Origin of the sequence: Dyadobacter diqingensis (assembly GCF_024220585.1) — a bacterium.
GTDB classification, from domain to species: domain Bacteria; phylum Bacteroidota; class Bacteroidia; order Cytophagales; family Spirosomataceae; genus Dyadobacter; species Dyadobacter diqingensis.
Window position 1 is genome coordinate 634,387 of the sequence record NZ_JAMXKF010000001.1, and the last position, 57,671, is coordinate 692,057.

General features: G+C 42.9%; 45 protein-coding genes (2 of these 45 only partly in view). 22 read left to right on the forward strand and 23 right to left on the reverse strand.

What is annotated here, in order from left to right:
- The 5 genes from M1L62_RS02555 to M1L62_RS02575 form a co-directional block, all read left to right on the forward strand.
- Nucleotides 1–451, forward strand: the 3' end of a protein-coding gene (locus M1L62_RS02555) for a T9SS type A sorting domain-containing protein (protein WP_254411433.1). 3,794 nt of this gene lie to the left of the window's left edge; 451 of the gene's 4,245 nt are visible here — the last part of the coding sequence; the start codon falls outside the window, past its left edge; its stop codon occupies nucleotides 449–451.
- Nucleotides 452–495: 44 nt separating this feature from the next.
- Entirely contained in the window at nucleotides 496–4,737 is a 4,242-nt protein-coding gene (locus tag M1L62_RS02560) for a T9SS type A sorting domain-containing protein (protein ID WP_254411434.1), read from the forward strand.
- Nucleotides 4,738–4,960: 223 nt separating this feature from the next.
- Entirely contained in the window at nucleotides 4,961–5,467 is a 507-nt protein-coding gene (locus M1L62_RS02565) for a GbsR/MarR family transcriptional regulator (RefSeq protein WP_254411435.1), read from the forward strand.
- Between the two features lie 55 nt (nucleotides 5,468–5,522).
- Nucleotides 5,523–6,350 (forward strand): thiol-disulfide oxidoreductase DCC family protein, encoded by an 828-nt coding sequence (locus tag M1L62_RS02570; RefSeq protein WP_254411436.1) that lies wholly within the window; start codon nucleotides 5,523–5,525, stop codon nucleotides 6,348–6,350.
- The gene (locus tag M1L62_RS02575; RefSeq protein WP_254411437.1) at nucleotides 6,347–7,273 is read left to right on the forward strand and encodes a TIGR01777 family oxidoreductase; all 927 of its coding nucleotides are present in this window, start codon (nucleotides 6,347–6,349) and stop codon (nucleotides 7,271–7,273) included. Before M1L62_RS02570 ends, M1L62_RS02575 begins: the two co-directional genes overlap by 4 nt.
- Before the next feature lie 135 nt (nucleotides 7,274–7,408).
- Here the strand turns inward: M1L62_RS02575 and M1L62_RS02580 are convergent, their stop codons facing one another.
- Nucleotides 7,409–7,807 (reverse strand): DoxX family protein, encoded by a 399-nt coding sequence (locus tag M1L62_RS02580; protein WP_254411438.1) that lies wholly within the window; start codon nucleotides 7,805–7,807, stop codon nucleotides 7,409–7,411.
- 560 nt (nucleotides 7,808–8,367) lie between these two features.
- Here M1L62_RS02580 and M1L62_RS02585 point away from each other — a divergent pair.
- Entirely contained in the window at nucleotides 8,368–9,288 is a 921-nt protein-coding gene (locus tag M1L62_RS02585; protein ID WP_254411439.1) for an alpha/beta fold hydrolase, read from the forward strand.
- A 1,530-nt stretch (nucleotides 9,289–10,818) separates the two neighbouring features.
- Here M1L62_RS02585 and M1L62_RS02595 read toward each other — a convergent pair.
- The 3 genes from M1L62_RS02595 to M1L62_RS02605 form a co-directional block, all read right to left on the reverse strand.
- Nucleotides 10,819–12,147 carry an SWIM zinc finger family protein gene (locus tag M1L62_RS02595; protein ID WP_254411440.1) on the reverse strand — a complete coding sequence of 443 codons (1,329 nt, stop codon included), beginning with the start codon at nucleotides 12,145–12,147 and terminating at the stop codon, nucleotides 10,819–10,821.
- A gap of 11 nt (nucleotides 12,148–12,158) precedes the next feature.
- Nucleotides 12,159–15,263: a DUF6493 family protein gene (locus M1L62_RS02600; RefSeq protein WP_254411441.1), complete on the reverse strand. Its 3,105-nt coding sequence runs from the start codon at nucleotides 15,261–15,263 to the stop codon at nucleotides 12,159–12,161.
- 90 nt (nucleotides 15,264–15,353) lie between these two features.
- Nucleotides 15,354–16,367: a helix-turn-helix transcriptional regulator gene (locus tag M1L62_RS02605; protein WP_254411442.1), complete on the reverse strand. Its 1,014-nt coding sequence runs from the start codon at nucleotides 16,365–16,367 to the stop codon at nucleotides 15,354–15,356.
- A gap of 99 nt (nucleotides 16,368–16,466) precedes the next feature.
- Between M1L62_RS02605 and M1L62_RS02610 the strand changes: the two genes are divergently transcribed.
- The 3 genes from M1L62_RS02610 (at nucleotide 16,467) to M1L62_RS02620 (ending at nucleotide 21,714) form a co-directional block, all read left to right on the forward strand.
- Nucleotides 16,467–17,921: an RtcB family protein gene (locus M1L62_RS02610; RefSeq protein ID WP_254411443.1), complete on the forward strand. Its 1,455-nt coding sequence runs from the start codon at nucleotides 16,467–16,469 to the stop codon at nucleotides 17,919–17,921.
- A 78-nt stretch (nucleotides 17,922–17,999) separates the two neighbouring features.
- Nucleotides 18,000–19,577 (forward strand): TROVE domain-containing protein, encoded by a 1,578-nt coding sequence (locus M1L62_RS02615; protein ID WP_254411444.1) that lies wholly within the window; start codon nucleotides 18,000–18,002, stop codon nucleotides 19,575–19,577.
- 538 nt (nucleotides 19,578–20,115) lie between these two features.
- Nucleotides 20,116–21,714 carry a MutS-related protein gene (locus M1L62_RS02620; protein ID WP_254411445.1) on the forward strand — a complete coding sequence of 533 codons (1,599 nt, stop codon included), beginning with the start codon at nucleotides 20,116–20,118 and terminating at the stop codon, nucleotides 21,712–21,714.
- A gap of 11 nt (nucleotides 21,715–21,725) precedes the next feature.
- Here M1L62_RS02620 and M1L62_RS02625 read toward each other — a convergent pair whose 3' ends face one another.
- From M1L62_RS02625 to M1L62_RS02635, 3 genes are all read right to left on the reverse strand, one after another.
- Nucleotides 21,726–22,493 (reverse strand): SGNH/GDSL hydrolase family protein, encoded by a 768-nt coding sequence (locus M1L62_RS02625; protein ID WP_254411446.1) that lies wholly within the window; start codon nucleotides 22,491–22,493, stop codon nucleotides 21,726–21,728.
- A gap of 397 nt (nucleotides 22,494–22,890) precedes the next feature.
- Nucleotides 22,891–23,631 carry a LytR/AlgR family response regulator transcription factor gene (locus M1L62_RS02630; RefSeq protein WP_254411447.1) on the reverse strand — a complete coding sequence of 247 codons (741 nt, stop codon included), beginning with the start codon at nucleotides 23,629–23,631 and terminating at the stop codon, nucleotides 22,891–22,893.
- Nucleotides 23,628–24,749, reverse strand: a complete 1,122-nt coding sequence (locus M1L62_RS02635) for a sensor histidine kinase (protein ID WP_254411448.1) — start codon at nucleotides 24,747–24,749, stop codon at nucleotides 23,628–23,630. The genes M1L62_RS02630 and M1L62_RS02635 overlap by 4 nt, the downstream gene beginning before the upstream one ends.
- A 368-nt stretch (nucleotides 24,750–25,117) precedes the next feature.
- Here M1L62_RS02635 and M1L62_RS02640 point away from each other — a divergent pair, with 368 nt between their 5' ends.
- Entirely contained in the window at nucleotides 25,118–27,580 is a 2,463-nt protein-coding gene (locus tag M1L62_RS02640; RefSeq protein WP_254411449.1) for a TonB-dependent receptor, read from the forward strand.
- A gap of 4 nt (nucleotides 27,581–27,584) precedes the next feature.
- Here M1L62_RS02640 and M1L62_RS02645 read toward each other — a convergent pair whose 3' ends face one another.
- The 4 genes from M1L62_RS02645 to M1L62_RS02660 all read right to left on the reverse strand — a co-directional run bounded on the left by M1L62_RS02645 (nucleotide 27,585) and on the right by M1L62_RS02660 (nucleotide 29,406).
- Nucleotides 27,585–27,773 carry a hypothetical protein gene (locus M1L62_RS02645; protein ID WP_254411450.1) on the reverse strand — a complete coding sequence of 63 codons (189 nt, stop codon included), beginning with the start codon at nucleotides 27,771–27,773 and terminating at the stop codon, nucleotides 27,585–27,587.
- Between the two features lie 97 nt (nucleotides 27,774–27,870).
- Entirely contained in the window at nucleotides 27,871–28,089 is a 219-nt protein-coding gene (locus M1L62_RS02650) for a hypothetical protein (protein WP_254411451.1), read from the reverse strand.
- Between the two features lie 180 nt (nucleotides 28,090–28,269).
- Nucleotides 28,270–28,671 carry a YybH family protein gene (locus tag M1L62_RS02655; protein WP_254411452.1) on the reverse strand — a complete coding sequence of 134 codons (402 nt, stop codon included), beginning with the start codon at nucleotides 28,669–28,671 and terminating at the stop codon, nucleotides 28,270–28,272.
- An 84-nt stretch (nucleotides 28,672–28,755) separates the two neighbouring features.
- Nucleotides 28,756–29,406, reverse strand: a complete 651-nt coding sequence (locus M1L62_RS02660) for a Crp/Fnr family transcriptional regulator (protein ID WP_254411453.1) — start codon at nucleotides 29,404–29,406, stop codon at nucleotides 28,756–28,758.
- A gap of 114 nt (nucleotides 29,407–29,520) precedes the next feature.
- Between M1L62_RS02660 and M1L62_RS02665 the strand changes: the two genes are divergently transcribed.
- Entirely contained in the window at nucleotides 29,521–31,386 is a 1,866-nt protein-coding gene (locus tag M1L62_RS02665) for a gamma-glutamyltransferase family protein (RefSeq protein WP_254411454.1), read from the forward strand.
- Between the two features lie 10 nt (nucleotides 31,387–31,396).
- Here the strand turns inward: M1L62_RS02665 and M1L62_RS02670 are convergent, their stop codons facing one another.
- The 3 genes from M1L62_RS02670 to M1L62_RS02680 all read right to left on the reverse strand — a co-directional run bounded on the left by M1L62_RS02670 (nucleotide 31,397) and on the right by M1L62_RS02680 (nucleotide 33,838).
- The gene (locus M1L62_RS02670) at nucleotides 31,397–32,215 is read right to left on the reverse strand and encodes an AraC family transcriptional regulator (protein ID WP_254411455.1); all 819 of its coding nucleotides are present in this window, start codon (nucleotides 32,213–32,215) and stop codon (nucleotides 31,397–31,399) included.
- Nucleotides 32,216–32,278: 63 nt separating this feature from the next.
- Complete coding sequence (locus M1L62_RS02675; RefSeq protein WP_254411456.1) at nucleotides 32,279–33,169, reverse strand: oxidoreductase; 891 nt, start codon at nucleotides 33,167–33,169, stop codon at nucleotides 32,279–32,281.
- A gap of 441 nt (nucleotides 33,170–33,610) precedes the next feature.
- On the reverse strand, nucleotides 33,611–33,838 hold the full coding sequence (locus M1L62_RS02680) for a hypothetical protein (RefSeq protein WP_254411457.1): 228 nt from the start codon (nucleotides 33,836–33,838) through the stop codon (nucleotides 33,611–33,613).
- Nucleotides 33,839–34,053: 215 nt separating this feature from the next.
- Between M1L62_RS02680 and M1L62_RS02685 the strand changes: the two genes are divergently transcribed.
- The 3 genes from M1L62_RS02685 to M1L62_RS02695 all read left to right on the forward strand — a co-directional run bounded on the left by M1L62_RS02685 (nucleotide 34,054) and on the right by M1L62_RS02695 (nucleotide 36,141).
- The gene (locus M1L62_RS02685) at nucleotides 34,054–34,230 is read left to right on the forward strand and encodes a hypothetical protein (RefSeq protein WP_254411458.1); all 177 of its coding nucleotides are present in this window, start codon (nucleotides 34,054–34,056) and stop codon (nucleotides 34,228–34,230) included.
- A gap of 5 nt (nucleotides 34,231–34,235) precedes the next feature.
- Entirely contained in the window at nucleotides 34,236–35,066 is an 831-nt protein-coding gene (locus tag M1L62_RS02690) for an SPFH domain-containing protein (protein WP_254411459.1), read from the forward strand.
- 178 nt (nucleotides 35,067–35,244) lie between these two features.
- Nucleotides 35,245–36,141, forward strand: a complete 897-nt coding sequence (locus tag M1L62_RS02695; protein WP_254411460.1) for an RpnC/YadD family protein — start codon at nucleotides 35,245–35,247, stop codon at nucleotides 36,139–36,141.
- Between the two features lie 88 nt (nucleotides 36,142–36,229).
- Here M1L62_RS02695 and M1L62_RS02700 read toward each other — a convergent pair whose 3' ends face one another.
- The 3 genes from M1L62_RS02700 to M1L62_RS02710 form a co-directional block, all read right to left on the reverse strand.
- Complete coding sequence (locus M1L62_RS02700; RefSeq protein WP_254411461.1) at nucleotides 36,230–37,738, reverse strand: RagB/SusD family nutrient uptake outer membrane protein; 1,509 nt, start codon at nucleotides 37,736–37,738, stop codon at nucleotides 36,230–36,232.
- Nucleotides 37,739–37,756: 18 nt separating this feature from the next.
- Nucleotides 37,757–40,900 (reverse strand): SusC/RagA family TonB-linked outer membrane protein, encoded by a 3,144-nt coding sequence (locus tag M1L62_RS02705; RefSeq protein ID WP_254411462.1) that lies wholly within the window; start codon nucleotides 40,898–40,900, stop codon nucleotides 37,757–37,759.
- Nucleotides 40,901–41,119: 219 nt separating this feature from the next.
- Nucleotides 41,120–41,920: a GntR family transcriptional regulator gene (locus tag M1L62_RS02710; protein WP_254411463.1), complete on the reverse strand. Its 801-nt coding sequence runs from the start codon at nucleotides 41,918–41,920 to the stop codon at nucleotides 41,120–41,122.
- Nucleotides 41,921–42,393: 473 nt separating this feature from the next.
- Here M1L62_RS02710 and M1L62_RS02715 point away from each other — a divergent pair, with 473 nt between their 5' ends.
- From M1L62_RS02715 to M1L62_RS02735, 5 genes are read left to right on the forward strand one after another with little or no spacing between them, the layout of a single operon-like run.
- Nucleotides 42,394–45,501, forward strand: coding sequence for a glycoside hydrolase family 92 protein (locus M1L62_RS02715; protein ID WP_254411464.1), 3,108 nt, complete (start codon nucleotides 42,394–42,396; stop codon nucleotides 45,499–45,501).
- Nucleotides 45,502–45,558: 57 nt separating this feature from the next.
- Nucleotides 45,559–46,866, forward strand: a complete 1,308-nt coding sequence (locus M1L62_RS02720) for a glucosidase family protein (protein WP_254411465.1) — start codon at nucleotides 45,559–45,561, stop codon at nucleotides 46,864–46,866.
- 1 nt (nucleotide 46,867) lies between these two features.
- Nucleotides 46,868–47,806, forward strand: coding sequence for an ROK family protein (locus tag M1L62_RS02725; protein ID WP_254411466.1), 939 nt, complete (start codon nucleotides 46,868–46,870; stop codon nucleotides 47,804–47,806).
- Between the two features lie 20 nt (nucleotides 47,807–47,826).
- Nucleotides 47,827–49,608 (forward strand): class I mannose-6-phosphate isomerase, encoded by a 1,782-nt coding sequence (locus M1L62_RS02730; RefSeq protein ID WP_254411467.1) that lies wholly within the window; start codon nucleotides 47,827–47,829, stop codon nucleotides 49,606–49,608.
- Nucleotides 49,609–49,610: 2 nt separating this feature from the next.
- On the forward strand, nucleotides 49,611–50,960 hold the full coding sequence (locus tag M1L62_RS02735; protein ID WP_254411468.1) for a sugar porter family MFS transporter: 1,350 nt from the start codon (nucleotides 49,611–49,613) through the stop codon (nucleotides 50,958–50,960).
- 57 nt (nucleotides 50,961–51,017) lie between these two features.
- Here M1L62_RS02735 and M1L62_RS02740 read toward each other — a convergent pair whose 3' ends face one another.
- From M1L62_RS02740 to M1L62_RS02765, 6 genes are all read right to left on the reverse strand, one after another.
- Nucleotides 51,018–51,470, reverse strand: coding sequence for an SRPBCC family protein (locus tag M1L62_RS02740; protein WP_254411469.1), 453 nt, complete (start codon nucleotides 51,468–51,470; stop codon nucleotides 51,018–51,020).
- A 188-nt stretch (nucleotides 51,471–51,658) separates the two neighbouring features.
- Nucleotides 51,659–51,913 carry a hypothetical protein gene (locus tag M1L62_RS02745; RefSeq protein ID WP_254411470.1) on the reverse strand — a complete coding sequence of 85 codons (255 nt, stop codon included), beginning with the start codon at nucleotides 51,911–51,913 and terminating at the stop codon, nucleotides 51,659–51,661.
- Between the two features lie 79 nt (nucleotides 51,914–51,992).
- A complete protein-coding gene (locus M1L62_RS02750) occupies nucleotides 51,993–52,562 on the reverse strand; it encodes a 2'-5' RNA ligase family protein (protein WP_254411471.1) in 570 nt (189 codons plus the stop codon).
- Between the two features lie 138 nt (nucleotides 52,563–52,700).
- On the reverse strand, nucleotides 52,701–53,078 hold the full coding sequence (locus M1L62_RS02755; protein WP_254411472.1) for a DoxX family protein: 378 nt from the start codon (nucleotides 53,076–53,078) through the stop codon (nucleotides 52,701–52,703).
- 78 nt (nucleotides 53,079–53,156) lie between these two features.
- Complete coding sequence (locus tag M1L62_RS02760; RefSeq protein WP_254411473.1) at nucleotides 53,157–53,561, reverse strand: VOC family protein; 405 nt, start codon at nucleotides 53,559–53,561, stop codon at nucleotides 53,157–53,159.
- A gap of 48 nt (nucleotides 53,562–53,609) precedes the next feature.
- Nucleotides 53,610–54,140 carry an SRPBCC family protein gene (locus tag M1L62_RS02765; protein ID WP_254411474.1) on the reverse strand — a complete coding sequence of 177 codons (531 nt, stop codon included), beginning with the start codon at nucleotides 54,138–54,140 and terminating at the stop codon, nucleotides 53,610–53,612.
- A 511-nt stretch (nucleotides 54,141–54,651) separates the two neighbouring features.
- On the opposite strand from M1L62_RS02765, the gene M1L62_RS02770 reads away from it, so the two are divergent.
- The 3 genes from M1L62_RS02770 to M1L62_RS02780 form a co-directional block, all read left to right on the forward strand.
- Nucleotides 54,652–55,761: a sensor histidine kinase gene (locus tag M1L62_RS02770; protein ID WP_254411475.1), complete on the forward strand. Its 1,110-nt coding sequence runs from the start codon at nucleotides 54,652–54,654 to the stop codon at nucleotides 55,759–55,761.
- Nucleotides 55,758–56,480, forward strand: a complete 723-nt coding sequence (locus tag M1L62_RS02775) for a LytR/AlgR family response regulator transcription factor (RefSeq protein WP_254411476.1) — start codon at nucleotides 55,758–55,760, stop codon at nucleotides 56,478–56,480. Before M1L62_RS02770 ends, M1L62_RS02775 begins: the two co-directional genes overlap by 4 nt.
- A 464-nt stretch (nucleotides 56,481–56,944) precedes the next feature.
- Nucleotides 56,945–57,671, forward strand: the start of a protein-coding gene (locus M1L62_RS02780) for a PKD domain-containing protein (RefSeq protein ID WP_254411477.1). It continues 737 nt past the right edge of the window; the window shows 727 of its 1,464 coding nt (coding positions 1–727); it begins with the start codon at nucleotides 56,945–56,947; the stop codon falls past the right edge of the window.

Here is a 57,671-nt window from a genome sequence, read left to right on the forward strand (position 1 = left end):
TTTGCTGAGCGGTACAGGGCCTTGGGAGTACGATTTCGGAAGTTCTCTGGACATCACCACGCGACATTCCGTTTCCCCTATCGATACCATTTACCTTTCCCAGAAACCCCTGAGTGAATATTACAAAATATTCCGTGTCTCAAACCGTTGCGGCACAGGCACCATTGAAACACCTGATATTGTCAGAGCACAGGTGGTCCTGGGTGAAAATCCGCATGCCATTCAGGTTGTAATCGGGCCAAATCCCGCGGAAGATCAGGTGGTTGTAAAATTCCCGGATAATGCTTTAAAAACGATCATTATGCTAAATTCGGCGGGAATAGAAGTACTAAAAAAATCAACATCGCTGAAAGAGGATTTTTTGAATATCAGGCAATTCCCTGCGGGCATTTATCTGCTGCACATCGAAGGCAAAAACACCCGGTCTACATTTAAAATACTAAAACATTAACCCGCACGACAATCCATACAATTTCTGTCTGCAATATTCAAACTATGAAGCATATTTTTCGGGCGATTCTTTTCCTGGCATACCTGTCCTACTTCGCACATGCGCAAACTCCGTCCGTTACCGTCAGCTATGCCGAGCTGGCCTGCCTGAACAACGTACATAAGATCCCGATTACCCTTTCCGGCGCATTCAATGCCGATAATAAGTTTACGGTGCAATTACGGGAATCGGCTGCATTGCCGGTTCTTAACACGTTCCCTGCCGTATTGAAAGGACAAAATATTGAAGTGATTTACGGAGATTCTTCGCTTTCCGTTTTCCCAAAATTGCAGCTCCGGATTGTTACCTCTTCTCCCAAAACAGAAAGTAACTGGATTGACTTCAAAGTTCACAGCAAAGGAATAATTAAGGTAAGTTCAGCCATTTCAGATACGGTAAACCTGGGCGAAAATTTGTTGTTGAAATTCACAACACAGAGCACAACAGAGACGGATGTAACGCTCAGCGACGGCACTCTTTTTGAAATACCACCCTATTCGCAATCCGAATTCACAACTTTTCTCCCGGTCACTGCCAGCAAAACGGAGCCTTTTTATATCAAAAATGCAACCAATTCCTGCGGTGCAATGCGTACCCTGGGCCAGGTGAGACCAGTCGCCAACCGAACCTCGGTGCGTACAAAATCTGTGAATTTCCGGAACAGCTGCGAAAACAGTGACGTCAAAATCACATTGGCGACCATAGGACCTGCATTGTCTCCCGGATCGCAATACAAAGTTCGTTTCCGGTCAGTCAGCGCATCACCCAATGCTATTCCTACAATTGCTGAATCTGCCGCTGAACTACGGGACGGCGTTATTGTAACCCGCATACCTAATCTCGGCCTTACTGCGAAACAGGATTTTAACCTGATCATTGTATCTGACGAACAGAAAATAGTAGGCGCGCCAGGAAACGTTACACTCTCCATTTATCCAAAACCCGCTGTCAGTTTTTATACGCCGAATGTGGACATCAATATCGGCGAAAAAACGCGTGTGGGAGTGATTTTCAAAGGTGTACCTCCATTTTTTGCTGAACTGGGTGATGGTTCCAGCATTACTGCGAGCTATTCCGGAGAAGTTTATCTGGAAAAAAGTCCAGACAAAACTACCACCTACGAGCTCAAAAGCATGACTTCCGGTTGTGGCGTTACGAACCTTCCGAATAAGGAAAACATGACCGTCAGTGTAAAGACCGGTATCTTCCTTGTGCCCGAATCCTATCCTAATATACTGTGCGCGGGAGCGAAGGCGAAAGTCCGTATCAGGTCTAATGGAAATATCGGTTCGAATACCACTTACATGGTTAATGCCTACTATGGGCCGTCGAAAGAATACAGGTTCCCGGCTATCCGAAACGGAGATTATCTTGAATTTACTATTCCGGAACTTCCCGCAGAAACATCGCCGGAAATGTTGTACGACGGTCTCAACAATTTGTATGTCACCTCAGAAAATCCCCGTCTCAAATCTGCGCCAAATTACACCTACCTGATCCAGAGCAAACCTCAGCTTGTCTCCAAAAGCAGCGAGTATACACTTGATGAGCCAGGGATCGTACAACTAAGTTATACTCTTTATGGAAAATGGCCTTTTACGATCGAGGATGAAAAAGGGAATTTGATTACCGTAAAAAATGACTGGTGGGCACCGGAAGTTTATCTCGATAAGACAAAGGATTTCAAGATAAAATCGATCAGCAATTCTTGTTATAAAAATGACAAGATCCCTGCAACCCGCCTCACGCTCACAAATAATACAGCGCCCGGACTGTACCTGGAACCTGTTGTTTCCCGCGTGTGCGGCACAGACAGTCTCGAAATCAATATCCTCGCACCCGGGAAATTCAGCGAAGACAATGTATTCCAGATCCAGGCTTATGCCGATTGCTGTAATTTCGCAACGTTAAAAACAGTCCGCTCAGGAGGTACTTATAAGGTTAAAATCCCGGCTAGCCAGAACGGATATATTTATCCGGTTTCAATCAAGGTTTCGTCTACAAATCCCTTCCTGAGTAGCAAGACGTACCAATTCACAGTAGATCTCCCTTTGAAAGATTTCAGGGTAAATCCCGCCGGCACCCAGTCAGTACCCGCTTTGCTGACAAATTCATCTGACCCAACGATCACATTTTCGGCCACGGGAGGCGGAGTCACTGCGTTGGTCTATTCGGATGGCAATTCCGAAAGGAAAGTTGCATTTGATGAGCCGCATAGTCTGGGGATCAAAATCGCGCCGGTTTCTGGTCAGACAACGGTTTATACATTAAAATCCATCACCAACAGTTGTGGGACCCAGCCTGCAAATCTTTCAACTTACGTAAAACTCCTTCCCTTTGAAATCAAGTTAAACGACTTTGATTTTACTATGAGCAGATTTTGCAGCGGTAATCCAATCAGTGTGCCTTTCGCAATAGAAAATGGAAAATCCGCAAATGCGACTTTTGCATTGGAACTTTCGCGGGAAGATGAGCTCAGTTACCGGACCATCGCGAGCGGCGAGAGCTCCAAGATCATCACAGCGACCATTCCTGAGGACATTTCTCAGGGTTATTACAAATTCCGGATTGTTTCCTCCGACAGAGTAGCTTCCAACTCTGTCCGGATATTCATCGGTGTAACACCAGGGGCTATCATTTCCAGCAAGCTGCCTCAGCCCATTTCCTGGAATAGCTCTGCGCCGCTCGATCTGGACCTGAATTTCACCGGTACCGAACCATGGACAGCCATTTTTGAAAATAATACCAGTCTGACCACCAATATAAATCCGGCATTACGACGTGTTACCCTAAGCGAAGGAGGTTTTTTTGAACTCAAAACAGTTTACAATGAGTGCGGTTATGGGAAAGTTTCGGGAACTGTCCTGGTTAATGTCACCGCCAGATTAGATATTTCGGCACAAAGTTATGCAGCCTGTAACGGAAAAATTTTTACAGTTGATTATCGGCTCACAGGAGACGCCGACCTTTCGTCTGACTATATTCGTTTCGAACTGATCGATCCACTCACTTCGAAAAGCATACAGCTCGATTCTACACGAACGAAGTCCGGAAAGATCGATCTAAAATTACCTGCTAACCTCACCGGTGATTTTTACAAGATTCGCTGTACCGTCAGAAAAGCAGAACTGAGTTCGCAATTCGATGTTGCGATGACGCGACCGGCTGAAATAATCCTTAGTGGAAGTACTGTTATCAATAGCGGTGAACAGACCCAGCTTGTTTTGCAAAGTGGAAGTACCATTGCGGAAACGGTAAATTACCAGCTATCCGATGGTACAAAAGGTGTTTACTATGCACCCGGCGATACATTTATCTCCGTAAGTCCTAATAAAACAACCACTTATACGATCACCTCAGTTTCAAATAGTTGCGGCGCAGGAAAAGGCACAGGCAGCGCAACGGTGGAAGTGAACCAGCCTGGCGACAAGTCCGTCAGCGTAACAGGATATTATAGTCCTGCCGCTAACTTTTGCATCGGGGATTCTATTCATGTCAATTTTACAAAAACGGGTACATTCAGCGCTGGTAATGTAATGGCAATCCAGCTTTCGGACTCAACGGGTAAAAATTTCAAATCTATCCCTACCACAGGCATTTCGTCTCCGCTACGGGCCCTGCTGCCACCTAGTCTCATACCAGGTAAATATTACCGCATACGCATTACTGCATCCGACCCAGGTACTGCAAGCGGAGCATTTCATTCACCACTTGTCACCTGGCAAAAAGCCGGTGCACAGTTCGCATCAAATGTGGTAGAGTACAGGGAAACCACCGAGCCGGTGATCGCAGTGAATTTCTCGGGCAGCGGGCCATGGCGTTATGAGTTGGGAACCGATAACAGCCAGCAGACAAGATATTCTTTAAAGTCTGTTGATTCTGTTTACATCCAGCAGGCAGCTCCCGGCCAGACGTACCGGCTTTTGAACGTTTACGGCCTATGCGGCCCGGGTACAGTAGGCGCGATCAGTACAGTGACTGTTTCGCTGATTACCAGCGAGCCCGGCACTATATTGCCGGAAATAAAAATCGGGCCCAACCCGACCCAGGATTTTTTACAGATCCGTTTCAATACTGCCTCAATCGTAAATATTATACTGCTTGATATCCGTGGTACACTGCTGATGGAGAAAAAGGTTAGAAGCAGAGACGAAAATTTTGATCTCAGAGCACTGACGCCGGGTACTTATCTACTGCAAATAGAGGGAGATGGAAAAAAATCTGTATTTCGCGTGGTGAAACGATAGTCGTATTTTGGTTCTATGCTAGTTCGACTCCGAATACAAGTGGCTCTGACGATAAGTCGGGGCCATTTTTTTGTTTTTTTTAGCGATATCCGAAAGTTTCAAATTAGCAGATTTCACCCAAACCACTCCGGAAATTAAATCAAATCTATAACACTCCAAAGTCGTCATAAAAATTAAACTTTCAATAAGTTTTGAAAGTTTAATTTTGTAGTTACCTTTGGCTATGGAATTAGCAGAAGCAAAACAAAAGTTTATCGAATCATGGGGAAAGCTTGGTTCTGAGTGGGGTATCAACCGGACGATGGCTCAGGTACATGCGTTATTACTGATCTCTCCTGCCCCTTTAACGACGGAAGAAATCATGGAAACGCTTAGTATTTCAAGAGGAAATGCCAATATGACACTCAGAGATTTAATTGGTTGGGGATTAATTGAAAAACAGCATAAGGCCGGAGAGAGAAAAGAATATTTCTATGCCGATAAAGATGCCTGGAATATTGCAAGACAGGTGGCTAAGGAAAGAAGAAAAAGAGAGCTTGATCCGGTTGTAAAGATATTAGATGAACTATCCAAAGTTGAAGGAGATATGAAGGATCCCGAATTCGCAACTTTCCACAAATCAGTGACTGACATCAATAAGCTGGCTAAAAACGTTGACAAAACCATTGAAACCATGATCAATGCGGAAGAAAACTGGTTTTGGGGCTCTATTCTAAAAATGTTCAAATGAACATTTTTTTTGATTCTAAATTTTCAAAACTTACTGAAATTTCAATATTAAAAAGATGAAAACACTACAAAATCACCTCATCCTTTTTGACGCTGAATGCCCTATGTGTCAATTGTATACGAAGGCCTTTGTTAATACCGGATTATTGGAAGAAAATGGAAGAACATCTTATCAGGAATATCCGCGTGAGGCGTGTCCAAGACTTGACTGGCAAAGAGCTGTCAATGAAATAGCTCTGATCAATCAGAAAACGGGAGAAGTATCTTATGGAATCGAAAGTCTTCTCAGAATTTGTGGTTCTGCTTTACCCGCTTTTCGGCCACTTTTCCGATTTAAACCTTTCATTTGGATCATGGCAAAACTTTACGCGTTTGTATCATACAATCGAAGAGTGATTATTCCCGCACCTGTTACGAGCCAAAGTTTCCAGTTTCAGCCAGGTTTTAAAAAACACTATCGAATGGCATATCTTATCATGAGTTGGCTCATAACCTCTTTCATTCTCTCTTCTTACGGAAAACAAATGTCTGAGATTCTGCCCAAAGCACACATTTATCGGGAATTTATAGTTTGTGGAGGACAGATATTATTTCAGGCTATCATCATGTTCTTTTACAAAAGAGAAAAGATCTGGGATTATCTTGGAAACCTAATGACTATTTCTCTTGGTGGCGCCCTTCTGTTATTACCTGTTTTGCTTTTAGGGCGCTGGATAAATCTGGGTACCGATTTGCATTTTATCTGGTTTCTTTCCGTTGTGACCCTGATGCTTTTTGAACACCTGCGCAGAACCAAGCTTTTACAGTTAGGTTATTTGATGACATTCACCTGGGTATTTTACCGGATCGTTATTCTGATTTTTCTTTTTTTAACAGCATTATGAAATATAGAAAAATAATCCTCGCCGGAGGTAACGGTTACCTCGGCAATGTTTTAGTTGACTACTATAAACCTTTCACGGAAGAGATTATAATTCTGAGCCGGTCTGGTAAGGGTGTAGACGGAAATGTGAAAACAATTCTTTGGGATGCCATTACATCCGGTGAATGGGAAAACAATTTAGAGGGAGCGGACATGCTCATAAATCTTTGCGGCAAAAATGTCAATTGCCGATATACTGCTAAAAACCGAAAAGATATTATTGATTCGAGAGTAATCCCGACACAACTTCTTGGGAAAGCAATTGAAAAATCCAAAATACCGCCAAAGCTTTGGATCAACGTAACCTCAGCAACCATATACCGGCATGCGGAAGATCGTCCGCAGGATGAACAGATGGGAGAAATTGGTTATGGTTTTTCAATTGATGTTTGCAGAAAATGGGAAGAAACATTCTTTCAGGCAAATACCCCATTTACCCGAAAAGTGGCATTACGAATGGGGATTGTCCTTGGCAATAGCGATGGAGTGTTTCCGCGGTTGCTGAATCTTGTAAAATTGGGTCTCGGCGGAAAGCAGGGAGATGGCCAACAATACGTTTCCTGGGTCCATGAACAAGATGCAGCGAAATGCACAGATTGGTTAATGCAGCAGCAAGATATCAATGGCATTGTTAACTGCACTGCACCTGAACCAGTTAAAAATACATATCTGATGAGCTGCATAAGAAAATATTACGGAATTCCCTTTGGATTACCCGCGCCTACCTGGCTTTTGGAAATAGGCGCTGTCATGATAGGCACCGAAACAGAATTGATCCTAAAGAGTCGTTGGGTAGTTCCAACACGCCTTGTTGAAAATCAGTACAAATTTATTTTCCCAAAACTGGAACACGCAGTAAAGGATATTTTAAGTATAAGAATTTGATTATTAAAGTTAGCGTTATTTTGTAGCCTGAACCGAACCTCCGTGAACAATCATAAAAGTTCGGTTCAGGCTATTAGGATTTACGTTAGCACGATTAATGTAAAACCAACCAGAGGCATCAAAAATTAGACCTTCTCAAAGACCTATCCCAAACACCGGATGTATTTTGCGGAACAAGATGTAGGTAGTCAGCACCATAACGAAGGCCACGATGGGCGCTATACATTCTGACAAGCCGACCACGCTGTATCCTGAGGTGAATGCAAAAATAATATCGAAAAAAAGTCCGGCAAAAACCCATTCTTTTAACCACAGAACTTTATTAGGAATCAATAACACCAGAACACCTGCCAGCTTCGCTATACCCAGCACGATGATAAAATGAGGAGGATAACCAAGTGCTATTGTTTTATCCCACACGACAGGATTTTTTGTGATTTCAAAAAAACCGCTGGCCGTAAACCACAATGAAGTAAGTAAAATACCAATCCAGTAAGCAATTTGTTGTGTTTTTTGCGATTGTACCGTTGTCATAACTAATGTTGTTTATAGTGTTTTAACTGGTGCAAAGGTGCGTTACCCGCAAGAAAACCGTTAGTCTGAAAGGGTGGAAGTGGACAAGAAGGGAGGCAAATAAGGCAATCCGGGGCCTGAAACAGTTTATTGCTTCAAAATCATCATATCCACAAAGATATTTAACCTCACAGACAACAAACAAAATAAACCACCCCTTCCCTTTATCCGGCCGTAATCGTCCAATCTGCACCTGGGTTCTTAAAAATTTCCCTGCTGTCATTCTCAGGTTTAAAAATGTCGGTTTCCATACCCATTTCGTCCACTTTAAGTATTTGTCAGTTCTGCCGGGGACAACCCAGAGATAGTTTTGACAAAAATCTAAAACTTAAAACTGATGAAAAACAAACACCACCGAATCCGCGCCCATGACTTTCCTCACAGGGTTACTTTCAAATCATCGATGCCGGACAGAAATCTTTATACAGGAATCTGACCCGGTCAAAATTATTCTTAAACATATCTTTAAAACCGCCTGAAAGAAGTCAATGTCTTCATATGGCCATTCAAAAATCTCAACAATGAAACATATTGCATTATTAGCCATGCTGGCTGCCGCCACTATCTCGTGCAAGGATGATGTAACTCCTGCACAAACCGAGACAACAGTCGAATATCATCAGACAGCAGCCACTCAATTTATCGAAACAGGAGGAAGCAAGTATGCTTACCGCGTTCTGGGCACGCAAAGCGACATCCCGCTGATCCTGTTGTCATCATTAGGAAGTTCAATGGATGACTGGGATCCAGCAATTACGAACGGGCTTGCACAAAAACACAAGGTCATAATCTTTGACAATAAAGGCGTCGGTTCTTCAACCGGGAAAACCCCGAATAATATTGCCGATATGGCCAAAGATGCGGTCAGTTTTATCAAGGCGTTGGGTTACAACAAGGTTAACTTAGCAGGATTTTCAATGGGAAGTTTTGTCATTCAACAAATAGCCCTTACAGAACCGACGCTGATCAACAAGATCATACTCACCGGAACCGGCCCAAAAGGAAGTGAAGGATTGATAAACCTGCCCAATTTGCTCGCCGCTACTGTTAACCTAAGCGCTGAGGATGCATTTTTATATTTTGGATTTACAAAATCCACCGAAAGCAAAAACGCAGGAAAACTATCTTACCAGAGAATTCAAAAACGAAATATAAACCGGGATTTACCCCTAAGCAGTGAGAGTGGCACGGCGCAACTGGGAGCAGTTTTGGCCTGGGCACAACCCTACCCGAACGCACTCAACGAGCTTAAAACCATTACACAACCGACATTGATCGTTCAAGGAGAAAACGATATCCCCGTTCCTCAGGTCAATGCGGTTAATATGTCAAAGAATATTCCAAAAGCCAATCTGGTTATCTACCCTGACGCTGGTCACGCAGCCATATTCCAGAAACCCGATCTGTTTGTGCAGCAAGCGAGTGAGTTTTTAGACAAATAAATTCCAAAGCCCCTCCGTGCAACAAAGTATGGAGGGGCTTTGACTTTGCTACATAATTTCAGAATAATTATTAGCTAAAAATCAGGCCTCATTTGACGATTTTAGGACTTCTACTCCTGAGCAACGCTAGCTGGATTTATGTCAGACACGGCCGGACCTGATGCAACGGATTCCGCAATATCAACTGGCAAATTATCTTGGAATAAAACCGCAGTCATTAAGTCATATCCGACAAAGGTTAGTCGATCATTCGAAGTGAATTTTTGATTTTTGCCCGTTGTATAGATTGTGGTACAAGCACGAAACGTTTCTACGGAACGTAACTCCGTTTCTTCAACCCGTGCTACCCACCAAGCGTCCCACAGGGACGTTATGTTAGCAAAAATCCACTTGAACTCCATCAATCATTCATCCCACGAAATATTTCGTCGACGGTAAATTACATCAAACACCTCCCCACGAACACGCCTCCATCCACACACCCATTACTCGTCGCACACAACATTTTATCAATAAAATTACATAGAGCACATTCCACCCGAAACATCACTCCTTTCCGTCCGCTCACGCTCATTCCTCGTCCCGAAGGGACGTTTCGTCGGTAGCAAACAAAACCTAGTCACGATCAAAGTCGTTCCGTAGGAACGTTTCGTGAAATGCAACAAAAAAACATCTCCCCGCAAACCATTACACACCTCACCACCAGAATCCTTGTTTTAGATGAATAGCGCCAGGTGGGAGCGTTAATACACCAGATTAAAATTCCATCCCTCATTCGCACTATCGATGGAAAACTATTGCAAACAAATTTCTCCGAAATCTATCGGCATCCAGCACACACCCTAAAAATTTCCCTATCCACACACACCCTCTCATCCGTCGTCCCAAAGGGACGTCTCGTCGGTAGCAAAACAGGGCTAGGCGCCATCAAAGTCGTTCCGAAGGAACGTTTCAAAAGACAACCTGATTCACTTTTTTAACTTAGTGAACGAATCTGAGTCTACACCCACCATAACTTTGCCGTTAAACTAAAGATCAAACTTATTCTCTACTGGACTATCCATGACAATTTCCCCTCTTTATGCTCTACGAGCGTTACTTATGGAAAGGCTTGTACACAACATTACACGCAGACGGATTTCGACAAAAATACCGGAACGAAGAGAATGAAAAAGTACAAAACGGATTTCCATTATTCACTGCGCTGAGAATTGGCTAGCATGTAAAATTATTCAAAAACAGATTCTTTATTGAACCTTCCGTCGCTTGCACGTACTGGCCAATCAACACAAACGTTCCCGCTTTGTTTGCCAAGTTCGAAAATAAACGGCCAAATTATTTCCTATTTGAGCCGGGATTTCATTTTGAAATTTTAACTCTTAAATTGATCAAAAGGAGAATCCCTGATTGTGTTTAGGTGGATAAAGTCTGTTTTTTTCCTTTACACCTCTGCTTTTAGTTTTTTATTCTCTTTAAAAAAGTCCAGTTTTTCCATAGCGGGGGTTCTTTAACTAACAAATATGTCTCAAATCAGATAATCATTTTCACTGCCAGAATATGTTTGCAAACACCTCTTTTCCCCTGGTACGACGTATACCATTCACAGGTACATCTGGCATTATCATTGACAATAACAACTTTGTGAAAAACCCCAGCCCCTTTGACTTTTGCTTCTACATAATCAGGTCTTTGTTGAAGTATCTCAATATCTTCATTGTCAATTAATTTTTTTGCATTTTTCAACCTGGGATTGAGACTTACTATTCGCTCTGTTTTAAAAGGCAATCTCCTGTAAAAATGCTGGTTTTCCCGCAAATCAAAGCCTAATAAGCCCATAGAGGACAAACTCGCAGTTAACGTATCCATTGTAGAAAAAGCAACGTCATTTTCTATTGAAAGTAAAGTCGGATCAAATACTTCATTGGCTTTTAGTAAACTATTTAAGCCATAAATATATCCGTCAGGAAGCTGTTCAACCATATTTTCAAGTACTTTCCCTTCTCCTGAAAAACCTCTGGCGGCATTTGGCGAAAATGCCATCATCAAATTCATTTTCCCGAAATTAGCTACTAACGCACACGTCTCCTGATCAGCAGATTGATATATTTCCAGACTATCAACCAATGGCAATAGACCATCCAACAATCTTAATCGATGCGCCCCTCCTATTCGCACAGATCCGCCAAGTGCCCATGGTGAAAACATAAATTTTCCGGCCCTGTATGTTATATAGAAATCCCCCTTGGCGACACCCTTGGGAATTGCCTGAAAAAGCTGAATGGTCTGGAGTTTGTTTAAGTCAAAAACCTTCTGCATATCAGCAAGATAAAGCTGAACGCTGGCTAATCCTTTGATCCATCGCGGTGGCAATGTTATTTTTTTCTCAATAACTTTTTTCTTTTCAGTGGCAATCCTCACATCATTTTGCCCTACCGCCAAAACAACCTTTTCACTTCGTTGAATTGCATTAAGTGCATTAAGCATGGGCTCATTAAAGTCCACATTGGTGGTACCACTTGCAATAAATTCCCCATCGACAGATTCTGGCTTCATGTCCAGCCGCACATAAACGCCATTACATGAAGAAAATCCTTCAAAACGAAGTCTCTCAGCACCGGCAGAAATAATGGGATCTCTCAGATGAGCCGGAATCGGGCCAAAACTCGAACGGACTACTTTTGCAATTGTTGTCCAGCATTTTGCTGTTAAATAAGGATCGACCAGGCTCCCCCAGAAAAAACATGGAATATTATTTACGTCTTCAATTTCGGCCTGATGCTCTAATACAACTTTGTTAACTCCCCGTTCCTTTTGCAGTACGGAGATATTTTTATAACCATATTCTAAATCTTCGGACATCGCTATACGGGTTAAATACTTTGAATTTGCCTTAAAACGGGTCTTATCGCATTATAGTCTTTCCAAGCCAGAAAGCTCTCCAAGACCCGATCGTCAGGTTTTGATCTGGTTTTCATTAGTAAATCAAGATAAAGTTCCAGTAACCTTTTAAAATTCACCGGCAGCTTATCTTTCCCGGCAAAATTCAAAATAACAGCATCCAATAGTATGATTATGGCGGAATTATGTAGAGAGGAAACATCTCTGATTATTGAAAGAACATCTGTAAAACGCTGAACAGGACCGTAATTTTCGGAAATCAGGTATGCCACTTTCTCACCCAACGCTGTAACATCAATTTTTCTGTACTTAATCAGATAAATCAATATTTCGGAAGCATAGGATCTTGTTTTTGAATTTTTACAAAACATGGAACAGGCTAAAACGAGCAGAGAAGTTTCTGTAAAAATAAACTCCGGCTGAGCAGACACGTACAGAAATCCATTCAACTCCTCCGACCCGCTTTCTGTATTTTTACAACTGGATTTCAAGAGCATCGTTGCTAATGCCTGGTCGTTTTGCGGCATCAGGCTATGCCAGTACAAGACATCGCCATGCGATAACAAAAAGCCATAATAATAATTACTTTTCCGCTCATAAACATCCAGGCTATACAGCAAGTTGTGAGGCGTTGACAGTTCTGATTGTGGAAGTGTCACCGACAATTCTCTAAACTCATAGTGCTGTATTTCCTGGGTCAAATAGTTTTTATACTCATTGCGTTTTGTTACAAGCTTAGCGTCCGGTACAAACGGGTGAGAAACATTGGGAAGATTTACCAGAGAGGTACCGTCAAATGCAGTAAATTTCCTGTCCGGATAAAATGTACGCGCGGCGACTGCCCAAATCGCCTGATTTTTTAACTTTTCAGACTTTGAAATAGAAAATATTTTGCTAAAAAAGGTGTCTTGTTTTAGTTCAATATGATCACTCCCCCCTAATGCAAACGTCATCAGACGAGCCTTATCTTTTTCGAGATTTTTGCAAAGTTGCAAAGCTTCCTCGGTATTTTCCCGTGGCATCCGGCTGATAGCTATGGTAAAGTCAAGTGGATCAGCTTCCCATCCAACATTTTGATATTCCAGTAAACGTTGCACCAAAACTACCGGATCAACCCAATGAGGAGTATGGGTTGGAAAAGACAATAACGGCAAAACCGATTTTGCTGTAATTTTTCTTTGTGCTTCAAACAGAATTTCTTTTGTCAAATTAATAACCTTCGAATCACGATAACTTATGGGATCAGGGTTATATATACCATCCTTTCCTTCAATAATGTGCGCCAGCATTCCCGAAATTACGTTTTTATTGTTAGCCCCAAAATAGGTTTTTTGAAGCTGATTACTATAAACCCGCATTTGTTCCATGGCATCTGCCGGGAAAAGACTTTGCTGGGTAATAAAAGCGTTAACCAGCTTCTCCCCTTCAATAACTTCCTGGGAGCTTATGAAAATGCCAAATTGAAAGAGAATTTCGTTCCAGTCTTTAAAAGGCACAACCTTTCTGTTATCTCTCAAAAATTGGTGTTTTTGTAATACAAATGAATAGTTTCCGTCCGGTTCCACAGTATCTGGAGTTTCAACCTTCAGAAATGCTCCTATCAATACTGCAACATTTCCCTGCATTTGCGGAAGATACATTTCAAGCTTTTCCGCGACAGAAGTATCAAGTTCACCACTTACTTTTTCGAAAGTCTTATAAGCTCTTTCCTGTAAAGTCAGATCCGCAATTACAAACACATCCGCGACCAGATAGCTTATTTTCTGCTTAAACTCCGGTTGGGTTTTAATTATTTTATCAAAAATTCCAAGTAACGTCCTGATCCCTCCTTTACAATCCCCACGCATCATGACTGGTTCAACCCAGTCAAAAAAATCTTGCAAATTGAAGTCCTTCTCCTGACAAATATTTTTGATTACATCAATTCCAAAATTTACAACAGCATTCAAGGGCGAGTGAAGGAAGTGAAAAATTATATTTTGGAAAAGTAACAATTCTTCGACAGTTGGTTTTGCGTCGGCAAACCTTTTCCTGAAAAAAGAACGCAGATTAGAATTCCATTCTTTGGTTTGAATCAGCAGACAATTCTCAATATAGAATAGCCTGTCTATTTTGTTTTCGTTTAACAATCTGTTAAAAACGATCTCCCAAAGAACCAGACCATTGTATTTATTCGTTGCCGGATCTTCGAAGGATTGATTTTGTAACGATGTCTCGTAGTTAAAAAGCTCGGGAATATCACGTATACAAGCCGTTTCATCATGAAGCAGGTATTTAATATAGTCCAACACCCCAGAATGAAACCCACGGTTCCATCCTTTGAACATCACCATCGTTCTGGTAAAAAGCTCAGGATCACAAACAATAATCCCTTCCTTTTCGAGTAACCTGAGTGCCTCATAGGGCACAGAGAGCCATTCATTTTTCTTTACTTTGTCCAGCAGAAATGAGTTGATCCAGGATGGTTTTGCCCAAGTTATCAGGTCATAAACAGGTCTTTCCTCCAACCGGCCAAAACAATTAATCGCTTCATCCCAGGAAGCAATTTCCTTTTGATTAAACAAAGCAATAGCGCTGAGCACTATAATGTCTTTTTGTGCTTCGGTCGCTCTCATTCCCCACCTGCTTCCCGAAGTGAGCATATCTTTAATTACATTATCTTCTGTCAGATCAATATACGAAAGCCAGTACACCTTCGCTTTCCTGATATGTTTTTTTAATTCTGCGGTATGTCCTTTGGTTCTGTTTTTCAAAAACGGCAGAAGACCTGCGAGATTAGTTTCTTGGATCAGTTCCGTGTATTCGTTTAAAACCATTTGCAGATCAGATTGTTTTGGACTGATCGGTTTCAACTCCTGAGGTTGTGCCTGCCCATCTTCCAAATAACCTTTCCTGATTTTTTCTGCAATTAATTTTTCGGCTTCAAGCAGGCACTTGTTGTCATCAATAAAAGTTTTCGTCTGGCTTTGTCCTGTTGTTCCATTTCTGCCATAAGTTACGGTAAAAGAAGGGCCTGAAACTTCTATTTCCCAGAATTTATCAGAGGATTCACTTGTGTATTCGAGATGTCTTTTCATGTAGAGGGTTTACAATTTTAACAAAGATTCCAACCGCCAACCCAGATTTGCAATCCGCATTTATCTGGCTCAGCGTTCACAACGCAATTCTCAATCATAATATTTCAAAGCCTCCCGCAACTGCTCTGCGATGCGCTTTCTCACGTTTCTTGGTGACAAAACCTTGATCCTAGCGCCAAAACCAAGAAGCTCCCGCTCCAATTCAAAATTGGGAATGACTTTGATACTAAAAATTACTTCATCCACATCCTCTTTGAGCACTTTTTGAGACGCATGCAATGGTTTTGTAATTACATAAGGGGCTGTTTTATGATCCATTGAAAACACAACGTGAACATCGCGCTGCCCAAGGTTTTTAGTCACACCAATCACATCGGAATAATAGGTCGAAAGGTCAATTTTTTCATTTTCCCGATAAGTCTCTTCCGCATCTTCCTGCAATGTCTGAAAACGGTCAAGCGCCAATGTCAGGATCGGGGCATGGCTCTGATGTGATTCACCCAACACGAACCAGCGGTTTCTGTATTCCTTCAAAAGATAAGGGCTAAAACAAAACGTACTGGCTTGCCGGGCCTTAAACGACTGATAGGTGATACAAAGCACCATTTTGGAAACAATTGCTTTCCGGATTCCCTCAATAAATTCCAGACCTTTCAGATTATCGTTTTTTTCAAAATCGACAACCGGCGTACTCTGCGTTTTTTGTACATAAATTTTGTCTTCCAGCTTGCTGACCATTTCTGTCAGATCGGCGAAATGACTGAATCCTTTAAATTGTTTTAACAAAGCAGACACTTCGCCAAGCACTTTCATATCCTGATGACTCAATGGAATATTGGTAATGCTGTAATTTTTATCGGCGTAGGTATAAAATTTCTTGTCCACAACGATAATCGGCGCTTCATAACCCAATTTATCGCTGCGCATCATTTCAATATCTGCCTGCACCGACCGGCGGCTCACACCTTTATCAATCCCTTCAAATTCGTAGAGTGCATCCGAACAAGCCAGAATAAGGTCGTCAAGTGTCCATTGGCGAAACCTGTTCTGAAGACAGTTATCAATCGTCCGGTAACGGATCAGCGCGTTGCGGTTTACAGGCATGAAGATTATTTTTTTGAAAAAATATAAAAATAATCTCAACTACGCAAAAAGACTGCGCAGTTACACTTTTGCTTTGTAATGTCAAACAAGATAAATGTCATGGAAAAAGAAAAAATAAGCAATGGTATGTTAGGCGCGCTGGGAATCAATGATCTGGACTTACTGATCGATTTTAGCCGTGTTGCCAATGGACTGCTGCAACACGAAGTCATGAACAAAGAAACCATCATGGCTAATCTGGAAGCATTGATTGAAGACCCGATGCCCTATTCCTTAAAGCGTAATGGAAAATTTAAAAATTTAGCGGATAAAATCATTGCCCTCAGAAAAGAAGGAAAATTCATAAAACAGCCCAGAACGGTGCAACAGCTAAAAAAAGAGATGGCAGACTTCCCGGTTTTTGGTCCGGAGCATATTGAAGTTGGCGCATTGGCACAAATGAAAACTGCAATCCAGCTGCCCATTTCGGTTGCCGGTGCATTAATGCCGGATGCGCACCAGGGATATGGCTTGCCGATTGGCGGTGTGCTGGCAACGAGAGCGGATACAATCATTCCGTACGCAGTGGGCGTGGATATCGCATGCCGTATGTGTCTGAGTATTTTCGACTTGCCTGCCGAAATGGTGGATAAAGAAAATCATAAGTTAAAAACATTACTTCTTGATCACACACATTTTGGAATGGGATGTACAACAAAAGTACATCACGATACAACGCTCTTTGACCGGCCGGAATGGAATTTGGTTAAAACCGTCAAGACGTTGAAAGATAAGGCTTATGCTCAGCTTGGCACATCGGGGACGGGGAACCATTTTGTGGAATGGGGCGAGCTGTCCATTGCTGAGAACGCATTGAACGGCATACCGGCGGGTAACTATCTGGCGCTGTTGTCACATTCAGGATCGAGAGGTTTTGGAGGTACTATTGCCAATACTTATTCTACGATTGCGATGCAGAAAACGCTTCTTCCAAAGGAAGCAAAACATCTGGCATGGCTGGATTTAAATACGGATGAAGGACAGGAATACTGGCTGGCGATGAATCTGGCGGGAGATTACGCCTCGGCAAACCATCACGAGATTCATAACAAAATTGCAAAAGCGTTGAACATAAACCCCGTCATGCGGATTGAAAATCACCACAATTTTGCCTGGAAAGAAAAACTGGCAGACGGAACGGACGTAATGGTGCACAGAAAAGGAGCGACGCCGGCCGGAAAAGGTATTCTGGGAATTATTCCGGGGTCTATGAGCACGCCGGGGTTCGTGGTAAAAGGGAAAGGCGAAATCACTTCGATCAATTCCGCTGCACACGGTGCTGGCAGGTTAATGAGCAGAAGTGCGGCATTCAAAACCATTAATAAAGCAGAAGTTGCGCAAAATCTTTTAGACAAACGGATAACATTGATTGGCTCCGGACTGGATGAAGCCCCGATGGTCTACAAGGATATCCATGCGGTGATGGCAGCGCAAACGGATCTGGTTGAGGTGATTGCCCGCTTTCAGCCAAGAATTGTGAGGATGGCCGATCCCAAAGAAAAAGCCGAAGACTGAAAATAATTTCAATCTACGCAGAAAGACTGCGTAGATACCATTGAATTTTGATAAACAAATAAAGAAAAGGAGGTTATCATGAGATTTAATACACAAAAAAGCAGCATTACTCAGGTAAAAAACTATGAAGGAGCTAAGGCTTTCGTATTAAATCCTGCGATGCAATTATACACCGCCGTGGTAACCTGGTCGTTGAACGATTCCTTTTATGAAAAAAATGACGACCGTTTGTTACGGATCCGAACCCTCATCGCTCAGAATGATCCTTTGTTTGTTGCCAGGCTGGCCATTTACGCACGGCATAATATGTATATGCGTTCGGCTCCACTGGTTTTGTTAACTGAACTTGCAAAAATTCATTCCGGGGATCAGCTGATTTCAAAACTTACAGAAAAAGTAGTTTCCCGTGCAGATGAAATCACTGAACTTCTGGCCTGTTATCAGCTTCTGAACGAACGCAAAGGTTTGAAAAAACTTAACAGTTTATCGAAACAATTACAAAAGGGGTTGTCGCTGGCTTTCAACAATTTCGATGCATATCAGTTTGCAAAATACAACCGGGACTCGGAGATTAAACTTCGTGACGCGTTGTTCCTTGTCCACCCGAAGGCAAAAAATGATGCACAGCAGCAGTTGTTTAACAAAATTGCAAGCAATAAGCTGGAAACGCCTTATACCTGGGAAACCGAGCTGTCTGCATTGGGACAGGATAAATTCACCGATGATCAGGAAAAATCGGTAGCCTTTAAACGGAAATGGGAAGAACTGATCGATAGCAACAAACTAGGCTACATGGCTTTGCTACGCAACTTGCGCAACCTTGTTGAGGCCAATATCTCATACGAGCACCTGCAAAAAGTATGTGACACGTTATCAGCTGCTGACAAAGTGGCTCGGGCCAAACAGTTTCCATTTCGTTACCTGGCGGCTTACCGCGAACTGTTGCAAGCAGGCGTTCGTGTAAAGTCACAAGGCGTGACGGGAAGGCTAAAAACATTGTTTCAGGGAGATCCGGGCTTCACTGGTGAGTTACTTGACGCATTGGAAAAGGCCGTTACACAAAGTGCTGCCAACATTGCAGGTTTTGATGAAAACACAAAAGTACTGCTCGCCTGTGACGTGTCCGGGTCGATGCAGGTACCGGTTTCAGCAAAATCTAAAATCCAGCTTTTTGACGTTGGGTTAGTGCTGGCTATGCTTCTGCAATCTCGTTGTAAGAATGTACGCATTGGGATGTTTGGAGATACCTGGAAAACGATAATGATTCCAAAAAACAACATCCTGGCCAACGTGCAGGAGTTTTACGGACGGCAAGGTGAAGTTGGCTATGCAACCAACGGGCATCTGGTTATTAAGGATTTGCTGGCTAAAAAAATTGTCATGGACAAAGTCATGCTTTTTACCGACTGCCAGCTTTGGAACACTGCCTACGGGACCGAAACGATTCACTCGCTTTGGATAAAATACAAAAATGACGTAGCCCCGGAAGCCAGGTTATACCTTTTCGATTTGCAAGGATACGGGCAGTCTCCCTTACAACTTATCCAAAATGATGTTTACTTGCTTGCAGGATGGAGTGATAAAATTTTCGCTGTGCTGGATGCGTTGGAAAATGGCAAAAAGTCACTGGATGAAATTAATGCTATAAAAATATAATACGGAAGTGGTCAAAGATCATCTCCGTACAAAAAAGGATGCCGTAGAAACGGGTTACTTCGCTCCAATAAGGGGGTGGGCATTGTGATGAAAATCATGATGGAGGTTCGAGTCCTCAGGCAATCCCCCAAGTCCTGTTTCGCTTTTTGCTCCTTAATTTCAAGAAACAGGAAGGTGTCGTAAAAACGTGTTCCTTCGTGTCGCCGGTTCGAAGCCGGCTTGTTGTGAAAACAGCAATAGCTCAGTTGGTAGAGCAGAAACGCCTTCGGGTATATGTCACGTTTTGCTTTTTACCCTTCTTCTGATATCTGAAAGATGCCGTACAAATGTGTTACTTCGCTGGTAAAACCGTGAAAACGGTGCAGGTTCGAATCCTGGAATACACACTTGGCTCGTTGCTCTTTCAGATTTTTTGTTGTCAGCGTATTATACCATTTAACAAACAGATTCCCCTTATGGCACTAATATCCTGTAAGTCAAACATTTTTATCAGAAATTAACGAAACATCAATAGTATTCGTTTGATAAAAATTTTGCTATGTTTCGAAATAAACACAGGATTCACCTAAAAGATAAGGAACAAAAAGTTAAAGCCGACGACTTCAATTTCAACAAAATTGAACGTTATTTCCTGAAAAGCAGCAAGGAAAACATCCATCAGGTGATATCCGACAGAACCTGTCATGATCTGGATCTGGAAGATATTTTTAAGTTTATTGACAGAACCTCATCCTCGATTGGCCAGCAATATCTCTATCATTTGCTAAGAACGCTTCCTTCGGACAAACTGCGAAGCGAGAAGACAGAGGCTTTGATCGCATTTTTTAACAGTGATAACGAGTTCAAAAAACTGGTCTTGGATGAAGTCTCCAAGCTGGATAATAACGACGCCTACTACATTTCCTCACTTTTTCAGGGTCCGCACCTTCAAAAACCAAAATGGTTCTGGGTCATCCAAACACTTTCTCTGATCAGTATTTGCACCGTTTTATTGTCGTTTGTGTTCCAGCAAGTACTTATTCTCATCATTTTTCTGCTCCCTGTTAACCTCGGCATCCATTACTGGAACAAAAATAATCTTTATCAATATGCCAGTTCCATTCCGCAGCTCCTCGTGATGAATGAGATTGCAGAAAAAATGTTAAAGCACAAATACCTGCATGATGAGAACGTAGCCAAGGCCGTCAAAGAACTGGATACGATGAGCAGGTCCATGTCTATTTTTAAAATCGAAGCGAAATTGCAAAGCGAAGCGGGACTTTTTGTAGAATATTTTATTGAGTTAATAAAAGCGCTGTTTTTAATCGAGCCGGTACTGCTGTTTAAAATCTTGCCTTTTCTCGATTCCAGACGGCAACACATGGCAGACGTGTTCAATTTTGTCGGACAAATTGATGCAGCCCTTTCCATACATTTGCTTAGAGATGACCTGCCGTATTACTGTATTCCCAATATAATTTCAAACAGAAAGGAACTCAATACAACCGCCTCATATCACCCGTTAATCTATAATTCAGTAGCGAACGACATAGACCTAAACGCAAAATCAGCGCTGCTGACTGGCTCCAACATGTCGGGTAAGACTACCTTCATCCGAACCATCGGGATCAACGTCATATTCGGCCAGGCTATCAATACCTGCTTCGCGCGTGAATTCAGTGTGTCCAGAATGAAAGTACATTCGGCAATCAGGATTTCGGATGATCTGCTCGACAATAAGAGTTACTATTTTGAAGAGGTGCTCACCTTGAAAAACTTATTGCAGGAAAGTCAGCTGACATCAGAAAATCTGTTTTTACTTGATGAACTATTTAAAGGCACGAATACGATCGAAAGAATCGCAGCGGGAAAAGCGATATTGAGTTATTTAAATAAAAGGAACAACATCGTAATTGTATCCACACACGACCTGGAACTTGCAGAGTTTCTTAAAAATACTTTTGATTTATATCATTTTACAGAAGTAATCCGGGACGACAAAATTCTATTCGATTATAAAATCAAACCCGGAAATCTTACGACAACCAACGCAATCAGAATATTATCATTAAACGATTATCCCCGGGAAGTCGTCGATGAAGCTACGTTGTTGGCTGACCAGATTCAAAGAGCAAAAACAGACAAATATCAAAACTAAAATACAAGTACTTATAGATTAAAATCGATTGAAGAAAAGAAGGTGTAGCCATCTTTTGCCAACGAATCTGTCATGGTTTGATTTGGATACAGGTCGTTATTTGTCCAGACACTTACATTTCCGGCAGTAATTCCGGACCTGCTCATCATATCCCAAACCGGGAGTTTTCTACTATAACCTATTGCCAAAATAGCACTACGGAGGATTCTAAATCGACTTACGAAAGGTTCAACACCACCGTATACATATCCGTTCGGCGGCGTACATAATATAATCTTACACTTTGGATTCTGCTTTTGAATTGCATCAATAACCGAATTAAATGCTCCATAAAAGGTGCTCTTATCTCTGCTATCGATCGTTCCTGGGCGGCTTTCAAGTAATTCCGCGTCATTTTGACCATGATCGATCACTACCACATCTGCATTATAAGGATCTTTTAAATATGGAATTATTTTGTTTTCATACGAAAAATTTTGCGCATATCCAGAGGCAATTAGCTCCGCATACGTTCCGGACAATCCCTCTAAACCTACCCCTTCAGTGTCCTTGGCTCTAAAAGCAATCCTGGAATTTGCCACTGAAGTATTAAACATCTCTGTTTCGAGCAGTTTTCCAATTTGATTCGGATATGATTTCGTATCATATTGCCATGGGGTTGTCGTTCCTGTCCAAACTATTTTCTTCCCCTTCCACGTGAATTTCTCGCGATCAGTTTCAGGCGTTGAACAACAAAAAAATGCAGTTGAAAGGAGTAGTAAAAGTAAAATTCGAAGCATAAGGCTTATTTGTAATTTTCAGTATCAGTTGGCTAATGTTTTAAAGAATAGTTGACAAAAAAATCCGTTAAAAAATCGAAGTTAAAAACATAGCAATTCAATAACAGCTAAAATAACAACACGAGCTAGAAAATTTTCTATCTGGTAAAAGTAAAATAATTAGTTAAGAGCAAAAAACTATCGGCAGGAACTCGAAACCTGAAAGAAGTAAGACTGAAAGATATATAACTGATGGTTGACGAATCTGTACAAAAAAACCGGCTCCTGAGAGCCGGCGTTTTCTGAGAAACATCTCAAATCTGATAGAGGAGGATTAATTTTATACAATGCTAAAAAATACCGTTAGATAAATAAAGCTAAACTTATTTAACGGTAAAAACTTTAAATAACACCTCCCTCACGAAAATCTTATTTTGTCCAGAAGCTTATTTGTAACCACTTGATTAATAACAAATTCACGATAATTTCGACTTATTGGAATACGATTAACACCAATAAAAATTTCGTTTCCTTCAATCCCGTCAATTTTACCGATTGATACGATATACGATTTGTGTACGCGGATAAAAGCACTGCTGTCCAAACTTTGTTCCAGGTTTTTCAGGTAGAGTAAAGTCATGTATTTTCCTTTCAGCGTATGGATCGTTACATAATTCTGCATTCCCTGAATGTAAAGAATCTCACTGAGAAGAATTTTTTCATATTTGCTTCCACATTTAATAAAGAAATAATCGGCCTCCGGTTCCGCGGGACTTGTCTCAGAATACTGCGATTTCTTAATCAGCTGATCGTAATCCTTCGCCTTTTTCGCTGCTTTTAAAAACCGGTCAAATGTGATGGGTTTTAACAAATAGTCAAGCACATTGAGCTGAAAACTCTCCAAAGCATAACTTGGAAAAGCAGTTGTGATGATAACCATCGGCGGATTCTGCACCATTTTCAGAAAATCGATGCCATTCATTTTCGGTGTCTGGATATCCAGAAAAATCAGGTCAACCTTATTTTCATCCAGCAAACTGATCAGTTCCACCGGATTTTCACAAGTCTTGACAAGAGTCAGAAAATCCACTTCTCTCACATAACTGGCTATACCTTCCCGGGCCAGCGGCTCATCGTCAACAATAACACAATTCATCATGATACAAAGTTTAAATGAGGCGCTTCAAGTTCTGAAAGTTCGATATCCAGCACTACTTCAAAGCTGTTTCCGTTGTCGTCAATTTTTAATTTATGCTGCCCCGGGTAAATCAGATCCAGCCGTCTCTGCACATTCTTAATGCCAATTCCGCCATAACTGATCACTTCATTGACAAGATTTCGCGAAGAACTGTTCGAAATGGAAAAGTGTAATCTTTGGTCTTCAACTTCCAGATTTATCCGGATCCAATTTGGCTGATCCGTATGTTTGGATACATGTTTAAACGCATTTTCCACAAAATTCATCAAAATAAAAGGCGCAATTCCCAGATGTCCGTTCAGAGCATAATCCGTTTGGAATGTAACATGTACATTGTCATTCTGCCGGAGTTTTTCCAGCTCAATGAAATTTTCCAGATAGGTTACCTCCTTATTCAACGCGATCTTTTGATCATTACTTTCATAAAGCTGATGGCGCAACAGCTCCGAAAATTTGGCAAGCGACTCTGAAGCCATGTCCGGATTCTTGTGTATCAGAAAAAAGATTGAATTGATACTATTAAAAAGGAAATGCGGATTAAACTGGTATTTCAAAAACCGCAGCTCCGTTTCCAGCTTCTCCTTTTCCAGCAATTGCTGTCTTCTTTCGGTCTGTACCCAATTTTTAGTCAGCTTAATGCTCATCGCAAGCGTCATGCTGGCAAGCGTTGACGGAAAGGAGGTACTGATAAAAAAGTAGAAACAATTCATGGTCCCATAAAACTCCTGAGCGCTTTTCCCGGCTGCAAGTGCCGTTAGATAATAACCCGGAACAATCAGCCAGGAAGTTATAATAATCGTCAGGGCCAGATAAATTCCATACGCCAGGTACTTTCCTTTTTCCAGGTAAACCGGTATCAGATAATATAAATTGAAACAAACCGCAATAATCTGAAAAACAAGGTAAAAGAGGAATTTTATGAAAAAACTGGTAAATAAAATACTATGCGCCGCTTTGACCGGATTTCCCTTGGCAATCGCCCACCATAAATATTGATAACCACACCAAAAAGGAATCTGGTAAAGTTTGTATTTGAAAAACCAGTGCTGCTTATAGCTGCTTTCTGTCAATGGCTCCATATATCGTCCGTTTATCAAAAACCAGTATCCTTCCGAAACAGTTACAGACAGGCATCACCGTGGTTTTGTTTTATCTAAAATACTTTGATTCCACAAAATAGTCAATTAGGCTCCTTTCTTTTTATCCAATACACGAAACGACCTAAATAATTGACAACCGGAACTTTATGGTTGTTAAACAGCCAAATCATAAATTTCTTTCAGGGCTCACAGCCATTTTGACGCGATATCGGTAAATCATCAAATTTAAACAACCGGTAATCAATCATCTTTCTCCCGCATTTTCAGTCGCGCTTTTTTTGCACATAAAACCAGCATCAGAACCACGGGCCGGTTTTGTCATCTTTTCTCATCTAAAAACAAGTCCGATGAAACCCTTTTTTGCAAGTCTGCTAATGCTTTTCCTGACACAAAACATGTGTGCACAGATTTCCGGAACATTCATAACTGCAAACCAGAAACCTGTCCCTTACGCCAGTGTACTGCTCCTAAACAGTCGGGACTCCACATTGGTCAAAGGTGTTTTAACGGACGACCTTGGAAATTTTAGTATCAGCCATTCACTGCACGGAAATTATCTTCTGCGTTTTAGCAGCATTGGTTACGGGCTTTGGCATTCCGAAACTTTCGGATTGGACGACTCCCAATCCATGAAAAATTTCGGTCAGCTTATCGTAAGCGACGATACGCAACAATTAGGAGAAGTTTTGGTCCGAGGCGAAAAACCTTTATTTGAGCAGCGAGCTGACGGCACGGTTATCAATATCGAAAACAGCGTATTAACAAAAGGCAGTTCTGCGCTTGCCGTGCTGGAAAGGGCACCGGGCGTGATTGTCGATCATCGCAATAACGGTATCGCCTTGAATGGCAAAGATGGTGTCATGGTGATGATCAATGGCAAAGTGATACGAATGCCGCTGGCTCAGGTCGTTGGTTTACTGGAAGGAATGAGTGCAAACGACATTGAAAAAATAGAATTGTTAACAACTCCTCCATCCCGATACGACGCGGACGGGAATGCCGGTTTGATCAACATCGTGATGAAAAAGAACAATGTCAAAGGAACAAACGGGGGTATAACGCTGACAGCCGGTTATGGTAGAGGAGAGAAAGGAACGGGCAGCTTTAATTTAAACCGAAATTCTGAAAAAATTGATATTTATGGGTCATACCAGTTTTCCAGGAATAGAACATACAGCGATATGTACATCGTCAGCGGGCAAAACATGCCTGTTTTTGGCGGAGACTTAACAGTTACCGCATGGGACACGACCAAACTACTGCAAAACAACCACAGTGTCACAGTTGGGTTTGATTCCCGGTTAAATCAAAAAATTTCCGCCGGCGGTTCTGTCAATTATAACAAAAACAATACGTCATCTTCCAATTTCAACCATGCGGAATATCTTTTGTTCCCCGACTCATTATTGTTCCTTCGGGCGCGAATATCAGGAATCAACCGGTGGAAAAATGTGATTTCAACGGCCTATCTGGAAAAGGAAATACGGGAAGGCGAAAAACTAACGCTCAACACTGACTACCTCTATTTTGCCAACGATAACCCTTCTCAAATTCAAAGTTTCTTACAAAACACGAACGGTACAAAAGCTGGTAACAACGACAGCCTTTTCGCATCCGAACAACAGGGATTTGCCAATACATCCATCCGGGTTGGTGTTTTGAAAATGGACTATGTAAAAAAAATCAACAAGAAATTGATGCTTGAAACCGGCGTGAAAGGCACTTTTACAAAAGGGCAAAGCCTATCCGGCATTGAAAGCTGGATTGACGGACAATGGATCCGGCGCGGCGAAACTTCCAATCAAATTAACTTCCTGGAAAACATTGCAGCCATGTATGTCGCTTTAAATGCTCAAATAAATCCGTCCGTTAACCTCTCCGCGGGACTTAGGTTTGAATATGCTCACAGCCGGATGAATGATCCGAAAACAACGGAAAATACGGCAAACCGAAAGTTAGGGGCGCTCTTTCCCAACATACTATTCTCGAAAAAGTTGAATGACAATTCGGAACTGATGTTGTCCTATTCCAAAAGGATAAGCCGTCCTGCTTACAACGACCTTGCTTCCTATGTCGCGTACAGCGACCCAACGGCGGTTTATACCGGAAATCCGACATTAAAATCCACAATTACACACAACCTGAAAGCTGGCTACAATTACCGGGGTTATTCATTTTCACTGCTATTCAGCCGAGATAAGAATCCAATTGTTCGTTATCAGATCACGGAAAGACCGGCCGCAAATCTGCTTTACATTTCCCCACAAAATCTGGCCTACCAAAATAATCTGACCTTTCAGACCAGCATACCTGTCAGCGTCAATAACTGGTGGACCATGAATTATGGTTTTACCGGCGGTCTCCGCCAGTTCAAAGTTGAACACACCCGAAAACCCGCCGAAAAAACTTATTTTGGTTATTCGTTGAATTTCAACCAGACGTTCAAATTGCCTCAAAATTTTGATATAGAAATTTCCGGCTGGTACAATTCATTGTCGTACAACGGGTCTATCCGGGTTGACGGGTTTGGCACGGTGAATGGCGGCATTAAAAAAGATCTGAAAAACAATGCAGGAAGCTTACAGTTATCGGTGGCTGATATCCGGAAAAGTTTTCAGATAAATACCCGCTACGGAACAATCACCGAAGAAGCCTTCAATATTAAAAATCACGTGCAGATCAATACCGAATCCAGAAAAACACCTGTGTTTAAGTTAACCTATTCCAGATCATTTGGAGGGAATATTAAAAGCAGGAAAACTGCAAATTCCGGCTCAGCCGATGAGCGGGACCGTATACGAAAGGATTAAGAGATCAGGCCAGTTCACACCCGTTTTCGCTGAAATATTTTATTTCACCAGTCTTTTCATTTCTGCATTTAACTTTACCGGTAAATTTAACCGTCGCGCCCTTCTTGATATTTTCATGCTCCAGAATCATCCAGATATCAGAGCTGTTTTTAACTTTTACACGGACGCGGTCATTGAATTTTTGAACTGGCATAAGATCTTTTATAAAATACAGGCGCCAAAGGTAGGAAAATTATTGGCGGGAAGTATCTAAAAAAAGAACCAGCAGATCTGCGACCTGCTGGTTATAATCAATGCTGCTGAATATTTTCTTCCGGTGTTATTACCAGCAAATACTCATCAATCTGATTCCATGAATAGCGATACACGATGCCACGGGGCTCTTCAATAAAGTCGCTTCCTTCACTGTCCCTGTACCCCAGCCGCCATTGATGCGTATTTTTTATTCTAAATTTCACAACAGCACCTGGCTCCGGTAAATCTTCTTTCGTCGTAACCTTAACTTTCATAATTTACCTTTTCGGTTATTTTTCAGAAGTTACGACATTTAGAGGTAGTATCCCGTTTATACGACAAGAAGGCCCGGCAATTAACTTCGAGTAATCTGTCGCCGCGTTGCAATCGCCAGACCCAGACACCCCTGATTGCAAATCATGGTTAGCGCCTTGGCTGCATGTCAGAGCAGTAATTCAATTATTTCCCGGAAACACATTTCCAAAAGGATTATCGATGAGCCACAACCATATCCCCTCTTTATTCCTGCGCATCAGACAGCTCGTATGGCCTGTCATTTCAATGATCTGTCCATCAGGTGTTTTACCTGTCATTTCCCACTGATCAGACCACATCGCCAGATCTTCAATTACCGTGAGGTTTGATAAACCGCCAACGACATCGGGTTGCCAGCTGCACAAACCGTAAATTACTTCCTTAATCTCAGCCAGTCCGCTGAATTTTTTGCCACAATGGTCAATGTAGATGGCATCGGGTTCAAAACAATTTATCGCTCCCATCGGATTTCCCGTTTTAATACAGGAGCGAAAATAATGCACTGCGCCCGCTGGTGTTTTCCTGTCAAATTCTGCTGTCATTTCCTGATTGATTTGTTCAATTTTAATTACAAAAATCACAGGTATTCAAACAGGTAAAAATGATAATTGTTAAGAAATCACCAGTCAGCTACGAATTCTGCTGAGCGATTCAGGTTGCATTCCCAGATAGGAAGCAATATATTGAACCGGTACATGCTGAATAATATCAGGTCGTTCGGTCATTAATTTTGCATAACGTTCTTTCCCCTTCAATTTCCCGAATGATAATATCTTCTCTTCTTTCTTCAACAATGCAGCTTTGAGAGACTGCATCCCAAAATCAATCCATTTTGAATTTGAAACGGCCAGCTTTTCAAACGAAGCTTCTGAAATCCGGCAAACGGTGCAGGGAGATATGCACTGTATATTTTCAAAGGACGGCGCCTTTTTTAAAATGCTATACATCGACGATGCAAATTCACCGGTTCTCAGAATATCGATTGTCACCTCAACGCCATTCTCGGCAATATAAAATGTGCGGACGTAACCATTCAGGATAAGAAAATAATCCGTCGCTACACTCCCCTCCCGGACCAGAAAATCCTTCTTATCTGTTTTAAAAACTTTAAAATGCCCTTCCGCTATTTCCTGCTCGGTGACCGGGAAGTTAAAGTAATCGTTAAAACACTGTATGATCACATCATTCATGGCATTGACCGGGCTTCTGGAAATGGAAGATGTATGCTGGCAATTTACAGGTTTATCCGGATTGACCGATCTCAATATTCGACCCAAGCATATCCATTTGCCAGTTTTTACCTACATTTAATAAAGAAAAACAGACGATTGACATTTCATTATTTCGCACCTAACCATTTTCCCGAAATATTTTAAAAATTTATCAGCATTATGAAAATAAAACTTCTGGTTTGTTCACTGGCTCTGGCCGGGATCCACTACAAATCAATGAGTCAGGCCTTCAATAATTTTCCTGTTACCACACAAAAACCACCGCTGCACGGAAAACACTGGATGGCTATCACGGGAAAACCGTTGGCTGCTACGGCCGGGGCGATGATTTTCAGCAAAGGCGGAAACGCGATCGACGCTTCCTGCGCCATGCTGGCTTCTACCTGTACGATGTGGGATGTATTGAGCTGGGGCGGAGAAACGCAGGCTTTGATATATAATCCAAAAACGAAAAAAGTAATTGCCCTGAATGCCATGGGTGTGGCACCTACGGGAGCAACTGCTGATTTTTTTAAAAACAAGGGGATGAAATATCCGCCGGAATTTGGTCCCCTGGCTGCAACGACACCCGGCACTGCAGGAGGATTAATGACCATGCTGGCTGAATACGGTACCATGAGTCTGAAACAGGTTTTAGCTCCGGCCATGCAGCTGGCCGAGGGTTATCCGATCGAAGCGCAGACTGCCAACTCGATTGAGAAAGGCAAGGATAAAATCAAACAATGGCCTTATTCCAAAAAGGTATTTTTACCCCATTTGGGTGAGAAAAGAGAAGCGCCAGATGCGGGTGAAGTGTTTGTTCAAAAAGATCTTCTGGCCACTTTACAAAAATTGGTCGATACCGAGGAGCAGGCGTTAAAAAAAGGAAAAACCAGAAAAGAGGCTATTTACGCTGCATATGATCGTTTTTACAAGGGTGATATCGCGAAGGAAATTGCCCGCGGATGCCAGGAACAGGGCGGCCTGATTACAGAACAGGACTTGTCAAACTGGAAGGTAAAAATTGAAGAACCACTGATGACCACCTACAAGGGCATTGATGTTTATAAAATGCAGCAATGGACACAGGGCCCGGTGATGTTGCAGGCACTGAACATGCTCGAAAACTTTGACCTGAAAGGTATGGGTTATAACTCGTCGCGTTACGTGCATACCTTGTATCAAACTATGAACCTCGCCTTTGCAGACCGCGATTTTTACTATGGAGACCCGGCATTTGCTCCCGAAGAACCCATGAAAGGTTTGCTTTCCAAGGAGTACGCTAAGGAAAGGATCAAACAGATCAACTGGGAGAAAAACGATCCGAAGACATTACCCGGAGATCCTTATCCGTTTGAAGGCAAAATAAATCCTTACGGAGATCAGATAAAAAACTGGGGCACCAAGCAGGTTTCCCTGAGAAATTCGAACGGACTGGATGAAAAATTCATGGAAGAATTCACCGCCGGAACAACTTCTGTCGAAGCTGCGGATGAAGAGGGCTGGGTGGTATCCATCACGCCAAGCGGTGGCTGGGTGCCTGCCTGTATCGCCGGAAATACCGGTGTCGGATTAAGTCAGCGTATGCAATCATTCGTTTTGGATGCCAAAGAAAACCCGTTCAATGTGGTTGAGCCGGGCAAACGTCCACGGGTTACATTAACGCCAAGCCTGGCTTTGAAAGACGGAAAACCATTTCTATCTTTTGCCAAACAAGCCGGTGACGAACAGGATCAGTTGTTGCTGCAATTCTTTTTGAACATTGTCGAATTTGGGATGACGGTTCAGGAAGCTACCGAAGCACCGAGTTTTAAAACACTGCAAATGTACGCCAGCTTTGGCGAGCACGAGAAAGAACCGGGCGGATTGATCCTCAACGAGGCTATGCCCGATTGGACAAGAAAAGAGCTATCAAGAATGGGTTACAAGAATTCTTATCAGCCACGCACCAGCGGCCCCATCAATGCCATTTATTTCGACTGGATCCACGGTACGATGTGGGGAGGTTCCAGCAATCATGGCGAAGATTATGGCATTGGCTGGTAAAACGCGGTCGCTAGGACGGTAAACTCAGCCTTGACGGCGCGATGCCATAGGCCTTTTTGAACGCAAAAGAAAAGTGGGAGAAATCTTTAAATCCGACTTCCAAATACACGTCGGATGATTTCAACCCCTTTTCTTTGATCAGGTAATAGGCATCGTTCAGTCTTTTTTGTTGCAGCCAACGATTGGGAGAGCTGTTGAAAATCTTTTCAAAATCTCTTTTAAAAGAAGCCAGACTACGGCCGGTGAGGTATGCAAAACGGTTCAAATCCACGTTGAACTTGTAATTTGCGTTCATGTAAGCTTCCAGATCTATTTTCCCCGGTTCACTAAAATCAAATAAAATATCCTTCAGTGCAGGATTCGTTTCCAGTAAAATCATAATCGCTTCTTTCACTTTCAGCGATGTTAAAGCTTTACTGATATCATCCGTACCATTCAGGTAAGGCGTCAGCGAATTGATATAATTTTTAAAAAGCGCATTCGGTTTCAGCAGCAGAACACTATCTCCTTTATAAACCTTCGTCATGCGCAAATCATGCTCCTCGCTCATACTGCGAAGGGTATCCTGATCCATGGCAATGGAAATGGACCGGTATTCACCACCGGGCGGAGGAAATTTCGTATAACGTGTCAGCTGATTTCTTCTCAAAAACCTAAAATCGCCTTCTTCGAAAAGGTAATTTTTACCGCCAAGGTACATCGAAGAACTGCCCGACATGGTATATCCAAAAATATGCTCAGGAACGAACTGCTCGCCCTCGCTGCTTTTCCGCGAATAACAGGTATACAAAATATGCGGCAGCTTACCGTTATTTTCTGAATGCTCCATCTTGACAAAATTTGAGATAAACAGGATTGCCGTCTAGGAATGAGGCAATCCTGTTTGTATAAATCAATTGTTACCTTTTAAGTTCACAAGCGCCCTGCCCTCCTTCGTATCCAGAAAGCTGACGGATTCGTGATGGTCGGTCGATACACTTACAGGAAGCCATTTTTCAAGCTCTTCTTTTCGGGACAAGTCCGCTTGTTGCAACAACGCTATCGCCTCGCTACCAAGCACAAGATGTACCGGTGGCTCAGGATGATTAACCAGGTCGATCATGACACGGGCGGCTTTTTCCGGATCGCCCATCGGCACAAACGACCCGCCCTGAAAGAGTTCGGTCCGCCGGTCTACCGTATTTTCGTAACCTTCAATTTTCGCTGCATAAGCCATCGAGTCACCAGCCCAGTCGGTTCGGAAACCACCCGGTTCCACACTTGTAACACGTATTCCCAAAGGCGCCACTTCCTTCGCCAAAGCCTCACTGAAACCACCCAGACCAAATTTAGCCGCCTGATAAATGGACAATCCGGCATTTCCCACACGTCCGCCAACCGAACTGATCTGTAAAATATGGCCCGAACGTTGTTTGCGCATATATGGCAAAACCACACGGGTTATTTCAATCGGTGCGTACAAGTTGGTTTCCAACTGGCTTCGTACCTGCTCCCCGGTAAATGCCTCCGCGGCGCCCGTGATTCCAAATCCTGCATTATTTACAAGCACGTCAATCCTTCCGAAATGATTGATCGCACTGCTCACAGCTTTTTGAATCTGATCGTTGACCGTCACATCCAGCGATATCGCCAGCACCTGGCCAGGATATTTCTCTGACAAATCTTTCAACTGATCAATGTTTCTCGCTGTGGCTGCTACGTTGTCACCACTTTCTAAAACTGCTTCTGCCAGGCTCCGTCCCAACCCTCTGGAACTCCCTGTAATAAACCATATTTTTCTCATTGCTATTAAATTTTTATTTAATGCAAAGTTACCCTGGCCATCAAGTTTCAGTTTTGCTCAAAAGCTCAATTTGGTTTGTTAAAAAGCTCACGCTAGCCGTTAAATAAAATTATTACCTCAGTAGAAATATTTAGAAAAACATCTGAAAGCTGTCAGATATTGGAGTGAAGACAAATCGAGATAATTCGATAAAAAATGCCTTATCTAAGCCGGAACTAAAAAAATAAAGGATCCCAGAAAGTCCGGGATCCTTGTATGCACCACTACTCAACGTTAAGAAATAAAGTTAACTCAATTGTTTTGTTAAACGTATTAAAGTTATCCAATGGCAAAATTTATTGTATACAAAAAAAGAGGCATGCCAGGCATCAACCTCTTTCTAAAATAGAGCGTAAAATATTTATAACTTATTAATTAAAAGAAAGTTACACAATAATACACTTATAATATTTCCAGAATATCAGCGTCAGAGCTTTCCTGATCGTCCTGATATTCCCATTCGCGAATGTTCGTCAGTGTAAAAGTCACCCCAACTTCCGCGGAGGGTTCATCGCCCACTCTCTCCACGAAAACCTTTAAAAGTCCGTTATAAAATCCATTGTGCTGTACTCCGTCATGACTTGTAAAAAGTAGCGGAACATTCGGAGAAGGCAAGTCTGTACTTTTCATTTCTGCAATCGATAATTGTGGTGAACAGATATTTAAACCAATACTTCCAGGCAGTAATTTACAATTTAACGGCCTAAAATCACTATATTTTTGCAGGATGAATAATTCATTTGTGTACTCCCGCAACACATCACCATCACCGGGAACCACTTATAAAGTTTATTATATTCCGTAAATTATCAGGCACTTACTTTGCTTAACAAACATCGGAAATCATGATACACATTCTTAAAATCATCGCAATCATTATCGCGGTTACCTATTCACTTAAACTGGTGAATTCCCAGTCCGACCTGCTGGTATTCGGAGGGTTGGCAATCGTTGGCACGGCCATTTATTTTTTCGTTATTGAATTAAAAGAAATATTCACCTTTCTCAAATCCAAACTATGATAAGCATGACTAGAAAAATTACGATTGGCGTTATAAGCTTTGTTGCTGCGATAGTTGTGCTGTTCGTTCAGCCCTTCTCATTCGAAAATATTGATGCAGGAAATGTAGGTATTAAAATTAACCTCTATGGAACGGACAAGGGTGTAGACAACATCACATTGGTGACCGGGAGGGTTTGGTACAACAGCTGGACAACAAAAATCATCGAATTCCCAACGTTTACGCAAAGCGTGGATTATGATTCTTTTGTGATCACCACTAAGGATGCTGCGGAATTTAAGGTAGATCCCAAGTTGAATTATCACATCAATCCTGATAAGGTCCCTCAGATTTACCGTCAGTATCGGCGTCCGTTGGGAGAAATCCAGCAGGGTTTTATGAAAAATACAATTTATGACGCCTACCGGATCGTCGCGAACTCGTTTACATCCGACAGTGTGATGTCAAACCGTGAGGTATTTGAAGACCGCGTGCAAAATGTGCTGACCAAAACTCTGGGAAAAGATGGATTTATCTATGACCAGCTTACCTCCGCCATAACACCACCGCCTTCCTTGCGTCAAATGATCGATGAGAAAAACACGTCTATCCAGGCAAGATTAAAGGCAGAAAATATGGCCAAACAAGCGGAAGCCGAAGCAAAAGTATTGGTTGCCAAAGCAGAAGGTCAGGCAAAAGCTACATTAATTAAGGCCCGGGCAGAGGCAGAAGCGAACCAGTTACGCCAAAAAACACTGACACCGCTGCTGATCCAGCAGGAATGGGTTTCCAAATGGAACGGCGTATTGCCAACGACCAACGCCGGAGGAGCAAGTCTGATGCTTGGGATTAAATAGTATTTTCTAAAACTTCTGATTACCGGAATAAACAAATCCCTGAAAGAGCCTCAACGGCCCCTTTCAGGGATATTTCCTTTTGAACCTGCAACTAAAATCCGAAGGTTTAAGTGACCAAAACTTTTAACAGCGTAATAGGTAAACATGATGGATTAAAAATGATCATTCGGCTCATTCTATGCGCAGAAAAAATGATATTTTGTTAAAAAGTGCCTTTGAAGAGGCTTTCCCCGACCTTTTGCCATTCTTTTTCCAGAACACCGAATCGTTATTTGATTTAACGAGAGGATTTCAGTTTATGGATAAAGAACTGCACGAGCTTTTTCCCGATCTTGAAAAGAAAGGCGGCAGTCGCTTCGCGGATATGCTTGTAAAAACCTATCTGCAAAATGGCAGGGAAGAATGGATATTGATACATCTTGAAATACAGGGCGAAGGTACGGATGATTTTGCATCGCGGATGTTTCAATATTGGTATCGGATTTATGATCGTTACGAAGTCGACATTGTTGCGCTGGCCGTTTTTACAGGAGGCAAAAATCAAAAACGACCTGATTATTTTCATAAAAGTTTTCTTGGAACCGAAATCCTGTACAAATACAACGTATTTCATATTTTAGATTACAGTGAAAAACAGCTTTTGGGTATGGATAATCCTTTTGCTCTTATTATTTTGGCAGCACAAAAAGCGCTTTTGATCAACAAAATCCCAGAGATCGAACTTGCTGAACAACGGTTAACGATTGCACGTGCTCTAATCAAAACCAGGAAGTATAACAACGAGCGGATCAGGCGTTTCCTCCTCTTTTTGAAGACTTTCATCTACATTGAAAATAAGGAAATAAATAGTAAATTTGAGTTAGAAGTAGATATATTAACACGAAACAGACATGCTATGGGAATTATTGAAACGATAAATATGCTGGCAATGGAAGAGGGCGCAGAGAAGAAAGAACTTCAATTTGTAACCAATTTATTGACGGCTAATAAATTTACCATTGCGGAAATTGCATCTTATGCCGATGTGGATGAAGAGTTTGTTATGGAGGTAAAAAAAGATCTTAACCTTGATTGACACCCAATACAGATTTTCCAACTAACATATAAATGAATAAGGGACGCAAAATGCGTCCCTTATTCATTTATAAAACTCCTTGTTCAATTTAAAAACCAGGATTGTTCGGCAACAAATTCGGGTTCACATCGGATTCCTGTTTTGGCACAGGGAACAACAGTTGTTTTTCGGAGAATGTTGCTCCAAACACCGTTTTATGGCCTATGAAATTATCCCAGTTTCCGGTCACGTCGTTATGTACTTTTCTTGTACGCAACATGTCAAACCACATTTTGTTTTCAAAACAAAGCTCAAAATAACGCTGCAACCAAATTTCCTGCTCAAAAGCAGTCTGGCTTAATGCGCCGATCGCTGACAAATTCGCGCGCGCACGGATCTTGTTGACATACTCAACAGCTTTGCTGTTCGGTGCTCCTTCTGCACGGTTGGATGCCTCCGCGTACATCAGGTATACATCAGCCAAACGGTACAAAGTATAATTCAAGTCGGACTTAACCGTATTCGTGATCGCGTTTACATCAAACCATTTGTAGATATAAGTATTCTTAAACTTGATGGTTTGTCCCGTTTTCAAATTCGGATAACTCGTGTAAAAAAACTGTCTTTCATCCACACGCTTATCACCCGCCGGGAAAGATTTGATGAATTCAGGTGTCGGATAAACCGATCCATACTCATCCGCATATTTCGAAATTCCGGAGAAGTTAGGAATTGTAAGCGGCGTAAGCGGGTTTGTCAACGGAACGCTGGCAGCATATTGCACCTGAAGAATAAACTCGCCCGTATTTTTGTTTACCGGCTGAATCATATCCGTGTAGTTCGGGAACAATGTATAACCTCCGTTGTCGATAACACTTTTCGAACGTTTTGCAGACTCAGCATAATACTGCGCACCACCGTTGATGGCTGCACCTGCATAAGTCAGGTAAACATCTGCCAGAATAGATTCAACAGCTCCCATCGATACTTTACCCGTGTTATCAGACCATGGCAAAGTTGATTTTTCTGCCAATAAAAGGTCAGGAATGATAATCTGGTCGTAAATATCTTTGGCTGCCGTACGGGGAAGATTCAGATTCAGGTCCTTTGGCACAGTCGTCACATTAGGAACCGCTCCATACATCCGCACCAGATTGAAGTAGTACAAGGCACGTAACGTACGTACTTCCGCCAGCATATTGTCTTTCTGCTCATCGGTCAAACCAGCGGCATTAATTCCCGGAATACTTTGTATCGCAAGATTACAAGCCCCAATCCCAAGGTACATTTGCTGCCACCAGGTGTCAATATAAAACGCGGTATTGTTATAACCCAGGTTTTGAAAATTGATAAACCCGGTCTGACCAAGGTCGCTATTCGCCTTCCCAGTCATGAATTCCAGCAAATTCCAGGTATTTCCTCCGTAAGACGAAGGTTGTCCGGCAAGCAAACCCTGCAAATAAACATAACCTGAATTTGCATAAGCCCTGGCAACTTTTGTGCTGGAAACATCAGAATCCGGCGTTAAAAAACCTGTGGGGTTTTCATCTAAAAAGTCTTTGCAAGAACCTAACGTCAGCAGCGACGCGGCCAATAATATATTTTTAAGCACTTTCATATCTATTTCAGTTACAGGTTAAAAAGTAAGTGTTAATCCCAGGTTCCAGACACGCGGACGAGGATTGGCAAAGAAGTCCAGATTCTGAGAGAACGAACTGTTAGAGCCATATCCGGAGTTAAACGTATCAACCTCAGGATCATATCCTGTATATTTCGTAATCACAAAAAGGTTTTGCACACTGGCATAAACACGCAGACGGCTCAATTTCAGCTTTTGCAAAGCAGCATCCTGTAATGAATACCCCAACGTAAAATTCTGCCCGCGGATGAAGGATCCGTTTTCTACCCACCAGGTATCAAAGTGAGAATCCTGCGCGAATTTATAGTTACGTACCTGTGAGATCATGGTATTCTGGTGATCAGGCGTCCAGGCATCCAGCACGGTTGCAAGGCTGTTCGCAATTGTTTGTCTGTCTTCTACTGAGTGTTTGTATGTTGCAGCGGTATTCAAACCCTCCACAAAACGGATATCAAAAGAGAAATCCCATCCTTTGTAGTTCATCGTACTGCTGAAAGTTCCAGTCCATTTCGGGGTAGTGCGACCGATAATGCTGTAATAATTGCTTCCGTCAGCATTGTAAATGTACTTTCTGTCACCCGGTTTCAGATTGTGCTGCGCCGCCAGATCCGCCTCGTCGGTGCTGTACGTTCCCAAACGCGTCATCCCGTACAACGAACCGATAGACTCCCCTACTCTCAGGATATTGGTTTGGCCAAGGAAATTAGGACCAGGGAAAATATCCGCATTACCGTTGTTCAGTTTTAAAATCTTGTTTTTGTTCGCAGCAAAAATGAAGTTGGTGGTCCAGGTAAAATTATCTGTTTTGATGTTGGTTGTGTTCAAACTAACTTCAAAACCCGAGTTTCTAACCGATCCTACATTCTGATAAACGTTCGCATTGGTTTGTCCGGCAGACCATGGAATGGGTGCCTGAAGCAAAAGATCCTTCGTCACACGGTTGTAATAATCAACCGTCAGGTTAATATTTTCACGAATTCCCAATTCAACACCTGCATCAAACTGTAACGACCGCTCCCATTTCAGGTTTGGATTTCCAAGATAACTTGGCAATAACGTAGACTGCAAAGCACCACCAAAAACAGTCGAGGTGTTGTTGGTAGTACCGGGCTGTATCTGTGCGATCGAGCGGTACTGACCGATTTCCTGGTTGCCCGAAAGACCATAACTTCCTCTCAGTTTCAGGCTTGTAATATTTTTGTTTCCTTTCAGGAAACCTTCCTCTGATATGCGCCACGCTGCACCCACCGACGGGAAAAATGCAAATTTATTGTTGGCACCAAATTTTGAAGAACCGTCAAAACGACCGGTTGCCGTGAAAAGATATTTTTCGTCCAGGTTATAGGTAGCTCTGGCAAAATACGAATTCATCGTCCATTTGTAATCTTCCGACGTGGTCGAGCTTTTTACAGAACCCGAGCCCAGGTTATGCCACTGGAAAAAGTCGTCGATAAAATTCTGCGTTTCTGCAAAATTCGTTTCCTGATAATACTGCTGCCACGATGCACCAAGCAATGCCGTAAAGCGCTGACGGGCATTAATCGTTTTGTTCCAGGTCAGGTAGTTTTCCGATTGCCAGTAGTTATTGGCATAATTTCTCATGTTCGCAACCCCACCCTGATCGGCCGACATGTGAGCCAGATTTTGAGACGAGAAGAAATTGTTTTTCTGAGAATTTAAGTTAAATCCAAAATCAGTTTTGAAATCCAGGTCTTTGGTAATGTGGAACAATAAATACGTGTTTCCAAGAGCCTGCACCGTGTTATTGATCGTGTAACGATTGTGGGCAATGTTCACAGGATTTGGCCCTCCTTCAAGTCCGCCGATATCGTTGTTTCCAGCCCATGTTCCGTCCGGATACTTCACAGGCACGATAGGAACCTCTTCCGAAACCATCCTTGGAACGTTCAAACCGCCGTTTCCATCAGAAACCAAACGTTGTCTGCTTTTGATAAGCGAAAGACTTCCACCTACTTTCAACCATTTATTGACATCGTTGTCCAGCGTAAATCTTGCCGAATAACGCTTAAATCCGGAAGTAACCATCAAACCGTTCTGATCCAGATATCCCAAAGACAAACTGTAAACGGTTTTATCATTACCACCCTGAAAATTAAGCTGATGACTATGCGAAACAGCTGGCTTATACACTTCTTTTTCCCAGTTGGTATTATACAAAGGCTTGTCATTTGCGTCAAACAACAAGGGGAAATTGGCATGGTTTAACGGAGCCTGGGGCGCCCACACACCGCCAGCCGGGTCGAATTTTGTGCCGTTGGCAAAGGCTGTATTGTATGTTTTAACAAATTCTTCTGAATTCAGCGTTCTCACGTGGCGATACAAATCACTCACGTTTACGTTTCCATCATAAGATACTCTTGTAGCTCCGCTTTTTCCGCGTTTGGTCGTGATCATAATCACACCATTCGCACCGCGCGCACCATAAATCGCTGTTGATGAAGCATCTTTCAATACTTCAAGGGAAGCGATATCGTTTGGGTTAATGGAGTTTCCGTCCACGCCGATCACACCATCCACCACATAAAGCGGATCGATATTGGAATTAATGGATCCCAGACCACGTACCCGGACTTTTGCCGCTGCACCGGGTGCATTGCTGTTCACACTTACTTCCACACCGGCAATTTTCCCCTGCAAAGCCTGAGAAACGTTGGGTACAGGTTTGTCCATCAGCTGTTCGCCTTTAATGGTGGCAACCGCGCCGGTAAGGTCTGATTTTTTAACCGTACCATAACCAATCACAACCACTTCGCTAAGCGCTTTGGAATCCGATTCCAATGAAACATCCAGAGTCGTTTTGTTGCCGACCGGAACTTCCTGACTTATAAAACCGACAAAACTGAACACCAGAACCGAAGACTCACTGGGTACAGAGATAGAAAAATTCCCTTCCGCATCTGTTGAGGTTCCTACGCTGGATCCTTTCACCACCACGTTTACACCGGGTAATGTCGAGTTATTTCCCCCATCCACTACCTTTCCGCGAATCACCTTATCTGCCGTCAGAAACGAACGGCCTCCTGCAAGTGCGCTCAATGAGCTCACCAGCAATAAATTCAGTAAGATTATTTTCATAATCCGCCCCGACTGAATGACGGGTCTTGGTACATGACTTCTCATACTTTCCATTAGGTTGACTAGTTTAGCATTTATTTTGAAATTTTGAAGCGGGCGAACTCCGGTAAAACCGGCGAGCGAATTAGTATTCTCATTTGTAATTAAAAGATTATAATCCTCCAATCCATGTACATATGTTCATACATGATCAACAGCAAACTTTTATCCGCCTAAGTAAATAAGCCGATTGACGTCTTTATAGATAAGGATTAAAATGCAAGCCTACGCTATGTCAAGTGCATACGTAAAGCGGTCCGCCAAAGCATAGGTCCAACCCATTGCGACCGCAACGAGACGGGCTATATCAATAGCATAAGTAAAGCGATCTGCCCGGTAGTAACCAAGGTTATACTCAATAAGCCTGTCGCCAGGATCACAAACAATTCTTTTACGTAATAAAACCGGATCCCCTGGCTTCATGTGTAAAATCTCAGCCAGCTTTTCGTCAGCCAGCGTAGCGCTGATTTCTTCTTTTGAAACGGCAACCACCGTATGATGATCACGTTCCAGCATTTCATACAACGGTTTGGAAAAATCCTCCTCACCTGTAAGACCAACACGCGGATGGAAATAGGATACAAAATGTACAATTGGTCCCAGGTCCAGTCCCCGCAGCCTTTCCAGCTTAAATACTTTCGTACTTTGGCTGACATTAAAAAGCCCGGAAACTTCTTCACCAGCCTCTACCCATTCCGTTTTCACATCGTAATTTCTAAACGAAACACCCTTTTCATGCATCTCATGCGTGAAACTCGACCACTTATTCAATTTCGTGGTAATGTTGTTCTTTGAAACTTTTGTCCCGACACCTTTTTTGCGCGTCAAAAGTTCCTCATGAACCAGCTTGTTTAAGGCCTGTCTGACTGTGTTTCTGGAAATGCCAAGTCTTTTGGCGATATCAACTTCGTTAGGGAAAAGTTTTCCATTTTGATATTCAGGATCACCAATCAGTCGCCTTAATATTTCCTCTACCTGAACATGCAGGGGAAGCGGACTTTCATGATTAATACTAAATATTTCCATGTTTGCTCTTACTATGTTTATACATATGAACAATCAAAGTTGAAAATAATTATTTTAACAGAAAAATTATTTTACCACTATTTTGAGAAAAAGTGGTAAATTTTAATCTGGAAAGCGGCAAAAAATTTCATAACACAAATATTACCAACCAGTTACGACAGAGCACAATTCAGGCACATTAAAAAATGAATTTTCCCTAATACCACTGCCGGGCATAGCTCGCCAAATCACTATTGCTAAAACGGTTTATTTTAACGAGAACATATCATCTCTAAAAAGTTTATCGAAATTTAAGAAAACTAAAAATAGAAATTATTACATTTGCCAAACAATATGTACATACATACCAACATAGTAATTTATATGTTCCTATTGCATACCTGATGATTCCCGATAAAGCGGCCTGATAAGCATACTTAAATCAAACTTTTCCGATGTTAAACAGACTATTCCTACCCTTTATATTTTTATCAATGATCAGCCCGATTGCCTATAGTCAGCAAAAGACTATATGGCAAATCGGCGAAAACGACAACTCGCCAAAAGGAATGGCGCTGGCTCCGGATCAATTCAGACGTTTCGTCGAAAATGATTTCGGATATGAAGATAAATTTTTTCTGGTCGGACATTCAAAGGTCGAACAGGATTGGCCTTACGTACTTCCTGGTCCTGTGAACGGATGGGGCGGCACGGGTAATACAGCCGGAATTCGTTCTCACTTTTTGACTGTCCTTTTTGACATAAAAGAAAAGCCTGCGCCCGGCAACTGGCAGCTTTTGGTGGATGTTCTGGAAACAGATTCGCTGGCGGCACCTTTCGTAAAAATTCTGGTGAATGGGAAATCCTGGGAATTTCAGCTGAAAAAAGGCTCGGGGTACAAGGATCCCGACAAGTTTTCTGCCAATCCGAAGGAACAACTGATGAAAATAGAACTTCCATCCGAACTGATAAAAACAGGAACCAACGAAATCGTCATAACATCCCTTCAGGGTGGCTGGCTGGCATTCGACCAGATAAAACTGGAAGGCCCGGCGAAAACAGAACTTGCTCTGCCAGGCGATGTACTGGTCAGGAATGTCAAAGCGGCCGATTATGAAATCACAAAATCCGGTAAATTATTCCAACCGCTGCTTGTTGACCTATCGTACATCAAAGGCCGTCCAAATGTTCAGGTTAAACTGGACGGGCAGGTTATTCTTAACCAGATCCTTGAACAGGGCCGGTACGTACTCGAAGCACCGATGCCTGCTATTTCTCAAACTAAATCCGGTAATTATGAAGTACTTATCAATAATATTCCGGTCAGAAAGGGTATCGTACAGCGTGCGAAAATGAATTTGAAAACACCGGCAGGGTATGTCAATACCATGATGGGTGCCGGACATTCGCGATGGATGATCGCGCCGGGGCCATGGATGCCTTTTGGTATGGTGAAACTTAGTCCCGATAATCAGAACAATGGCTGGCAGGCCGGTTATGACCCTACTTTTGAATCCATCGGTACGTTCAGCCACATCCACGAATGGACGATGACCGGACTCGGGATTTTCCCAACCAGCGGACCACTGGAGATCAAAATGGGGGATCAGAATAACCCGGATGGTGGCTATCGTTCGCGCATTGACAAGAGCTCCGAGCAGGCGCCGCTGGGTTATTACAAAGTCAACCTGACGGATAATAACATCACAGCCGAACTGACCGCCACCACACGCGCTTCATTTCAAAAATACACCTATCATAACAGTGACCAGGGTCGTGTGATGGTTGATTTCCAAATTCCGACTGAGTACGGTTATAAAATCAAAAACATCAAAATAGACAAAATAAGTGACCATCGGATTGAGGGTTACAGCGACCAATTGTCGACCAACGTGTGGTCGGGAGGTATTGATCAACAGTATAAAATTCACTTTGTAATCGAGTTTGATCAGCCCATCAAAAATTATGGTGTATGGCTGAATGATGAAGTACGGAAAAATACCAACTTACTGGCTGACAGCGCCAAAAATGCAGGTATTTATCTTGAATTTGACACAAAAACAAATAAGGTTGTTCAGGTAAGATCCGGTATTTCGTATGTCAGCCTGGAAAATGCCGCGTTGAACTTAAAAACAGAAATCGCTGATCCGTTTGGCTGGAACTTTAACCATGTTAGAAAAAACCAGGAAAAAGTATGGAACGATTTACTTGGCCGGGTAGCCATCACCAGCAATGATCAGCGTGAAAAGGAAAGATTTTACACCAACATGTACCGGTCACTGGCCAGCAGAAATACGTTCAGCGATGTCGACGGAAGCTGGCGGGACGCGGATGAAAAGATCAACAAGTTTCAAAACAAGGATGATGTTGCCCTGGGCTGTGATGCTTTCTGGAACACGTTCTGGAATCTGAATCAGTTTTGGAATCTGGTCACACCGGAGTGGTCGAACCGCTGGGTGAAGTCGCAACTAGCCATGTACGACCGCAACGGATGGCTGGCAAAAGGTCCCGCTGGCATGGAGTATATCCCTGTAATGGTGGCCGAACATGAAATTCCGCTCATCGTTGGCGCTTACCAAATGGGCATCAGAGGTTATGATGTAAACAAGGCATACGAGGCAGTCAGAAAAATGCAAACCACGCCGGCAGTGAATGTTGGCGGCGGACGGGCAGGCAACGAGGATCTGGTAACCTATCTGAAACACAAGTATGTACCGTTTGATCAGGGCCGTTTTTCCAACTCGCTGGAATACAGCTTTGATGATTACACCGTGTCACAATTTGCCAGGGCTTTAGGCAAAAAAGAAGATTATCAGCTTTTCAAAGACAGAGGCAACTGGTGGAAAAATGTAATTGACCCTACCACTGGTTTTGCCCGCATGAAGGATGCCAAAGGAAACTGGCTTGCCGATTTTGATCCGTTTAAATCAGGTGCGAACCATCATTACGTGGAAGGAAATGCCTGGCAATTAACCTTTTTCGTACCTCAGGATGTACCCGGACTGGCTAAAACAATCGGAGAAGGTGAATTTATAAAAAGACTCGACTGGGGCTTTGATGAAAGCGAAAAATGGCGTTACAACGGCCCTAACGATCAATATTGGGATTACCCGGTTGTGCAGGGAAACCAGCAGTCGATGCATTTTGCCTTTCTTTTCAACTGGGTAAAAAAACCATGGTTAACACAAAAGTGGAGCCGGTCGATTGTGGACCGCTATTACGGGCACGAAGTTTCCAACGCTTATCTGGGTGATGAAGATCAGGGGCAAATGAGTGCCTGGTTTGTCATGAATGCCCTCGGGCTTTTCCAAACCGACGGCGGAACGCGCCTTAACCCGGTTTATGAGATCGGGAGCCCGTTGTTTGAAAAATCCGTCATTGACCTGGGACAGCAATTTGGTCGTGGCAAAACCTTCACCATTGAAGCAAAAAACACTTCCCGGAAAAATGTTTACGTACAAAGTGCCAAACTAAACGGCAAACCCCTAAACAACTTCTGGTTTAATGCCTCGGATCTTTTGAAAGGCGGCTCTTTGATTCTGGAAATGGGCCCACAGCCCAATATGAACTGGGGCATCGGGACACTTCCTTCCAACGAATAATTAACATTTGACACAGCATCAGAACCACTGCGTCAGAAAACTAAACCCATAAAATTCATGAAACATATCATCCCGATTATTGCCCTTTCCACTACCCTGCTGGCTTGCGGCCCGAAAAATACGTCAAACGAAAAAGAAGAAAAAAGCGCAGGCATTTATCAACAGGACAGCACGTTACGTTTTGTAAAATCGCAGGCACTGGAAGTAGTCAAAACCGGTTTCAACGCAGGTGACGGCTATGGCGAAGTGTGGATCCGGGATTACAATACCTTCATCACGCTTTCTGCGGAAGCCCACAAGCCCGAAGTGCTGAAAGAAAACCTGCGTGTTTTTTTCAGATTGCAGGGCAGTGACGGAAATATTGTCGACGGCTTTATTCCTGCTCAAAAAGCAAAGGAATCAAAAGTAGGTTATGACTATATTTTCAACGAGCTGGAACCCAACTACGCCGGACATAAAAATACCGTCGAAACGGACCAGGAATCTTCACTGGTACAGGCCGTTGCCCGGTATATCACCCTCAGTGGAGACACCGCTTTTTTAAGTGAAAAAGTCGGAACCAAAACCATAGCCCAACGGCTTGACTGGTCAATGGAATTCCTGATGAATGAGCGTTATGACAAAAAACACGGCCTGATATGGGGTGCAACCACAGCCGATTGGGGCGATGTGCAGCCAGAACATGACTGGGGCGTTTATCTGACCAAAGACACGCATTTAGCTATCGATATCTACGACAATGCCATGTTCCTGATTGCCCTCGACAGACTTATGGAGCTGATTCCGGCAAAAAAAGCAAAATGGCAACCGATCCGCGAGGCCATTGCAAGCAATACCATGAAACACCTCTGGGATGAAAAAAATCAAAAATTCATTCCGCACGTGTATCTCAACGGGTCACCTTTTCCGGCCAGTCTGAATGAAAATGAGATTTATTACCATGGCGGCACTGCGGTTGCCATTGAGGCAAATCTGCTGAGCAAGGAGCAAATCAAGGTTTCACTGGATAAAATGATTGATAATGTAAAACGTTCAGGTGCCGGCACGATTGGTCTGACACTTTATCCTACCTATCCGGAAGGCAGTTTCAAGAATAAGGGAATGTATCCTTATGGTTATCAAAATGGTGGAGACTGGACCTGGTTTGGCGGAAGAATGATCAAGCAGCTTTATTTGAACGGCTTCAAAAAAGAGGCTTATGAACAGCTGAAACCGATGCTCAAAAGGGTGATCGATAACAAGGGATTTTACGAGTGGTATACGGTTGACAACAAACCAAAGGGCTCAGGTACCTTCCGCGGTGAAGCGGGTGTATTGTATGACGCCATTGTACTATTTGAAAAAGATGATTTGAAACAGGAATAACATGGCACAGAAGACAGTGATGGCGATTGATCTCGGTGGCACCCGGATCAAGATGGGGCTGGTAAGCGATTCGGAGATTCTTTTTTCAACGGAAATGGATGCACAAGCCGGCAATGGGTTACAAGAGCGCCTCCCCGAGATTGAAAAAAACATGAATGGCTTGCTGGAAAAGGCTTCGTTATCGGCTTTGGACATAGCAGGACTTGGCATTGCCATCCCGGGCATCATTGATTCGGTCAATAATAAAATACTGACGATCAATGACAAGTACAACGACGCTCCCGGCATAGACCTCAACGATTGGGCACGTAAAACCTGGAACCTTCCCCTATATCTTGAAAATGATACCAGGGCGGCCATGTTGGGCGAATGGAAATATGGAAAGGGCCGCGGCTACGACAATGCAGTGCTCATGAACCTGGGAACCGGCATCGGTACCTCTGCCGTAATCGAGGGGAAAATCCTGCGGGGCAAACATTTCCAGGCGGGTATTCTTGGCGGACATTTCATTGTCAACGTGAAGGGCGATCAATGCAACTGTGGAAATTACGGCTGCGCAGAAGCGGAAGCCTCAACGTGGAATCTTCCGGAAATTTTGAAAAAATACCCTCAGCATGCCGACAGCCTGCTTTTTAGTCAGTCAAAAATTGACTTTAAAACGATATTTCAACTGGCTGATGCCAACGATCCTCTTGCGCTTCTCGTACGTAACGAATGTCTGGAAATCTGGGCAGCCTGCGCATTGAATCTTGTCAATGCCTACGATCCCGAAATATTGATATTAGGCGGTGGCATCATGGCAAGCCGTGACATCATCCTGCCACATATCGAACAAAAAGTGAATCAGAATGGCTGGGCCGTCTGGGGGAAAGTCATCGTTACGGAAGCATCACTTATCAATACCGCCGCGCTTGTAGGCGTTGGCAGTCTCGTCATTTAATTTATTTAACTCACTCCATTTTGAAAACGTCAAATTTTAACAAATTCCCACAGGTCAGCGTCACAGGACACGCCTGTACAACCGGCTGGACTGATATATCTTCCATTATAAAAGATCGGATCAAAGCAATTTCAGCGCCAAAGACTGTCATCGTACTGGACACATATCATGGCGTTTATATCAATGAAATATTGGATAACATCCGCATCGGGCAGACAGACACTTCCGTTTTTGACGTTTCAAAAGCACTGCTGAATCCCGATAAACTCGAAGCGCTTGTTGAGCCGTTTGTAACAGACGATCCCGTTTTTGGTTTTATCACCACACTGGATATCGCAGATTTTTTTGATCCTGAAAAAGTGGCCGCCATGCAGGAGGAAATCAATGCTGTAAAAGAAGGAGCCGTGCTCGTTGCTGGTATCGGGGCATCACTTTTTGCGCCCAAAGCGGATGTGCTTATGTATGCTGACATGCCCCGTTGGGAAATTCAGCTTCGTTTCCGGAACAACAGTATCAGCAACCTGGGCGCCGACAATGCAGCAGATCCGTTTTCTTATCAGTACAAAAGAAGCTTTTTTGTAGACTGGAAGGTCTGTGATAAACACAAGCAGACACTTATGGATCGTTGGGATTTTGTGCTGGACACAACCATCCCAAACAACCCCAAAATGGTTTCAGGAAAAGCCATTTCTGATGCGCTTGAAAAAACAATTCAGCAACCCTTCCGCGTTGCACCGTTTTTTGATCCGGGGCCCTGGGGTGGACAGTGGCTTAAAGAAGTGGTTGATCTGGACCGCTCGGCTCAGAATTATGCCTGGGGATTTGATTGCGTCCCGGAAGAAAACAGTCTGATCTTTGATTTTGAAGGAATCTCTTTTGAAATCCCATCCATTAACCTGGTTTTCAGACACCCGGTTTCGCTATTGGGAAAAGATGTTTTTGATGCTTTCGGTGCCGAGTTTCCGATACGTTTTGATTTCCTCGATACCATGGAAGGAGGCAACCTGAGCTTGCAGGTACATCCGCTTCATGACTACATCAAAGAAAAGTTCGGTATGGGATATACGCAGAACGAAAGTTATTATTTTCTGGATGCCAAGGACGACACTTTCGTCTATCTGGGCCTGAAAGAAAATATCAATTCCGAAAAAATGATTGAAGCCCTTGAAGTGGCTCAGGAAGGGGGCTCGGACTTTGATGCTGAAAAGTACGTTGAAAAATGGCCGGTCAAAAAACACGACCACGTGCTGATCCCTGCCGGAACCGTTCACTGCTCGGGAGCCGACACCGTTGTACTGGAAATAAGTGCAACACCGTTCATCTTCACTTTCAAATTATGGGACTGGGGCAGAATGGGACTCGACGGAAAACCGCGACCTATATCCCTCGAACACGGCAAGAAAAATATCCAGTGGGACAGAACTGCGCAATGGACCGGGGAACATCTGGTCGGTCAGGTAGCTGAAATGGCAAGCGGTGATGGCTGGCGCGAAGAACGCACCGGGCTGGATGCACAGTCGTTTATCGAAACCAGGAGGCATTGGTTCAGCAAAAAAGTAGCACATCATACCGATGGGATTGTCAATGTACTGAATCTGATCGCAGGCCGGGAAGCCGTTGTGGAAAGCCCGGACGGAGCCTTCGCGCCGTTCATCGTCCACTTTGCCGAAACATTTATTATTCCTGCATCGGTTGGCGCCTACACCATTACGCCGCATGGCGAAAGCGCTGGGCAGGAATGTGCAACCATCAAGGCCTATATCCGAACCGACAATCTCAAAGAAGATTATAAAATTAATTAGCCATGGAAAATCAGGGAAGTACCTTGTTTGTTTATAAAATCACGCTGGTAGCAGCCGTGGGTGGTTTATTGTTTGGATATGACACCGCGGTGATTGCGGGGGCGATCGGATTTTTACAAATCAAATTCGATCTCTCTCCTTCCATGGTTGGCTGGGTTGCTTCCTGCGCATTGATCGGATGTATCTTCGGAGCACTTTTTGCCGGTGCCCTGAGCGACTGGGTCGGCCGGAAAAAAGTATTGATCCTGTCCGCAATTTTATTTGGTATATCATCCCTGGGCATAGCCGTTCCATCGGACTTAAACTGGTTTGTATTTTTCAGAATCATCGGCGGACTCGGCATTGGCATTGCGTCCATGCTGGCACCGATGTATATCACGGAAATCGCGCCGGCTGACAAACGTGGCCGCCTGGTTTCCATTAACCAGCTGGGAATCGTCACCGGAATTTTGCTGATCTATTTCGTTAACGCCGAAATTGCGGGTTTATATGACGAAAGCTGGAATGTCGAAACAGGCTGGCGATGGATGTTCGGCTCGGGCATTATTCCTTCTGTAATCTTTTTAGTCCTTCTGTTTTTTGTGCCTGAGAGTCCGCGCTGGCTCGCCAAACAGGGACGCAATGAAGAAGCCCTTGTTATCCTGACCAAAATTAACGGACCCGAACAGGCGGCCCTCGAACTGATTGAAATCAACCAGGGTATTTTCGCTGAATCGGTTTCATTCATGGAAATTTTTAAACCCGGAATCAGAAAAGCTTTGATTGTCGGTGTCATTCTGGCCATGTTTTCACAAATCACGGGTATTAACGCCATCATGTACTACGCCCCGGAAATTTTCAAATCCACTGGCGATGGTTCCGATTCCGCCTTGTTACAAACCATTCTGGTGGGTGTTGTCAATTTTCTGTTTACGATTGTAGCCATCAAATACGTCGATAAGGTAGGGCGGAAAGGCCTGCTACTCGCCGGATCGGCGGGGATGACCATTTGCCTCGCACTCATCGGCGGTGCTTTTTTTCTCGACCTCGCCAAGGGTTATCTTGTCCTTATCTCGATTTTGGCCTACATCGCATTCTTTGCACTTTCACTTGGCCCGCTGACGTTTGTGGTCATTGCAGAAATTTTCCCGAACCGCACACGCGGACTAGCCATGTCGGTCTGTGTTTTTGCATTATGGGTTTTCGTATTTATCGTTTCCCAGTGTTTCCCGATTCTGCTTGAAGCCATCGGAAACGCGTACACTTTCTGGATTTTCATGCTGATGTCACTCGGCGCGTTCATCTTTGTGTGGAAGTTTATTCCTGAGACCAAGGAAAAAACACTGGAAGAAATGGAGCAATTATGGTTATAGTCAGCAACTGATTTTTGGGACAGCGCGTTTTTCTTAACTGCAAAACGCGCTGTTTTTTTATTTCCCCTCAGCCAGGTTCTTCACCTTTTGCAGGGCTTTTACCCAAGCTGCCGACATCTCCTCATAATATTCTGGCGCCATGTTACATTCAATTTCAAGATAAGTCCCGCCATCCCGTTCCGAAATATGATACGTTTCCCGGCCACCTTTCACCTCTTTTGCCAGCTCGCTTTCATAATCTTCTTCACCGTTCGTCACCACGCCGGTGTACTCTACGGAAAGCTTTTCGTTAGGCTGATTAACAATCACCTCGGCCACCAATCCGCTTTTGCTATTGTCGGTAAAAATTGCTTTGCTACCCACTTTCCAATCCGTTTTCGCATGCGATCCTTCGCCGAATTCGGCATACCAAAGACGGATATAAGGATCTGTAAACAACACATCCCAGACTTTCTCCTTGGGAGCATTGATCAGAACAGACTGCCGGATTAAATCTTTTTTCGTTTCCATAACAATTTGAATTTAAACGGTGTAACGATTTAATTTTGAATAGAAAAAGAATGCCACGAATAGGTGGCCATGGTATTTTATAAATTACAAAAGTACAGCGGGAGGAAAATCAGGGGAGAATAGTTTATTTACTTATGGTTACAAAATTTATAGATATATCTTGCCTGTCTTCCTGACAAGCCCGTCTATTAGTGGGTCAGAACGGTATTTTCAAAAGCCTGGTTATTCTCTTCCAGAATTTCTGCGGCAAAACCTGCTTCCACCAGCAGATCGATAATCAAACCAGCCTGAATAATGTCTGTTTTGCAGCACACGCGTAATATTTTATCGCAATCGTCCAGATCAAAGTTGGCGTCGTAACCTTTGAACGTATTGCTGATCAACGTGATCAGTTTGTTAGCTTCCTCCTGGTACGTAACGTTAGTTTTAAAAACTTCTACCATAATTCGTCAGTGTTAGTAGGCATACGTTATATTGATCATGCGCTCACAGAAGTCTCATCAATATAACATTTTCAATATGTCAATCTTCCAGATTGATTATTCTAACCAGCTCATACGGCCCTTCATCCCCAAGCATTCTTCTCAAAACCGTAACCTGCTCGCAGTCAAACTCTCCATAATATTCAAAATCTGATAAACTCGGCTCAATGAGCTCCATTTTCCCAACCGGTATCCCGCGGGCAACGGTCAGATGCGGATTCAGTTTTTCCTTTTTATAAGGAAAAGTTTTTTGCATCGTCAAATGAAGGTCCTGTATATGTTCCGAGTTTTCGACTTTAATGTACATCGTCCGATCATAATTTTCACGTCCAAAAAACGCAACACCTTCCAGTTTCACCCGGAAAGATTTGATCCCGGAAAGCTCCCGAAGCATCTTTTTGATTACCACATCACTATCTCCGGCATGAAGGAAGTAATATAGCGAGATGTGCGGAACCGAGTTAAGTACGTTTTTTGACAAACCAACAAGCTGATGAAGTTTTGCTCTAACCAGGCGAATGTCCTTCTCCACCGCCTTGGACGAGATTACGAGCAGGTATTCGTAGGTTATTGCAGCAAATAAACTCATCTGATTATTATCCTTTTTCATAGCATGTTGGTTTTAACTTTTGAAATTTCAGACAATTTAGCATTTTTTCTCAATCCGAAAATGTTCTGATTCTTGAAAAATTACTAAACTGTCGTCCTTATACGAAATAAGCCGGTTCCAACTCCAAAAAAGACATAATTATTTAACAACCAGCATCGAAGTATAATTTTTTCTATAATAGTATGCCAGGAATAAATTACCGGCCAGCATAAATATCGCCACCGGAAGGCCTTCCGGCGCCAAAAACAGATGCACCAGAAATATGTTGATGGTAATTGGAAAAATGACAACGGTTGCCAGCGGAACAAAAAAGCCAAGCACGAGGGCAATCCCGGCAATCAGCTCAACACTCTTTAAAAAGGGCATAAAATAGCCTGATGCGGCCAGTCCCTCATTAAAGGTTTTCATGTTGCCGGTAAGTTCCGGCGTTGGCATAAGTTTAAAAAGCACCACAATGGCTGAAAACACAAACATCAGCCCCATCAAAACGCGAACGATAATTACTGCAATTTTCATGATTTTTAACGATTGAATTAGTGGATAAAAGCGCCGGAAGATATCCGGCGCCTCTGTTAGACGCGTTATGCTTTATTTTTAACCCTGAACAGCTGCCGGATCCATCCACATCACTTCCCACAAGTGACCGTCGATATCCTCAAATCCGTGACCATACATATAACCGTGATCCTGTTTGTCATTGGGCGCAGCACCACCGGCAGCAAGTGCACGGCTTACCATTTCATCTACTTCCGTACGGCTCTCCGCAGAAAGACAAATGATGGCTTCTGTCGTTTTGGTGGCATCGGCGATTTCTTTCTTCGTAAAGTTTTTGAAAAACGGCTCAATTAGAAGCATAACAAAAATGTCTTCGCTGATCACCATACACGTCGCATTTTCGTTGGTAAACTGTGCGTTGAACGAAAACCCGAGTTTTGTGAAGAAAGCTACACTTTTGTCCAGATCTTTCACCGGCAGATTTACAAAAATTTTAGTTGCCATAATACTCATTTTTAGGTTTAGATAATTAGATAGTAAAAAGTAGTTATTTTATTTTTCAAGATTATTTTTCAAATTGATAAGGCTGGCTTCCAGGTCTTTCCCCAGCAAACTATCGATAAAGAGATTCGTGATATTCATTGGATATTTGCTCTCGCCAACCATCGTCCAGGTTACCCGGGTTTGGCCTTCGGTCGCGGGCCTGGTCGTTAATTTTGTGTGTGCAATACCTTCGAAAGGTTTGATAAAACGTATTTCCAGATCCAGCTCGCTCCCCCCATCTATTTTTGTGATCTCCTGCTCACCCTTTCCCGCCTTGTCATTTCCGTCCCAGGCATACACAAAACCCACAGTCCCGTCTGTTCCCCTAAAATCCTTTTTCATATTCGGGTCCATCATCACCCACTTATTATAACTGTCCTGATTTTTTATGAACTTGACATAATCAAAAACCTCGGCAGTTGGTTTACTGATTGTGATCTCCCGTTCAATGGTATATTCTTTTTTAACGAACAAGGCAACGATCAGAACCAGCCCGATGATAGCTACAATTCCGAGTAAGATTATTTTGAGGATATTCATTGTTTAATTGTTTAGGTGGTGAGTGATGATACAAATGTACTGCCTATAATTAAGTCCAACGGGGGGCAAACACGGCAATTTAAGGGGTTGATTGCGCCATTCTCGCACCGAAAATCTGCCTCAGTTCATTTCATATTTTTCTGAATGGTCAACATTATTTCTCCTTCCGCTCAGTATTAACCCATGCCCATTACAACCGCCGCCTGGATAACTTTTCCACCAAACAGTTCAGCAATGCAATGTTCCGCCATACTTTAAAGACTATTGGACGTTAAGTAAGAACCTGTACAACATAACAATATCCTCTGATTTTTTCCTTTATTTATACAACAAATTTAATGCCATTCGCCCGATCCAGGCACCTCTAAAAAATAGTATGCACGTTGGAGCGTGTGACACTGAGGAAAATCAGAGTTGAATAAGCATGTAGTTCGTCGACACCATTGCTCTTTTCGTCGACGAATACTCACCAGCGAACAGACCGAATGACGCTTTTAATTATCTTTGATCTATGAAGTTTAACGCCCCTCTGATTCTGAAATTAAGATCTGAAAGATTCATTCAGCACGGTGCATTCTGGATTGTTGTGTTATTGATCCTGGCCACGATCTACGGTGTCGGATTGCCCGGATATTGGTTTGCGGTCCGGATGATACTGATCTTCATGCCGCTGCATATGCTGTATTTTTATATCGTAGCCTATGTCGGCATGCCCCGGTATTTATTCACCGGACAGTATGTAAAGTTCTGTATTTTTCTGATCATCAGCATATTTCTGGCGGCGTTTTGTTTCCGGCTACTGGAAATCCTTTGGGCAGACCCGATGATTTACAAAGCAATCAGAAAACAGGATAAGACATTTGTCTGGCATAAACTGGACGGCACATTTACTGAGCAGCTACTTAAATACACATACATCATAAACGCTTTCGAACAGGCAAATTTTGTCGTTTGGATTGCAGTTGCCATAAAATTTTTCAAAATGTGGTACGAAAAACAACAAGCTGCGCTGGAAGCAGAACTCATTTTACTGAAAGGGCAGCTGCACCCGCATTTCCTTTTTAACACACTCAACAATCTCTACGCGCTGACATTATGCCAGTCGCCGCGCTCACCTTCCGTGGTGATCGGCCTGTCGGAAATCCTGCGTTACATGCTGTACGAGGCCAATGCCGATGTCGTTGATCTGAAAAGAGATATCGAAATTGTGGAGAATTATATTGCGCTGGAAAAGATCCGTTATGAAGAACGCCTCGATCTTAATTTCAGCATCAAAGGGATGGAACCCGACCACCGGATTGTACCGCTTCTTATACTTCCGCTTGTTGAAAATGCTTTCAAACACGGTACCAGCGAAAAGATCGGGGAAGCCTGGATCAGTATGGATTTGCAGGTACGTAACGATAACCTGAAATTTAAAATATCAAACAGCAAGCCGGACCAGCCGGCCAAACCTGATCGGGAGAAAAATCATTCGAGTATCGGCCTTGCCAACGTCAGAAAGCGGCTCGAAATTCTATATCCTTCTGCACATCAGCTCAGGATTCTGGAAGAAGAAGATATTTTTGCTGTAATTTTGGAAATAAATCTGGATAAACGACTGAAAATCGGGGAGATATGAAACTGAAAACAATTTTGGTAGACGATGAACCGCATGCCATCGAAATATTGGTAAAATACCTCGAAAATTTTAGTGAGATTGAAGTCGTTGCCAAGTGCGGAAATGCGATCCAGGCGTTTCAGACTTTACAGCAGCAAAAAGTTGACCTGATGTTTCTGGATATAAAAATGCCCGGACTGAAAGGAACCGATTTGCTCAGAAGCCTCAAAAACCCACCAAAGGTTATTTTCACCACAGCTTACCAGGATTATGCCGTGGAAGGTTTTGACCTGAACGCCATCGATTATCTTCTCAAACCGGTTCCGTTCGACAGGTTTCTGCGCGCGATGGATAAAGTGTTTACCATTTTTGAACTGGGTAACAGGCAGATCAGTATCGCTGAAAAACCGGCGTTCAATAATAAAGATGTTTTTCTTTATTTGAAGGTAGACCGGAAAATGGTCAAGGTTAACGTCAATGAAATCTTCTGGATTGAAAGCCTGCGGGATTATATAAAAGTGGTTTTGAAAGACAAAGTCCTGATTTCCAAACAGAAAATCAGCATGCTTGAAGAGCTGCTGCCCGAAGACGATTTTATCAGAATTCACCGTTCTTTTATCGTTTCTGTTGCCAAAATAGAGGGTTATCATTCGCATGCCGTGGATATCGCAGGAAAAGAACTTCCAATTGGCCGCAACTACAAGAGCGATTGTCAGCGCCGCTTCAAGATGGTTTATTAACTTTTACCCGCAACGGAACCGTCCTGAATCTATGCGTTGAAGACCCGGAAATTGTAAATTTTCTGAGTTGCCGCCAATTTCCCCTTTGCTGCTTTTTCTAAATAGTAAGGACATAGGTACCAATAACTTGAACGAATCTGCCTTCCCAAGCGTCAAATGCCTCCCACCGACATATGAAACACCTTTGTCGCCGTTTGTAAGCCGTTGGTCGACAAAAACAGTTGTTCGTCGACACAGATGTGACTTCCCGCTTACGACTCATTTTTTTACTCTAAAATTGCAGAAAAATAAGATTACCACAATGCCCTAAATCGTTTACTCATCTAAACAGTCATGAAACTTATTAAATATTAAAATCTCCTGACCGGATACCCCGGTTATGCTGCGGGGATGTGCTTCGTCCCCAAATTTAATTTTCCAATCAAGTCAGATAGAACTTTTCTATCCCTCACAATTTCTTAGCCATGTTTAATAAAAAATTATTAGCCGCATTATTTTCCCTGGTCTTCCTTTTCACCCGCTGTACCGACGATGAAGTCGAACCAGGTTCTCTCACCGCAAAAGCCGGAGCCGACCAGCAGGTTGAAATCGGATCACATGTCACACTGGACGGAACAGGTTCCAGCGACAGTGAAAAAAAAGCACTCAGCTTCAAATGGTCATTGACCAAAAGACCGGCCGGAAGTTCCGCTTTGCTGACCACTTCCGATACCGAAAAGACCACTTTTGTACCCGACGAAGCCGGCGAATACGAAGCCGAATTAACCGTTAGTAACAGTAACGGCGAAAGTAAGGACAAGGTGTTAATCACTGCCAGTGCTGCCGAACCGCTCGTGCTGGATGGTGCGATCACGGTTAAAACAGTCCTAAAAAACCGTGTTTCGAGCCCGAATCTGCCCGATTACGTGGTTAAAAAGAATATTCCCGTAACCGCTGAACTAACAATCGAACCGGGTGTTGTCATCGCATTTTCCCGTGACACCCGACTGGAAATCAACGATAACGGTGGTATTCTGATCGCCAAAGGAACGGCAGAAAAAAAGATCGCTTTCCGTGGTCTTGAAAACGGTAAAGGATACTGGTCAGGAATTGTTTTGCGCTCTGCAAGCAACGCCAACGAAATGGAGTACGCCGAAATCACAGACGCAGGAAGCAAGCCTTTGATCAGTACGATTAAAGCCGGTATAGCTC

What these genes read in the sequence shown, in the direction of transcription:
- M1L62_RS02560 (WP_254411434.1), top strand. Translation starts at nt 496, where the DNA reads ATGAAGCATATTTTTCGGGCGATTCTTTTCCTGGCATACCTGTCCTAC.
- M1L62_RS02565 (WP_254411435.1), top strand. Translation starts at nt 4,961, where the DNA reads ATGGAATTAGCAGAAGCAAAACAAAAGTTTATCGAATCATGGGGAAAG.
- M1L62_RS02570 (WP_254411436.1), top strand. Translation starts at nt 5,523, where the DNA reads ATGAAAACACTACAAAATCACCTCATCCTTTTTGACGCTGAATGCCCT.
- M1L62_RS02575 (WP_254411437.1), top strand. Translation starts at nt 6,347, where the DNA reads ATGAAATATAGAAAAATAATCCTCGCCGGAGGTAACGGTTACCTCGGC.
- M1L62_RS02580 (WP_254411438.1), bottom strand. Translation starts at nt 7,807, where the DNA reads ATGACAACGGTACAATCGCAAAAAACACAACAAATTGCTTACTGGATT.
- M1L62_RS02585 (WP_254411439.1), top strand. Translation starts at nt 8,368, where the DNA reads ATGAAACATATTGCATTATTAGCCATGCTGGCTGCCGCCACTATCTCG.
- M1L62_RS02595 (WP_254411440.1), bottom strand. Translation starts at nt 12,147, where the DNA reads ATGTCCGAAGATTTAGAATATGGTTATAAAAATATCTCCGTACTGCAA.
- M1L62_RS02600 (WP_254411441.1), bottom strand. Translation starts at nt 15,263, where the DNA reads ATGAAAAGACATCTCGAATACACAAGTGAATCCTCTGATAAATTCTGG.
- M1L62_RS02605 (WP_254411442.1), bottom strand. Translation starts at nt 16,367, where the DNA reads ATGCCTGTAAACCGCAACGCGCTGATCCGTTACCGGACGATTGATAAC.
- M1L62_RS02610 (WP_254411443.1), top strand. Translation starts at nt 16,467, where the DNA reads ATGGAAAAAGAAAAAATAAGCAATGGTATGTTAGGCGCGCTGGGAATC.
- M1L62_RS02615 (WP_254411444.1), top strand. Translation starts at nt 18,000, where the DNA reads ATGAGATTTAATACACAAAAAAGCAGCATTACTCAGGTAAAAAACTAT.
- M1L62_RS02620 (WP_254411445.1), top strand. Translation starts at nt 20,116, where the DNA reads ATGTTTCGAAATAAACACAGGATTCACCTAAAAGATAAGGAACAAAAA.
- M1L62_RS02625 (WP_254411446.1), bottom strand. Translation starts at nt 22,493, where the DNA reads ATGCTTCGAATTTTACTTTTACTACTCCTTTCAACTGCATTTTTTTGT.
- M1L62_RS02630 (WP_254411447.1), bottom strand. Translation starts at nt 23,631, where the DNA reads ATGATGAATTGTGTTATTGTTGACGATGAGCCGCTGGCCCGGGAAGGT.
- M1L62_RS02635 (WP_254411448.1), bottom strand. Translation starts at nt 24,749, where the DNA reads ATGGAGCCATTGACAGAAAGCAGCTATAAGCAGCACTGGTTTTTCAAA.
- M1L62_RS02640 (WP_254411449.1), top strand. Translation starts at nt 25,118, where the DNA reads ATGAAACCCTTTTTTGCAAGTCTGCTAATGCTTTTCCTGACACAAAAC.
- M1L62_RS02645 (WP_254411450.1), bottom strand. Translation starts at nt 27,773, where the DNA reads ATGCCAGTTCAAAAATTCAATGACCGCGTCCGTGTAAAAGTTAAAAAC.
- M1L62_RS02650 (WP_254411451.1), bottom strand. Translation starts at nt 28,089, where the DNA reads ATGAAAGTTAAGGTTACGACGAAAGAAGATTTACCGGAGCCAGGTGCT.
- M1L62_RS02655 (WP_254411452.1), bottom strand. Translation starts at nt 28,671, where the DNA reads ATGACAGCAGAATTTGACAGGAAAACACCAGCGGGCGCAGTGCATTAT.
- M1L62_RS02665 (WP_254411454.1), top strand. Translation starts at nt 29,521, where the DNA reads ATGAAAATAAAACTTCTGGTTTGTTCACTGGCTCTGGCCGGGATCCAC.
- M1L62_RS02670 (WP_254411455.1), bottom strand. Translation starts at nt 32,215, where the DNA reads ATGGAGCATTCAGAAAATAACGGTAAGCTGCCGCATATTTTGTATACC.
- M1L62_RS02675 (WP_254411456.1), bottom strand. Translation starts at nt 33,169, where the DNA reads ATGAGAAAAATATGGTTTATTACAGGGAGTTCCAGAGGGTTGGGACGG.
- M1L62_RS02680 (WP_254411457.1), bottom strand. Translation starts at nt 33,838, where the DNA reads ATGAAAAGTACAGACTTGCCTTCTCCGAATGTTCCGCTACTTTTTACA.
- M1L62_RS02685 (WP_254411458.1), top strand. Translation starts at nt 34,054, where the DNA reads ATGATACACATTCTTAAAATCATCGCAATCATTATCGCGGTTACCTAT.
- M1L62_RS02690 (WP_254411459.1), top strand. Translation starts at nt 34,236, where the DNA reads ATGACTAGAAAAATTACGATTGGCGTTATAAGCTTTGTTGCTGCGATA.
- M1L62_RS02695 (WP_254411460.1), top strand. Translation starts at nt 35,245, where the DNA reads ATGCGCAGAAAAAATGATATTTTGTTAAAAAGTGCCTTTGAAGAGGCT.
- M1L62_RS02700 (WP_254411461.1), bottom strand. Translation starts at nt 37,738, where the DNA reads ATGAAAGTGCTTAAAAATATATTATTGGCCGCGTCGCTGCTGACGTTA.
- M1L62_RS02705 (WP_254411462.1), bottom strand. Translation starts at nt 40,900, where the DNA reads ATGAGAAGTCATGTACCAAGACCCGTCATTCAGTCGGGGCGGATTATG.
- M1L62_RS02710 (WP_254411463.1), bottom strand. Translation starts at nt 41,920, where the DNA reads ATGGAAATATTTAGTATTAATCATGAAAGTCCGCTTCCCCTGCATGTT.
- M1L62_RS02715 (WP_254411464.1), top strand. Translation starts at nt 42,394, where the DNA reads ATGATCAGCCCGATTGCCTATAGTCAGCAAAAGACTATATGGCAAATC.
- M1L62_RS02720 (WP_254411465.1), top strand. Translation starts at nt 45,559, where the DNA reads ATGAAACATATCATCCCGATTATTGCCCTTTCCACTACCCTGCTGGCT.
- M1L62_RS02725 (WP_254411466.1), top strand. Translation starts at nt 46,868, where the DNA reads ATGGCACAGAAGACAGTGATGGCGATTGATCTCGGTGGCACCCGGATC.
- M1L62_RS02735 (WP_254411468.1), top strand. Translation starts at nt 49,611, where the DNA reads ATGGAAAATCAGGGAAGTACCTTGTTTGTTTATAAAATCACGCTGGTA.
- M1L62_RS02740 (WP_254411469.1), bottom strand. Translation starts at nt 51,470, where the DNA reads ATGGAAACGAAAAAAGATTTAATCCGGCAGTCTGTTCTGATCAATGCT.
- M1L62_RS02745 (WP_254411470.1), bottom strand. Translation starts at nt 51,913, where the DNA reads ATGGTAGAAGTTTTTAAAACTAACGTTACGTACCAGGAGGAAGCTAAC.
- M1L62_RS02750 (WP_254411471.1), bottom strand. Translation starts at nt 52,562, where the DNA reads ATGAAAAAGGATAATAATCAGATGAGTTTATTTGCTGCAATAACCTAC.
- M1L62_RS02755 (WP_254411472.1), bottom strand. Translation starts at nt 53,078, where the DNA reads ATGAAAATTGCAGTAATTATCGTTCGCGTTTTGATGGGGCTGATGTTT.
- M1L62_RS02760 (WP_254411473.1), bottom strand. Translation starts at nt 53,561, where the DNA reads ATGGCAACTAAAATTTTTGTAAATCTGCCGGTGAAAGATCTGGACAAA.
- M1L62_RS02765 (WP_254411474.1), bottom strand. Translation starts at nt 54,140, where the DNA reads ATGAATATCCTCAAAATAATCTTACTCGGAATTGTAGCTATCATCGGG.
- M1L62_RS02770 (WP_254411475.1), top strand. Translation starts at nt 54,652, where the DNA reads ATGAAGTTTAACGCCCCTCTGATTCTGAAATTAAGATCTGAAAGATTC.
- M1L62_RS02775 (WP_254411476.1), top strand. Translation starts at nt 55,758, where the DNA reads ATGAAACTGAAAACAATTTTGGTAGACGATGAACCGCATGCCATCGAA.